Annotated in this window: 39 protein-coding genes and 1 tRNA gene (2 of these 40 cut by a window edge); 29 read left to right on the forward strand and 11 right to left on the reverse strand. The window is 42.1% G+C overall.

Going from position 1 to position 57,671, the window contains the following annotated elements:
- Positions 1-5: the beginning of a phytoene desaturase family protein gene (locus DQW11_RS13310; protein WP_113924560.1), read on the reverse strand. It extends 1,507 nt beyond the left edge of the window; 5 of the gene's 1,512 nt are visible here — the first part of the coding sequence; its start codon is at positions 3-5; its stop codon lies beyond the left edge, outside the window.
- 336 nt (positions 6-341) lie between these two features.
- Here DQW11_RS13310 and DQW11_RS13315 point away from each other — a divergent pair, with 336 nt between their 5' ends.
- From DQW11_RS13315 to DQW11_RS22390, 4 genes are all read left to right on the forward strand, one after another.
- Positions 342-1,985 carry a sodium/sugar symporter gene (locus tag DQW11_RS13315; protein WP_113924561.1) on the forward strand — a complete coding sequence of 548 codons (1,644 nt, stop codon included), beginning with the start codon at positions 342-344 and terminating at the stop codon, positions 1,983-1,985.
- A gap of 12 nt (positions 1,986-1,997) precedes the next feature.
- The gene (locus DQW11_RS13320) at positions 1,998-3,488 is read left to right on the forward strand and encodes a xylulokinase (RefSeq protein WP_113924562.1); all 1,491 of its coding nucleotides are present in this window, start codon (positions 1,998-2,000) and stop codon (positions 3,486-3,488) included.
- A gap of 211 nt (positions 3,489-3,699) precedes the next feature.
- A complete protein-coding gene (gene xylA, locus DQW11_RS13325; protein WP_113924563.1) occupies positions 3,700-5,013 on the forward strand; it encodes a xylose isomerase in 1,314 nt (437 codons plus the stop codon).
- Between the two features lie 1,882 nt (positions 5,014-6,895).
- On the forward strand, positions 6,896-7,138 hold the full coding sequence (locus DQW11_RS22390) for a hypothetical protein (RefSeq protein WP_198669897.1): 243 nt from the start codon (positions 6,896-6,898) through the stop codon (positions 7,136-7,138).
- Positions 7,139-7,452: 314 nt separating this feature from the next.
- On the opposite strand, the gene DQW11_RS13340 is transcribed toward DQW11_RS22390, so the two are convergent.
- Complete coding sequence (locus DQW11_RS13340; RefSeq protein ID WP_113924565.1) at positions 7,453-8,547, reverse strand: glycoside hydrolase family 43 protein; 1,095 nt, start codon at positions 8,545-8,547, stop codon at positions 7,453-7,455.
- Positions 8,548-8,897: 350 nt separating this feature from the next.
- Here DQW11_RS13340 and DQW11_RS13350 point away from each other — a divergent pair, with 350 nt between their 5' ends.
- The 12 genes from DQW11_RS13350 (at position 8,898) to DQW11_RS13405 (ending at position 29,707) form a co-directional block, all read left to right on the forward strand.
- A complete protein-coding gene (locus DQW11_RS13350; protein WP_232826765.1) occupies positions 8,898-10,532 on the forward strand; it encodes a sulfatase family protein in 1,635 nt (544 codons plus the stop codon).
- Positions 10,533-10,569: 37 nt separating this feature from the next.
- Positions 10,570-12,237 carry an FAD-dependent oxidoreductase gene (locus DQW11_RS13355; protein ID WP_198669898.1) on the forward strand — a complete coding sequence of 556 codons (1,668 nt, stop codon included), beginning with the start codon at positions 10,570-10,572 and terminating at the stop codon, positions 12,235-12,237.
- An 807-nt stretch (positions 12,238-13,044) separates the two neighbouring features.
- Entirely contained in the window at positions 13,045-16,419 is a 3,375-nt protein-coding gene (locus DQW11_RS13360; protein ID WP_113924568.1) for a SusC/RagA family TonB-linked outer membrane protein, read from the forward strand.
- A gap of 11 nt (positions 16,420-16,430) precedes the next feature.
- Entirely contained in the window at positions 16,431-17,972 is a 1,542-nt protein-coding gene (locus tag DQW11_RS13365) for a RagB/SusD family nutrient uptake outer membrane protein (RefSeq protein ID WP_113924569.1), read from the forward strand.
- Between the two features lie 27 nt (positions 17,973-17,999).
- Positions 18,000-19,082 (forward strand): LamG-like jellyroll fold domain-containing protein, encoded by a 1,083-nt coding sequence (locus tag DQW11_RS13370; RefSeq protein WP_113924570.1) that lies wholly within the window; start codon positions 18,000-18,002, stop codon positions 19,080-19,082.
- A gap of 72 nt (positions 19,083-19,154) precedes the next feature.
- Positions 19,155-21,113 carry a glucoamylase family protein gene (locus DQW11_RS13375; protein ID WP_113924571.1) on the forward strand — a complete coding sequence of 653 codons (1,959 nt, stop codon included), beginning with the start codon at positions 19,155-19,157 and terminating at the stop codon, positions 21,111-21,113.
- Between the two features lie 274 nt (positions 21,114-21,387).
- Positions 21,388-23,688, forward strand: a complete 2,301-nt coding sequence (bglX, locus tag DQW11_RS13380; protein WP_113924572.1) for a beta-glucosidase BglX — start codon at positions 21,388-21,390, stop codon at positions 23,686-23,688.
- A gap of 296 nt (positions 23,689-23,984) precedes the next feature.
- Positions 23,985-25,631, forward strand: coding sequence for a sulfatase family protein (locus DQW11_RS13385; protein ID WP_113924924.1), 1,647 nt, complete (start codon positions 23,985-23,987; stop codon positions 25,629-25,631).
- A 60-nt stretch (positions 25,632-25,691) separates the two neighbouring features.
- On the forward strand, positions 25,692-26,837 hold the full coding sequence (locus DQW11_RS13390; RefSeq protein ID WP_232826744.1) for an alpha/beta hydrolase family protein: 1,146 nt from the start codon (positions 25,692-25,694) through the stop codon (positions 26,835-26,837).
- A 446-nt stretch (positions 26,838-27,283) separates the two neighbouring features.
- Positions 27,284-28,429 (forward strand): aminotransferase class V-fold PLP-dependent enzyme, encoded by a 1,146-nt coding sequence (locus DQW11_RS13395; RefSeq protein WP_232826745.1) that lies wholly within the window; start codon positions 27,284-27,286, stop codon positions 28,427-28,429.
- A 114-nt stretch (positions 28,430-28,543) separates the two neighbouring features.
- Positions 28,544-28,954, forward strand: a complete 411-nt coding sequence (locus tag DQW11_RS13400) for a rhodanese-like domain-containing protein (protein ID WP_113924574.1) — start codon at positions 28,544-28,546, stop codon at positions 28,952-28,954.
- Positions 28,955-29,065: 111 nt separating this feature from the next.
- On the forward strand, positions 29,066-29,707 hold the full coding sequence (locus tag DQW11_RS13405; RefSeq protein ID WP_157966113.1) for a hypothetical protein: 642 nt from the start codon (positions 29,066-29,068) through the stop codon (positions 29,705-29,707).
- A 171-nt stretch (positions 29,708-29,878) separates the two neighbouring features.
- Here the strand turns inward: DQW11_RS13405 and DQW11_RS13410 are convergent, their stop codons facing one another.
- Positions 29,879-33,715: a PVC-type heme-binding CxxCH protein gene (locus DQW11_RS13410; RefSeq protein WP_232826746.1), complete on the reverse strand. Its 3,837-nt coding sequence runs from the start codon at positions 33,713-33,715 to the stop codon at positions 29,879-29,881.
- A gap of 287 nt (positions 33,716-34,002) precedes the next feature.
- Here DQW11_RS13410 and DQW11_RS13415 point away from each other — a divergent pair, with 287 nt between their 5' ends.
- The 11 genes from DQW11_RS13415 (at position 34,003) to DQW11_RS13470 (ending at position 46,571) form a co-directional block, all read left to right on the forward strand.
- Complete coding sequence (locus tag DQW11_RS13415; RefSeq protein WP_113924576.1) at positions 34,003-36,759, forward strand: M14 family zinc carboxypeptidase; 2,757 nt, start codon at positions 34,003-34,005, stop codon at positions 36,757-36,759.
- A gap of 226 nt (positions 36,760-36,985) precedes the next feature.
- Positions 36,986-37,183 carry a hypothetical protein gene (locus DQW11_RS13420; RefSeq protein WP_113924577.1) on the forward strand — a complete coding sequence of 66 codons (198 nt, stop codon included), beginning with the start codon at positions 36,986-36,988 and terminating at the stop codon, positions 37,181-37,183.
- Between the two features lie 977 nt (positions 37,184-38,160).
- Positions 38,161-38,622, forward strand: coding sequence for an IS200/IS605 family transposase (gene tnpA, locus DQW11_RS13430; protein WP_113924579.1), 462 nt, complete (start codon positions 38,161-38,163; stop codon positions 38,620-38,622).
- A 112-nt stretch (positions 38,623-38,734) separates the two neighbouring features.
- Positions 38,735-39,379 (forward strand): hypothetical protein, encoded by a 645-nt coding sequence (locus DQW11_RS13435; RefSeq protein ID WP_113924580.1) that lies wholly within the window; start codon positions 38,735-38,737, stop codon positions 39,377-39,379.
- The gene (locus DQW11_RS13440) at positions 39,376-40,092 is read left to right on the forward strand and encodes a DUF3307 domain-containing protein (RefSeq protein WP_113924581.1); all 717 of its coding nucleotides are present in this window, start codon (positions 39,376-39,378) and stop codon (positions 40,090-40,092) included. Before DQW11_RS13435 ends, DQW11_RS13440 begins: the two co-directional genes overlap by 4 nt.
- 2 nt (positions 40,093-40,094) lie before the next feature.
- Entirely contained in the window at positions 40,095-40,901 is an 807-nt protein-coding gene (locus tag DQW11_RS13445; protein WP_113924582.1) for a metallophosphoesterase family protein, read from the forward strand.
- 226 nt (positions 40,902-41,127) lie between these two features.
- The gene (locus tag DQW11_RS13450) at positions 41,128-43,305 is read left to right on the forward strand and encodes a DUF5916 domain-containing protein (protein ID WP_113924583.1); all 2,178 of its coding nucleotides are present in this window, start codon (positions 41,128-41,130) and stop codon (positions 43,303-43,305) included.
- 38 nt (positions 43,306-43,343) lie between these two features.
- Positions 43,344-43,625: a hypothetical protein gene (locus tag DQW11_RS13455; protein WP_113924584.1), complete on the forward strand. Its 282-nt coding sequence runs from the start codon at positions 43,344-43,346 to the stop codon at positions 43,623-43,625.
- A 161-nt stretch (positions 43,626-43,786) separates the two neighbouring features.
- Positions 43,787-45,628, forward strand: a complete 1,842-nt coding sequence (locus DQW11_RS13460; protein WP_113924585.1) for a hypothetical protein — start codon at positions 43,787-43,789, stop codon at positions 45,626-45,628.
- 122 nt (positions 45,629-45,750) lie between these two features.
- Positions 45,751-46,008, forward strand: coding sequence for a VF530 family protein (locus DQW11_RS13465; RefSeq protein WP_113924586.1), 258 nt, complete (start codon positions 45,751-45,753; stop codon positions 46,006-46,008).
- Positions 46,009-46,358: 350 nt separating this feature from the next.
- Positions 46,359-46,571 (forward strand): hypothetical protein, encoded by a 213-nt coding sequence (locus DQW11_RS13470; protein ID WP_113924587.1) that lies wholly within the window; start codon positions 46,359-46,361, stop codon positions 46,569-46,571.
- Positions 46,572-47,078: 507 nt separating this feature from the next.
- On the opposite strand, the gene DQW11_RS13475 is transcribed toward DQW11_RS13470, so the two are convergent.
- On the reverse strand, positions 47,079-48,647 hold the full coding sequence (locus DQW11_RS13475; RefSeq protein ID WP_113924588.1) for a M81 family metallopeptidase: 1,569 nt from the start codon (positions 48,645-48,647) through the stop codon (positions 47,079-47,081).
- 335 nt (positions 48,648-48,982) lie between these two features.
- Between DQW11_RS13475 and DQW11_RS13480 the strand changes: the two genes are divergently transcribed.
- Positions 48,983-49,432 (forward strand): DUF4265 domain-containing protein, encoded by a 450-nt coding sequence (locus tag DQW11_RS13480; RefSeq protein WP_113924589.1) that lies wholly within the window; start codon positions 48,983-48,985, stop codon positions 49,430-49,432.
- 1,060 nt (positions 49,433-50,492) lie between these two features.
- Here DQW11_RS13480 and DQW11_RS13485 read toward each other — a convergent pair.
- The 7 genes from DQW11_RS13485 to DQW11_RS13515 form a co-directional block, all read right to left on the reverse strand.
- Positions 50,493-51,167, reverse strand: coding sequence for a hypothetical protein (locus DQW11_RS13485; protein ID WP_394337147.1), 675 nt, complete (start codon positions 51,165-51,167; stop codon positions 50,493-50,495).
- A gap of 85 nt (positions 51,168-51,252) precedes the next feature.
- Entirely contained in the window at positions 51,253-51,822 is a 570-nt protein-coding gene (locus DQW11_RS13490) for a Crp/Fnr family transcriptional regulator (RefSeq protein WP_113924591.1), read from the reverse strand.
- 170 nt (positions 51,823-51,992) lie between these two features.
- Positions 51,993-53,036, reverse strand: a complete 1,044-nt coding sequence (locus tag DQW11_RS13495) for a hypothetical protein (RefSeq protein WP_157966115.1) — start codon at positions 53,034-53,036, stop codon at positions 51,993-51,995.
- 574 nt (positions 53,037-53,610) lie between these two features.
- A tRNA-Ser gene (locus tag DQW11_RS13500) sits at positions 53,611-53,695 on the reverse strand.
- 240 nt (positions 53,696-53,935) lie between these two features.
- Positions 53,936-54,664, reverse strand: coding sequence for a CBS domain-containing protein (locus tag DQW11_RS13505; protein WP_113924593.1), 729 nt, complete (start codon positions 54,662-54,664; stop codon positions 53,936-53,938).
- Between the two features lie 150 nt (positions 54,665-54,814).
- Positions 54,815-56,014 (reverse strand): acetate/propionate family kinase, encoded by a 1,200-nt coding sequence (locus DQW11_RS13510; protein ID WP_113924594.1) that lies wholly within the window; start codon positions 56,012-56,014, stop codon positions 54,815-54,817.
- 66 nt (positions 56,015-56,080) lie between these two features.
- Positions 56,081-57,439, reverse strand: a complete 1,359-nt coding sequence (locus tag DQW11_RS13515) for an NfeD family protein (RefSeq protein WP_113924595.1) — start codon at positions 57,437-57,439, stop codon at positions 56,081-56,083.
- A gap of 123 nt (positions 57,440-57,562) precedes the next feature.
- Between DQW11_RS13515 and DQW11_RS13520 the strand changes: the two genes are divergently transcribed.
- Positions 57,563-57,671, forward strand: partial view of a M1 family metallopeptidase gene (locus DQW11_RS13520; RefSeq protein WP_113924596.1) — the 5' portion only. Its footprint extends 1,754 nt past the window's final position; only the first 109 of its 1,863 coding nucleotides appear in the window; the start codon lies at positions 57,563-57,565; the stop codon falls past the right edge of the window.

The raw sequence follows: 57,671 nt of genomic DNA on the forward strand, positions 1-57,671 counted from the left end.
CTCATGGTATTCTGGGTTTGGTTAAAGGAAAAAAAGTTGTGGAAGGGGAGCTTTTATAAAGTTAACCTGAATTGGGCTAAAAAAAACCAAGAGGTAAAATATTTCTCTGCTTTCAAGGTTTTTCACAGTTTATTTTCAAAAGGGGAATTCAAACAAATTTAAATTCAAAATAAACCAAGAATATAAGAACTATCCCTGCTAATGGAAGGACTTTGATTTAAATATAAAAACACTAGTCAGATTAGCCGAAAACATTATATTTGAAAATAATTCGGTCAAAAAAAGAAATTATCTTTTGCAATCGATTACGAATCATAATCATTTACAATAAACCATAACCTATGTTATTAGAACCCTTAGACCTCGCCGTATTTATCGGGTATTGCTTACTGATTGTGGGCATGGGCCTTTTCGTTTCCCGGGAAAAGGAAGGCCATATTAAAGACTCCAAAGATTACTTTTTGGCTTCGAAAGCACTGCCCTGGTGGGCTGTGGGTGCATCGCTTATAGCATCAAATATTTCCGCCGAGCAATTTATTGGCATGTCGGGTTCTGGTTTTGCCATGGGATTGGCAATATCCACCTACGAATGGATGGCAGCAGCCACACTTGTTGTGGTGGCCATATTTTTTCTACCGGTGTATTTGAAAAAAGGCATTTACACCATGCCGGGATTCTTGTTGGACAGATATGATACAAGGGTCAGGACCACCATGGCGATTTTCTGGTTGCTGTTATATGTTTTTGTTAACCTTACCTCGGTACTATACCTTGGAGCATTGAGCTTAAATACCATCCTGAATGTCCCGATGACTTACGGTATTTTAGGCTTGGCGCTTTTTTCTATGGTTTATTCGATTTATGGAGGTTTGAAAGCTGTCGCATGGACTGATGTGGTGCAGGTGGTGTTTTTGATAGCAGGAGGTTTATCTACCACCTATATAGCCCTTCAAATTGTTGGGGATGGCAGTGCTTGGGATGGTTTGGGTCTTTTGAGAAAAGAAGTTCCAGGTCACTTTTCAATGATCCTTTCCAAAGGTGAAATGATGATTTCTGATGGAAAAGGCGGGACAAGAGACGCTTATTTGGACCTTCCGGGTATCAGTGTGTTGGTAGGAGGGATGTGGATTACCAACCTGAGTTATTGGGGATTCAACCAATACATTACCCAAAGGGCTTTGGCCGCTAAGAATCTTGATGAAGCCCAAAAGGGGATGATTTTTGCAGGGTTTTTGAAACTTTTGATGCCATTGATAGTCGTTATCCCCGGAATTGCAGCTTGGGTGATTGTAAAAAATGATATTGATCCGGGTTTTATTGCATCTATGAATGATCCTGTGACAGGATTGATCAAGTCAGACAGGGCATATCCTACCTTGCTTCAGATTTTGCCAACAGGTTTAAAGGGGTTGGCGTTTGCGGCCTTGACTGCAGCGATTGTATCTTCCTTGGCCTCCATGGCCAACAGTACTTCTACGATCTTCACGATGGATATCTACAAACAATACATTGACAAAGATGCATCCGAGACCAAGCAAGTGAGGGTAGGAAGATTGTCAGCTTTGATCGCGTTTGTTGTTGCTGCTATCGTAGCTCCGGCTTTGGGGTCATTGGATCAGGCTTTTCAGTTTATCCAAGAATATACAGGTTTCGTTTCTCCGGGTGTTTTTGCCATCTTCTTCTTCGGGGTGTTCTGGAAAAAAACCACTTCCAATGCTGCGTTGACTGCTGCGATTTTGACAATTCCATTGTCTACAGTTTTGAAATTCAGTTTACCAAACCTTCCATTCCTTGACAGGATGGGTGTCGTGTTCTTGGTTATTTCCGCGTTGATTATTTTGATCAGTTTGTATGAAGGCAAAGGAAAAGACCATCCAAATAGCATTGAAATCAATAGAGAGCTTTTCAAGACAAGCACTACATTCAAAATCGGAGCTATCCTTATTTCAGGTATTACAGCCGCCCTTTACATTATATTCTGGTAGAATTAATCAAGCATGAGAAGATTATTAATTGGATATGATATCGGGAGTTCTTCGGTAAAAGCTACCCTTTTGGATGCTGATACCGGAAAAGTTGTAGCGACAGAAGGCTTGCCAAAAGTGGAAATGACCATCTCAGCCCCTCAAAAAGACTGGGCGGAACAGGATCCTGACATGTGGTGGAAGTATATCATAGATACCACGCATGCCATCGTCAAAAAGGGAAATATCCTGTCAGGCGAACTGAATGCCATAGGGATTTCCTATCAGATGCATGGATTGGTTTGTGTTGATAAAAACGGAAAAGTTATCCGTCCTTCCATCATTTGGTGTGACAGCCGGGCTGTTGGGATAGGAAACAAAGCTTTTCAGGAATTGGGAGAAGAATATTGCCTTCCCCATTTGTTGAATTCTCCGGGAAATTTTACGGCATCCAAGCTGAAGTGGGTCAAGGAAAACGAACCTGACCTTTATGCCCGCATCCATAAAATCATGCTTCCCGGTGATTACATCGCCATGAAGCTTTCCGGTGAAATCAAAACTTCGGAGACAGGTCTTTCAGAAGGGATTTTCTGGGATTTTAAGTCAAATGGATTGTCCAAAAAGCTATTGGAATACTACGGAATCGATGAATCACTGATCGCAGATGTAGTGCCTTCTTTCTCCTTTCAGGGAAAGGTGAATTCCGAAGCTGCGGAAATTTTGGGAATAGAAGCCGGTGTTCCGATTACATACCGTGCCGGGGACCAACCCAACAATGCTTTTTCCCTCAATGTATTGGAAGAAGGAGAATTGGCTACTACAGCAGGTACAAGTGGGACAGTTTATGGAGTAAGTACACGAGCGGTATATGACCCGAAATCAAGAGTAAATACCTTTGTCCATGTCAACCACAAGCAGGAAGATCCAAAATATGGTGTTTTGCTTTGTGTCAACGGAACAGGGATTTTGAATTCCTGGCTCAAAAAACTCTTGGGAGGTGAAAGCATTTCCTATCCTGAAATGAATGACTTGGCAGCCCAGGTTCCGATAGGTTCTGAAGGCTTGAAGTTTATCCCATTTGGAAACGGTGTGGAAAGGATCATGGAAAACAAATCCGTGGACGCGCATCTTTCAGGCATCAATCTTCTCAAGCATGACAGGAGACATGTTCTCCGGGCAGGGCAGGAAGGGATAGTAGCTTCGCTGACTTATGGTTTTAGCATCATGAAAGACATGGGCCTAAATCTCGACACTGTCAAAGCAGGAAGAGCAAATATGTTTTTGAGTCCATTGTTCAGAGAGGCTTTTGTGAACATGAACGGCGTCACTCTTGAGTTGTATGACACTGATGGCTCTCAGGGAGCAGCACGGGGAGCAGGGATCGGTGCAGGAATTTACGCCTCTCCAAAAGAAGCGTTTCAGGGCCTTGAAAAATTAGCATCAAAAGAACCTGACCCTTCTTTGGTCAGTGCCTATAAGGAAGTCTACGAAAGTTGGTTGGAGGCATTGAAAAAAGTGCAGTGATCGGTTTTTGTAGTTTACAGTAAACAGTTTACAGTGGACAGTTTACAGTTGTCAATGGATAGTTTACAGTGTGCAGTCGCAGCGTTTATTAATTCATACCAGTTATTGAATACTGCTTACTGATCACTGAATACTGCTTACTGAACACTGCTTACTCAAATCTCACGTCTCAAATCTCATATCTCAAATCTAAAAATAACCTATAAATACCATGTCAAAAACCTATTTTCCAAACATCGACAAAATCAAGTTTGAAGGAAAAGGCTCCAAAAATCCATTTGCTTTCAAATATTATGATGAAAATAAAATTGTAGGGGGAAAGACCCTCAAAGAACACTTCAAGTTTTCAATTGCCTATTGGCATACCTTCTGTGCCACCGGTGCAGATCCTTTTGGACCGGGAACGATGGTGAGACCTTGGGATGCCAATGCAGATGCAGTCCAAAGAGCCAAAGACAAGATGGATGCGGCTTTTGAATTCATCACCAAAATCGGCGCTCCCTATTATTGCTTCCATGACATTGACCTCATAGACGAAGGAAATTCTCTTTCCGAATACGAAAGCAGAATGCAGATCATCACAGATTATGCCAAGCAAAAGCAAGCAGAAACCGGGGTGAAATTGCTTTGGGGAACAGCCAATGTATTCTCCAATCCACGCTATATGAACGGTGCTTCTACCAATCCCGACTTCAATGTCGTGACTTGGGCGGGAACTCAGGTGAAAAATGCGATCGATGCCACCATCAAATTAGGCGGAGAAAATTATGTATTCTGGGGAGGAAGAGAAGGTTATATGTCTCTTTTGAATACCGATATGAAACGCGAAACCGAGCACCTTGGCAGATTTTTGACCATGGCTAGGGATTATGCAAGAAAGAACGGATTCAAAGGAACGTTCTTTATCGAGCCAAAGCCGATGGAACCTACCAAACACCAATATGACTATGATTCCGCCACAGTGATCGGTTTCTTGAGACATTTTGGATTGGATAAGGATTTCAAATTGAATATCGAAGTCAACCATGCGACATTGGCGGGCCATACTTTCCAACATGAATTGCAGGTAGCAGCTGATGCAGGGATGTTGGGGTCCATCGATGCCAACAGAGGAGATGCGCAAAACGGATGGGATACCGACCAATTTGCTATCAACCTTCAGGAATTGACTGAGGCTATGTTGGTGATCCTTCAAGGCGGAGGATTAAAAGGTGGAGGGGTGAACTTTGATGCGAAAGTAAGAAGAAATTCCACAGACCTTGAAGATCTGTTCTTGGCACATATTGGCTCTATGGATGCTTTCGCGAGAGGCATGTTGATCGCCAATGACATCTTAGAAAACTCAGCTTACCTTGATCTGAGAAAGCAGCGTTATGCTTCTTTTGATGCAGGAAAAGGAAAAGAATTCGAAGAAGGAAAGCTGACTTTGGAGGATTTGAGAAGCTTGGCAGTTGCCAACGGCGAACCAAAACAAACAAGCGGCAAGCAGGAATTGTACGAAAATATCCTGAATGAATTCATTTAGGATTTAACGAAACATACATGGAGAAACCGTCTGGTGTGAACTAGACGGTTTTTTTGTTTGGTGCTAGGCTTATCCCGCTTCGGGGCTGCTTGTCGAAGGGTTAAAATATGTGAATTTCACTTAAGATTTCGGTAATTGAGATTCTCGAACTTATGAGACCCGTGACCGAAATACCAAAAAAACCGCCATTCTACCCATGGGCTGCGGTGCATGTAGATTTGAGAAAATATAAAACTAGGTTTAGCACCTTACCCATGGCTACAAATATTTTGCCCCGATGGGGCTTTTGGTCCAAGGAAGCCCCACTTCGGGGCTGTTGGTCGAAGGAGACCCGAGAATAGTAATTTCAATGGTTTGTTAATAGGGAATCTCACACTTCAGGAAAATCCTTTATTGGAACACCTGTGGGGAGGAGGAAATTTTTCCGGGCCGGCGGTGGCACTGCGCAGTGGAGGATTAAAATTTCTTGCCTTTTTTGGTTACTTTTTGTGGTAAGACAAAAAGTGACACGAGAAAAGATCGTCAAGATTTAGTCAAATAATTGAAAAAGAGAAAGACGACCTTCCAAATTAATTGAACCTTCCCTGTTTTTGGTGCGAAGCCAATTCCTGGCTTTCCCTTTTTGCTCCCAAAAACTAACGACATCCATTTTCTAAAACCCCGAGCTGCGGTGCAAGGAAATTGGTTTGGGTATAAAAATCAGAGAAGCACCTTGCACGGGGCTAATATTATTCAGCCCGCTTCGGGGCTATTGGTCGAAGGAGACCCGAGAATAGTAATTTCAATGGTTTGTTAATAGGGAATCTCACACTTCAGGAAAATCCTTTATTGGAACACCTGTGGGGAGGAGGAAATTTTTCCGGGCCGGCGGTGGCACTGCGCAGGGGAGGATTAAAATTTCTTGCCTTTTTTGGTTACTTTTTGTTTCAAGACAAAAAGTGACACGAGAAAAGATCGTCGAGATTTGGTCAAATAATTGAAAAAGAGAAAGGCGACCTTCCAAATTAATTGAACCTTCCCTGTTTTTGGTGTGAAGCCAATTCCTGACTTTCCCTTTTTGCTCCCAAAAACTAACGACATCCATTTTCTATAACCCCGAGCTGCGGTGCAAGGAAATTGGTTTGGGTATAAAAATCAGAGAAGCACCTTGCACGGGGTTAATATTATTCAGCCCGCTTCGGGGCTGTTGTTGGTCGAAGGAGCCAAAATCAGGAGATTTCACTTAAGATTTCGGTAATTGAGATTCTCGAACTTATGAGACCCGTGACCGAAATACCAAAAAAACCGCCATTCTACCCATGGGCTGCGGTGCATGGAGATTTGAGAAAATATAAAACTAGGTTTAGCACCTTACCCATGGCTACAAATATTTTGCCCCGATGGGGCTTTTGGTCGAAGGATCAAAATGCTTAAGCTTCTCCTCCAGCTGTAGAAACAATCAACACCTTTTTGTTTAGTAGAATTTGTTATTCAAATTATCAGGAATTACCTTTCGAATAGGGCTTTGACATTTCAGGCCAATTACAAATTGGAAAAGAAAAAAAGGGTGAAATTTCAACTAACCAGTCATAGTTTCCAACGTTTGACTAGGCTCAAAAAGGGTGTGAAAACAGTTGAATCAGACTTCAAAGGAACATATTATTTACGTTCAAAACCTATGTCTACTGTTTAGGAATATGTTTCAATTTTTACTGCGATATTAGAAATTATGAGAAACTTTATAGTAATGTTAGTATTTCCTATTCTTTCTATTTCATGCAAAGCTCAGGAAATGCAAAAGGCAGACTTAAATGGGACAGAGTGGGAGTGTAAAATAGCCTAAGATTGCACCAATACTTATAAGTTTATAACTGACAGCACGTTTAAGTTTTTCAGTTGTGAAATGGAGGAGGAGTATTTTGGAGATTACTATTTTAAAGATGGATTTTTAATGCTTGACGAAATAGAAAGTATTAATGATAAAAATCTTCCTAAGACTTCTCCACATAGTGCGGAAAGAAAATTATACAAAGTGGTTATTGAGGAGAATAAATTAAAACACTTATCAATGAGTAATTGGATAAATGGTAAATGGGTTCAGTCAGAATTTAAGTTTGATGAAAATTATATTTATGTCAGAAAATGAAAGGGTGATATTCCAAGTTAGTTTTTAAATGAAATGGAAAAATCAGGAGTTATAATGGGGATTTTGTTTTATAGAGTCTCTACTTTCTTCAGAAAAATTCCTTTACACTTCTTCCCTCAGCTTGGCATAATTTGAAATTACTCCTTTTTCTGATTAAGAATTTATAATTCAAGTTTCCGATAATTACCTTTCGATTAGGGCTTTTCAATTTCAGCCTTAAAAAAATCAAATCAAGCATAAATGAAAATACCGTCAAGAATCACTTGACGGTGTTTTTTTGTCTCAAATCTCAAATCTCTCGTCTCAGATCTCCATTACTTCCTCAAAGGCTCGATGGTCTGTATCGTCCCATCTTCATTGTGGACCAATTCGGTCATTTTGATATTCCGCAGGTGGGTTTTGTTGGTCAATTCGGTATCGTGGTAGAAAATGTACCACTTGCCTTCAAACTCCACTATGGAATGGTGGTTGGTCCATCCCTGAACAGGATTCAGAACCACTCCTTGGTAGGTAAAAGGTCCATAAGGATTGTCCCCTATGGCATAGGCAATATTGTGGGTATCTCCGGTAGAATAAGAAAAGTAATACTTTCCATTGTACTTGTGCATCCAGGCCGCTTCAAAAAACCTTCTCACACTGTCTCCAGCCAAGATTGGATTGCCCAATGAATCCAGGATATTTACATCCTTTGGGGCTTCAGCCATTTGCAACATATCTGAACTCAATTTTGCCATTTTCGGCATCAAGGAAGGTTCGTTTTTTGCAGGGATTCCATCAGTAGGGCCGGGACCCACAGGGGTATGTTTGTTGTTTCTGTACTGCTGCAACTGTCCTCCCCAAATTCCCCCAAAGTATAGGTAATAACTGCCATCTTCATCTTTGAACACAGTAGGATCCATGCTGTAGCTTCCTTTGATAGCTTCGGGTTCGGCTTTAAATGGTCCGGCAGGATTATCCGCTACCGCTACTCCAATTCTGAAAATATCATCCTTATCCTTTGCGGGGAAATAGAGGTAGAATTTACCGTCCTTTTCAGCCGCATCTGGTGCCCACATTTGTCTTTTGGCCCAAGGCACATCTGCCACATCCAATACTTTGCCGTGGTCGGTAATTTGGCCACCGGGCTTGTCCATGGAAAAAACATGGTAATCCGTCATATTAAAATGGGCACCCATATCATCTTCCACCACTTCGGATTCGACATCATGTGAAGGATAAATGTAGATTTTTCCTTCAAATACATGGGCTGATGGATCTGCTGTAAATATTTCAGTTACCAAAGGAGCATTGAGATATTTGGATGGTTCTGGCGCTACGACGACTTTTTCCTCAGTTTTGGGTGAACAGGATAACCCCAAAAAGGATATTACAGCTGCTGTCGTAAAGGTTTTTACAAAGTGTTTTTTCATAGGTTATAGGTTTTTTGTTCCTTAAAAATAGGGATAACCCTTGATATTTCTTGATGATTTCCCATTATTTCAGGTATCTTGATTGGAAGATCGAGATCGCTGAGGTTCATATTGCTGAGGAGGTTTCCAGTTCAGATTGGGTTCTTCGGGGAAAAGTGTATGAAAAGAAATGGTCGTTGGTCCGTTTGGGTAAAAAGAGGTTTGAAAAAAGGACCGCTGAAACTTACCTTAGGGACAAAAGGCGGCGTGGATGTCGGCCTTGAGATAAAGTCAGTAATTTTAGGAAGAGGTGATTGAAAAAACCAAAAGATGCTATGATTAAAATATTTGCCTTGTTGTTTGTAGGCTTGATGGTCACGGAAGTCGCCGCCAAGATGGACAGCCTTGGGTCCAAACAGGAAAAAGGAAGACCGAATATCATCTTTATCATGTCGGATGACCATGCCTATCAGGCCATCAGTGCCTACGATGACAGGCTGATCCAGACCCCAAATATTGACAGGATTGCCAAAAACGGAATGCTTTTTTCCAATGCCTGCGTCACCAATTCCATCTGCGCGCCTTCCCGCGCAACGATTTTGACAGGGAAGCATTCCCATCTAAACGGCAAAACTGACAACCATTTCCCCTTTGATACGACCATGGTCACTTTTCCCCAACTGCTAAAAGCCAATGGGTATCAGACTGCTATGTTCGGGAAACTGCATTTTGGCAACAATCCAAAGGGCTTTGATCAGTTCAAGATTTTGCCTGGACAGGGGGTTTACTACAATCCGACTTTTATTACCAAAAACGAAGGTACCATCGAGGTAGAGGGCTATGTCACTGACCTGATTACAGACTTTACTTTGGATTGGCTGGAGAATGAAAGGAAGGAGGAAGAGCCGTTTTTTTTGATGTATCTCCACAAGGCCCCTCATCGGGAGTGGCTGCCTGCCGAGCGCCATCTCGAGGAATTCTCCAAAAGAACATTTCCTGAACCGGCCACCCTTTTTGATGATTATTCGGGAAGAGGTTCTGCGGCAAAAGAGGCTGAAATGAATCTTTTGACCCATATGAATTGGTCAGGGGATTCCAAACTGTACCCGGAAGTGATGGATCAGTTGGGGATTCCGGATGCGTCAGGTTGGGATAAAGGAGCTTTTCAAAGAGAGGTGGGACGGATGAATGCGGAGCAGCGCGCCAATTGGGACAAGGTATATGGCCCAATGAATGATTCATTTGTCAAATCATATCCCTCTATGAATGAGGTAGATAAAATGAAGTGGCGGTATCAAAGGTACATGCAGGATTACCTTGGTACCATAGCCGCTGTCGACGAAAATGTCGGAAGGGTTTTGGACTACCTTGAGGAGAATGGTTTGATGGAAAACACCATCATCGTCTATACTTCGGATCAGGGTTTTTATCTCGGCGAACATGGTTGGTTTGACAAGCGCTTCGTCTATGACGAGTCCTTCAAGACCCCACTGATGATCTCATGGCCTGGAAAAATCCAGCCGGGAAGCAAGTCTGATGAGATGGTTCAGAACCTGGATTTTGCACAGACTTTTCTCGAAGCAGCCAACATCGAAGCACCATCAGACATGCAGGGAGAAAGTCTGATGCCTTTGCTGACAGGGCAGTCGGATAAGTGGGACAGGGATGCCGTGTACTACCATTATTACGAGTACCCCTCTATCCACATGGTCAAAAGGCATTACGCCATTGTGACCAAGGAGTATAAGTTGATCCATTTTTATTATGATGTGGATGAATGGGAATTGTATGATCGTAAAAATGACCCTAAAGAAATGAAAAACGTCTACGACGATCCTGCATACGCCTCTGTAAAAAAGAAACTTCATGGGGAATTGGAAGGACTTCGGACAAAATACGGAGACTCTTCCCAAATCAGCCAAGATCTACTCGAAAGATACCTCAAAGAGGTAAAGGATACCCAAGGTTCTTTTGTCCGATCATATAAAAAAGTGGGGAATGAATAATTTTAATCCTTTTTGCCTTTGACCATTTAAAATTTCAATGATGAAAAACACCCTTTTCTACTTCCTGATCATTTTGTTGGTAGCACTAGTCAGTTGTGCCAAAACAGACCAAACCAACGAATTCGAAGCCGATATCATCATCTATGGCGGTACCTCGGCAGGGATTACTGCTGCGGTTCAGGCTAAGAAAATGGGCAAATCAGTGATTGTCGTTTCCCCTGATATCCATTTAGGAGGACTTTCTTCAGGAGGATTGGGATTCACAGATACCGGAGACAAATCTGTAATCGGAGGCTTGGCAAGGGAATTTTACCACAGGGTGTATATGCACTACCAAAACGACTCGGTATGGAAATGGCAAAAAAGGGAGGAATACGGAAACAAAGGACAGGGAACTCCCGCGATTGATGGCGGTGCACGGACAATGTGGATTTTTGAACCCCATGTTGCAGAGATGATTTTTGAGGATTTTGTAAGAGAAAATGAGATACAGGTTTTGCGGGACGAGTGGCTTGACAGGGAATCAGGAGTACAAAAAGAAAACTGTAAAATCATTTCCCTCAAAACCCTTTCAGGAAAAACCTTCAAAGGAAAGGTATTTATTGACGCGACTTACGAAGGGGATTTGTTGGCTTCAGCAGGGGTCAGTTATCATGTCGGCAGAGAATCCAATGCCACTTACAATGAAACTTGGAATGGTGTCCAAGTAGGAGTTTTTCAGCACAGGCATTATTTCCTACAACCGGTGAGTCCTTATATTATTCCCGGAGATTCCACTAGCGGGCTGCTTCCGGAAATATCTGATTTGCCTCCCGGCAAAAATGGGGAAGGTGATCAGAGACTACAGGCCTATAACTTCAGAATGGCACTCAGTCAGCATCCTAACAACAGGCTTCCGTTTCCAAAACCCGAAAATTACGACCCAAACAGGTATGAACTCCTTGCACGGGTTTTTGCGACAGGCTGGAATGAGACTTTTGACAAGTTTGATGATATTCCCAACCTCAAAACCGACACCAACAACCACGGTCCATTCAGCACTGATTACATTGGTAAAAATTATGCCTATCCTGAAGCCAGCTATGAAGAGCGTAAAACCATGATCCGCGAACACGAGGATTACCAAAAAGGGCTGATGTACTTCTTGGCCAATGATCCGAGGGTACCCGACTCCGTCAGAATGGAAATGTCCAAATGGGGATTGGCAAAGGATGAATTTACAGACAACGGCAATTGGCCGCATCAGATTTATGTCAGAGAGGCAAGGCGCATGATCGGGGATTATGTGATGACAGAACACGAGGTTTTGGGCAAAAGGGAAGTGCCACAATCCATCGGGATGGGTTCCTATTCTTTGGATTCGCATAATGTACAGCGTTTTGTGACTGAGGATGGACTTGTTCAGAATGAGGGGGATATCGGCGTGCATCCTGAGAATCCTTATAGCATCTCCTATGGTACGATTGTTCCCAAAAAGCGGGAATGCGAAAATCTCTTGGTTCCTATCTGTGTGTCAAGCTCCCACACCGCCTTTGGATCTATCAGAATGGAGCCTGTATTTATGATATTGGGCCAATCAGCTGCCACCGCTGCGGTAATGGCCATAGATGAAAAAACAGCAGTTCAGGAGGTGGATTATGGTAAGTTGAACCAAAAATTGAAATCCGATGGACAGGTGTTGGTGTTAGAGGAGAGATTAAAGTAAACCTGAATTTTTTGATCTTATTGTTTAATGTTGGCTTTATTCAGAATTTCATCAAAATGAAGGACATTTCAAATTAGAAAGGATTATGAAATGATCTTGTCAGCGGGATTACTGATTTATAAAGCCCCAAATTTTTGGGACATTCATTGAGATATACCCGGTGCTTTGTGTTGGTATTTCATACCAAAATCTGCCAAATCTGTAAGATTTCTCCATATTTGTATAACTCTTTGAAGGGTTAGTTCCTGTATTTTTATAGAAAATTTCCCTTCTTTTTTAAAGGTTGGCAATCCAAAAACGAAATTATATACCGAAGGATTTTTGAAATAGGGAATCTTTTCTAATTCCTTCTCAGGGTCGAGTAATTGGATGCGTATTGATGACGATGAAGAAGGGATTTTTTTGAAGGTTTTTAGAAAATTCAGTCAGTTTGGAAATCATTCATTTCATAACGGAAGGTGACTCATTTTTCGAATTAAAGAAAATGCGCTGACGTGGTTTAAAGGGGTTTTAGGGCAAGGATTGATGGTGAACTTGTCTATGTTTTTTATACTAAAACCCATAACAGATCCCGACTTAAAATGTCATTGGTCGCTTCTGTTCATTCATTTTTGAATAGAGAAAAAAAAATAGATGTAGAATGGATATTAAAAAAATCTATGGTGAAAAAAAACAGCTTATAAAAAAAGCCGACAGATTGGGAAATCTATCGGCTCGGATTGGTTTTTTGATGTAAAACATTGGGGAATGGAACCATCAAATCACCAAGCTTAATGAATAGTTCAATTCAATAAACCTTTCAATTATATGAAAAATAATCTACAGAAGATAATATATATGTTATCCAAATTCTTCCTATACGGGTTTATTGTCCAGTTGCTGGTTTTTAATTTTTGTTTTGCAACCAATGCCAACGGACAATATAAAAGCATAGACGAAGTAAGTATCAATTTCCAAAAGCAATCCTACAGTCTTGGTCAGTTTTTTAAACAGATTGAAAGCCAGACTTCCTTTAAGTTTTCTTTTGACAAAAGGGATGTTGATGCTGCTACACCGATCGTCCTTTCACAAAAAGAGGGTACAGTAGAGGAGTTCTTAAAGCAGGCTGCTGTCCAGACATCTCTTTCATTTCGCCAGATCAACAATAACATCGATGTCAGAAAGGAGAAAACTCCCCAGCCATTGGTGACCGCCGAGAGGGAGGAACTGACTGTAACCGGGACTGTCTATGACGATCTTGGATTGCCCCTCCCCGGAGTGACAATTTTACTTGAAGGAAAAGGGACAGGCACTGTCACGGATATTGATGGCAAATATTCCATCGTCGCAGAACAGGGTGATGTTTTGGTTTTTTCGTTTGTCGGATTTGTCAAACAATCGGTGGTAGTTGGTACTGCTAACATCATCAACATCAACCTTGTCCAAGACACCGATTCTTTGGATGAGTTTGTGATCATAGGTTATGGTGCCCTCCGGGAAAAAGACCTCACCTCTGCCATCACGACCATCAAATCTGACGTGATCGTCAAAACGCCGGCAGCAAATGCGATGCAATCCCTTCAGGGACGTGTGGCCGGTGTGCAGATTGTAAGCAACGGTGCACCTGGCGCAAGTCCTACAGTAAGGGTGCGGGGTGTAGGTTCATTTGAAGGAAATGCCGCTCCGCTGTATGTCGTTGACGGGATGTTTTTTGAGAACATCGATTTCCTCAATCCAAATGACATCGAAACCATTTCCGTATTGAAAGATGCTTCTGCTTCCGCGATTTATGGGGTAAGGGCTTCCAACGGGGTTGTGTTGATTGAAACAAAATCCGGTGGATACAACCAAAAAACCGAAATCGTCTACGATGGCTACTATGGGATGCAGGTTCCTCAGAACGTATTGAAAATGGCCAATACCCAGCAGTTTGTCCAATATGTGAATGAAACAGGAGCACCTGCGGACATTGCATTTGTCAACAATGCCATGCAACGTTATGGCAGGAGCAGGCTCGATCCCAATCTTCCGGATGTCAATACAGATTGGTATGCAGAGATTATGAGTCCCGCCGCAATCCAAAACCACAACCTTTCATTCAATGGAGGAAGTGAAAAAACCAGGTATTCGATAGGAGCAAGTTATTTTGACCAAAAAGGTCTCCTCAATGAAACCAGGAATGAATTCAAAAGGATCAACTTCAGGACAAAAATAGATTCTGATGTCAATGATTGGCTTACTGTGGGGACCAACTTCAACGTCAGTGTAGCGCAGCAGTTCAATGGAGACGACGGGGCATGGTTCCGCTCTTATTTTGCGGTTCCGATTATTCCGGTATATGACCCGCTCAATGCCAACGCTTCTCCATTCCAGCTTTCGAATGCGCAGCAAATCGGATACAGGGGAAATCAAAACCCTTACTATAGCTTATTGTATTCAGACAATAGGAACCAAGTCGGAAAGGTTTTGGGAAATATCTATGGAAACATAGAGATCATTCCGAGCAAGCTGTCTTTCAAATCAGCCTATAATTACAGCCTTGAAGTAATCAATACACGAAATGTCGGCTTTGATTTCAATGACGGTGTAACCGCTTTTCAATCCTCTTTAAGAAGGCAGAATTTTTCGAGATTTGACCAGATCTGGGATAACTTCTTTACCTACACCGATAATTTTGACAAACATAGTATTACGGCTGTTTTAGGCCAATCATTCAGAAGTGAATACAGTGAAATCCTCTTTGCCCGCGGTACCGGAATCACACCGATACCGGACAGAAGCAGGGAGCATTTCTGGTACCTTGACAATGCCACCAACATCGACATCAACGATGTGGGGGACGGCGGCGACAACACCATCAATTCAAGGTTGTTCTTCATGTCTTATTTTGCCAGGTTGGCTTACAACTTTGATGACCGATATTTGGTGTATGGTACTTTTAGAAGTGATGGAAACAATAAATTCCAAAACAAATGGGGAAATTTTGCCACCATCGGTGCAGGTTGGGTAGTATCGTCTGAAGAATTTTTTGATGTCAAAGGTATTGACTTCCTGAAGCTGAGGGCTTCTTGGGGACAGCTTGGAAATGATGGGATCAGGCCTTCCGTAGGCGCTCCTACATTGCAGGAAAACAATACAGCCATCAATGATGTGCTGACCATCGGCAGACGTCTCAATCCAACTTTTGACCTGATCAACCAATGGGAAACTACCGTCGAACAGAATTTTGGATTGACTTCAAGGTTCTTGGAAAACAGGCTTTCCCTGGAAATGGATTACTTTATCAGGGATACCAGAAACCTCGCTGTCAGTATCATTCCGCCTGTTTTCAGAGCTACCGAAAGAAGGTCAGTAGGTGAGATCCGAAACCAAGGAATAGAAGTAACCCTCAATTGGGAAACCAGAGTCAACCAAAACTTCTCCTATTTCATAGGCGGTAACTTTGCCACCTTGAAAAATGAGGTAAGGGGACTTGGTGGTGCAGATGGCTTGGATGGAGGGTCTGCCGAATTCCGACAGAGATCCATTATCGGCCAACCTTTTCAGGCATTTTATGGCTATCAGGTCAACGGGGTCTTCCAAAATCAGGAACAGATCAACAACAGCGGGTATACTCCTGAATTCATCGCTTCAACCAATTTGGTTCCCGGTGATTTCAATTTCAAGGACCAAAACGGTGACGGTATCATCAATGACCAGGATAGGGTTGTGTTGGGTTCATTTCTGCCAAAACTTACTTATGGTTTCAATATGGGTTTCAGCTTTAAAAACTTTGATTTTGCGGCGTTGATCCAGGGACAGTCAGGATATGACATTCTGAACAGGAAAAGGGGAGAGATCATTTTTACCAATGACACCAACCTGGATGCTGAACTGATCGAAAACTTATGGAGAGGAGAAGGTACTTCAAACAAATACCCATCCGCTGCAGGCTTAAGAAAAGGATGGAACCAGAATATGAGTGATTACTTCGTTGAAGACGGTTCTTATTTCAGGATCCAAAATGTCAGGTTGTCTTATTCTATTTTGGAAAAAGAGCTTTTTGGTTTCTTGATGCCCAATACCAGGATCACATTTACTGCCGAAAGACCGCTGACGATTTTCAATTACAACGGGTTTAATCCAGAAGTGGCCAATGGAATTGACCGTCAGGTCTATCCGATTCCGGCTATTTATACTTTGGGTCTGAATATCAAACTCTAACCGAAAACATCATGAGAACTTCAAAACATATAAAATATATACTGTCTGTGATAATGGTGTCCATGTTCACCTTTTCGTGTACAGACTTGTTGGATGAGCCACTCGAAAATCAGATCATTGCCGAAAACACAGACTATACACAGTCTGCAAATATGATTCTGATGCTGTATGGCTCTTATGCAGAATTGAATTCACTTCAATGGGAAACTTTCCCCATCATTTCCGTAAGGGGAGACGATGTCAACGCTGCGGGAGACCAGTTTCCTTTGACAGAGACAGATGCCTTCAGGTATGACAGGAATTTTTGGATGTACAATTCATCCTGGCTAAACCTTTATTCTGACCTGCTTTATTGGCATGGGGCAATGGAGGAAATCAAAAAGTTTGAGGAGGCAGGTGCCAGTGCCACTACTTCCCAGCAATACATCGCCGAGATCAAGGTGATGCGCGCTTTTGAATTGTTGCAATTGTCCAGACTTTGGGGAAATATCCTCATTCCTAGATCCTCTCAGCCAAGTGACCTGTTCAATGTAGAGCTTTCTACTTTTCAGGAAGTGATGGAACATATCTCTGCTCAAATGGATGAGGCTATCCCGCTTTTGCCGGCAGTTCATCCCAACCAACGATCCGATGTCAGGGGAGGTGTCACGAGATTTACAGCCCTTGCTGTCAAAGCCATGGCCAACTTGGAGTTGAAAGAATTCCAGACAGCGGCAGATGCTACCGGGCAGATCATCAGCAGCGGTTTATTTGCACTCGAGCCTGATTACTACCAGCTTTTCAAAATTCCCGGAAAGCTAAACAGGGAAAATGTGCTTGAGCTTCAGTATTCGGATTTTGGAACTCCGACAGGAACTTCTACCAGATACTTATGGGATTTCTTTGGACCGGCAAGCTGGACTCCGTCAAGGTCAGGAGCAGGTGGCGGATGGGGTTTTTGGGAACCTAGTCAGAAATACATCAAGTTTATGTTGGATAGAGGCGAGCGTGAAAGACTCGAGACAACTGTGCTATTTACTCCCGCAGGAATCGCGGCTTTGAAAACCGATCCGGAGTATGCGACTTTGCCAAGTTGGGTTTCCAATGTGACTCCTGACGGTGATGTGTTCAACAGTCACCCAAGGTACCTTTTCCTCAGTGGTAAGTTTTATCTTCCTTCCACTCAGCTGACACCGGGTAGATTCACTTACGGAGAAAACAAAAACCTTCCTGTAATCAGGTATTCAGAGATCTTGTTGATGCACGCAGAGGCCTTGGTCAGTGGAGCAAGCAGTTCTGCGCTCTCAGCGGACGCGGCGGTCAACCAAGTAAGGGCAAGGGTTGGATTGAATCCGATCTCAGGTGCAAACTTGGATGTGGTTTTGGATGAGAAATATGCCGAATTCGGTACAGAATGGGGTATCAGATTTTATGATCTGGTAAGACATGGACGTACTACAGAATTGAATTATGAAGGCAGAAACTTTCAGTTGAATATCCACAGATACCTGCCTTATCCCCTTGAACAGCAGGATATTTTGCCTCAGATCAAAGGAGCATCAAATCAGGGATAAAAATTTGTCAACCAAAAATCTCAAAAAATGAAGAATATAAAATTATTATTTATAGGAATGTTTTTGGTCAGCATGGGCTGCACCGAAAGTTACATCGATGAAATCGTAAGGGTCGAACCGGGCCCGGACGTGTCGGCTCCTGAGGTGAATATCAGTTTCCCTCTCGAAGGCACTTTGGTCAGGGTTGTGGAAGATGTCACACCTATCAACATCAATTTTGAAGTAATTGACGACATCGAAATAGAATCTATACAGGTAAGTTTGGATGGGACACAAATTGCTTCTTTTGATGAGTTCTTGGATTTCAGGAGGTTTGTCAAAACCCACACCTATCCCAAACTTGCCAATGGCACTCATATCTTGACCATCACCGGGAAAGATATTTCCGGGAAATCAACCACCAAAACAGTCAATTTCGAGAAAGTAGAACCTTATACCCCGGTGTATGAGGGGGAGGTTTTCTATTTGCCTTTCGACGGGGATTATACAGAATTGGTGACAATCACCAATCCAACAGTAAACGGTAATCCGGGTTTTGCAGGTGGTGTAAAAGGCTTGGCCTATTTGGGAGCTAACAATGCCAATATTGCTTTTCCAACGACCAATTTGACCAACCCTGAATTCAGTGCGGTGTTTTGGTACAAAGTAAACGGTGCTCCTGACCGTGCAGGTATCATGGTCATGGGTCCGCCGGACACCAACAATCCCAATAATATGAACAACAGGTCAGGAGGCTTCAGGTTGTTCCGGGAAAATGCCGGTGGTAAACAGAGGGTAAAACTGAATGTAGGCAACGGTTCAGGAGACAATTGGTTTGATGGAGGTCCTGCGGCCGATATCGATCCTGCAGCCGGGACATGGGCACATGTTGCATTTACCATTTCAGGCACTCAATGTGTGGTATATATCAATGGTCAGATAGCGAGTCAGGGAAATTTTTCAGGTGTGAGTTGGGCAGGATGTAACATCCTTACCATTGCATCCGGAGCGCCGAGATTCACCGAATGGGGTCACCTGTCTGACGGCAGTTTGTTTGATGAGCTACGCATATTCAACAAAGCGCTCACCCAATCTCAAATCCAAACGATTATCAATGCCGAAAAGCCATAGGCACATTATCCTTTCTATTCAAATAAATGAGGATTCCGGATTTTTGGGATCCTCATTTTTATATTCATTTCTATGAAAAAGCTTCTTCTTTTTGTTTCGGCATTATTTTTTATCAGTTGCAATGAAAATAAAACCGAGGTAACGGCATTAAATCTCGAAAAAGTAGAAATCGGTGATATCCCGATCAACCTGACAGGGGAGGTTTCGGAGAATTTGCCGGTGGACCGTCCCATCGCTTTGGGTTTTTCAGGACCATTAGACCCTTCTTCTGCTGCCAATTCGATTTCGCTTTTTGAAAAAGACCAGGCGGTAGACATTACTACCAGCTTGAATTCGGGTAATAAAAACCTGGTGATTTTCCCTGTGGGGCTTTTGAAAACAAACACAGAATATACCGTTTCCATTACTGATGGTCTCAAAGGAGCCAATCAAAGCATATTTTCCGGAAAGAACATCAAGTTCAAAACAAACGCAGGAGATTTAAAAATCATATCGCTGATTTTTGAGAATTCTGAACAAACCAAAACAGGAAGGACAGTCAATGTTCCACTGGATTTTTCTTTGACTATAGATTTTTCCGGCCCGGTCAGCCGACAATCTTTAATTTCAGCCACCAAAATTACCGGGGTATCAGTGGCCGCTCTCCAATTCGCTTTTTCCGATAATGACCAAAAAGTCAAAGTTGTAGCATCATCACCATTAACAGATCTTACGAAATATTCGATTGAGATTTCCAATGCATTGAAAGGCGTGGAAGGTCAAAGTTTTGCGGGAATAAAAAAAGAATTCTTCACCACCTTTCGCTCAGACAATGCTTTTCCTGTCATTTCTGAGGAGGAACTGCTCACCAAAGTTCAGGAACAGACATTCAGGTACTTTTGGGATTTTGGACATCCCAACAGCGGCATGGCAAGGGAAAGGAACACCTCAGGAAATCTTGTGACTTCCGGAGGAACAGGATTTGGTTTGATGGCCATTTTGGTAGGCATAGAAAGAGGATTCATCACCCGCCAACAGGGAATTGAAAGGTTTGTCAAAATCATAGATTTCCTCGGACAGGCAGACCGCTTTCATGGAGCTTGGGCGCATTGGATGGATGGGAATACCGGAAAAGTAATCCCTTTCAGTGCCAAAGACAACGGAGGGGATTTGGTGGAGACCGGATTGTTGGTACAGGGATTATTGACTGTCAAGGCCTATTTGAATCCAGGTATTCCTTCGGAAAATTCTTTGGCCGAAAAAATAGATGTGCTATGGCGTGGAGTCGAATGGAATTGGTACACCCGCGGCGGTCAGGATATTTTGTATTGGCATTGGTCACCGGAATTTGGTTGGGACATGAACCTACCCATCCGTGGATACAATGAATCCCTCATTGTCTATGTTTTGGGAGCAGCTTCGCCGACGCATCCCATTGATTTGTCAGTGTATGAAAAAGGCTGGGCAAACAACGGGGCCATGAGAAATGGAAAAATGTTTTATCAGATTCCTTTGCCACTGGGATATGATTTTGGCGGGCCTCTCTTTTTTGCCCATTATTCGTTTCTCGGATTGGATCCGAGAAACCTTTCAGACCAATATGCCAATTATTGGACCCAGAATGTAAACCATTCCCGAATCAACCAAGCCCATGCCATCAGCAATCCACTTGGTTTTGCAGGATACTCGGAGTCAAGTTGGGGATTGACGGCAAGTGATAACCATCTCGGATATAATGCCCATTCTCCGACCAATGACTTGGGGGTGATTTCGCCCACGGCAGCTTTGTCCTCTTTTCCTTACACCCCGGTCGAATCCATGAATGCTCTTCAATTTTTCTATTACAAAATGGGAGAAAAGCTTTGGGGACAATACGGATTTTATGATGCTTTCAATATTACCGAACAGTGGTACGCCGATTCGTATTTGGCCATAGACCAAGGTCCGATCATCATCATGATAGAAAATCACAGAACCGGATTGCTTTGGAATTTATTAATGAAAGACCAGGAAGTTCAGGCAGGTTTGGATAAGTTAGGTTTTACATACTAATAGTTTACCCTCATTTATTCCTTAATACCATCTTAATACTGTCTATAATTTCCGAAATTAGACCTTGATTCATAAACCGGGAACATTATAACATGGATATACGCTTCTTTGCCAGTAACCCTATATTCTTCTTCATGGGGACGGAAGACGGAAGTCGGAAGACCGATGTACCGGATATTTCAGTCTGCAGACAAAAATTTAAATAGATATCCAATCTACTGGCATAATTGGGTACATACATTCATTATAAAGACTACCCCAAATAAATATCAATATGAAAAAATTACACCAATTTTTAGTTTACACGGTATTGCTTTCATTGGTTTTGGCTTGTAACCCTTCCAAAGAAAATATGTCCTTGGAAGAATTGTATACTTACAAAGCAGATTCCATCATTTCCATCATGACTTTGGAGGAAAAAATCGGACAGCTTAATCTTCCCGCCTCAGGTGATTTTACCACAGGTTTGGCTTCGAGTTCTAACATCGCCGAAAAGATCAAAGCAGGAAGTGTAGGCGGATTGTTCAATATCAAAACCGCTGAAAAAATAAGGGCTGTCCAGAAAATTGCGGTCGAAGAAAGCCGTCTGAAAATCCCATTGATTTTTGGGATGGATGTCATCCACGGATACGAAACCCTTTTCCCGATTCCAATCGGAATGTCAAGTATTTGGGATATGGAATTGGTAGAAAAATCGGCACGTATCGCTGCCATCGAAGCAAGTGCAGATGGGATCAACTGGACTTTTTCGCCGATGACAGATATTTCCCGTGACCCAAGATGGGGAAGGGTATCTGAGGGTAGCGGCGAGGATCCTTATCTTGGCGCACAGATTGCCAAAGCCATGGTCAAAGGCTATCAGGGAGATGACCTCAGCCTGAACAATACGATTATGGCCTGTGTCAAGCACTTTGCCTTGTACGGTGCACCGGAAGCCGGAAGGGATTACAACACTGTCGATATGAGTCGCATCAGGATGTATAATGAATACTTTTTACCCTATAAAGCCGCGGTGGATGCTGGCGTTGGGTCGGTAATGACATCTTTCAATGAAATCGAAGGCGTACCTGCCTCAGCCAATAAATGGTTGATGACGGATGTCTTGAGAGACCAATGGGGTTTCAATGGTTTTGTGGTGACTGACTACACTTCTATCAATGAAATGGTAGAACATGGAATTGGTGACCTGCAAAAAGTATCAGAACTTTCACTCAAGGCAGGTGTGGACATGGACATGGTGGGTGAAGGGTTTTTGACCACGCTAAAGCAGTCTTTGGACGAAGGAAAAATCACAGAGAAACAAATAGAGGATGCCTGCCGAAGGATACTGATTGCAAAATACAAGCTTGGTTTGTTCGATGATCCATACAGGTATGCCGATCCTGAGCGTGCAAAAAAAGAGGTATTTACTGCACAAAACCGAAAAGTCGCTCGGGAGATTGCAGCCCAATCTTTTGTTTTGCTCAAAAACAAAGACAAAATTTTACCTATCCAAAAGAAAGGAACCATCGCCCTCATCGGGCCGCTTGCTGACAACAAAGAGAATATGGCAGGAACCTGGAGTGTGGCAGGAAGATTTGACCAAGCTGTTTCTTTGTCTGAAGGATTAAGGAAAGCTGTCGGAGACAAAGCAAATATCATTTATGCAAAAGGGGCCAATGTGGTGGCCGATTCTTTATTGGAATCCAGGGTCAGCATTTTTGGAAAACCAACTTACCGAGACAACCGCCCTGCCGAGGTGCTCATACAGGAAGCTTTGGCCGCTGCAAAAAAAGCAGATGTCATCGTGGCTGCATTGGGTGAATCAGCTGAGATGTCAGGCGAATCATCCAGCAGGACCGATATCCAACTTCCCGAAAATCAAAGGGATTTATTGAAGGCGTTGCTCAAAACGGGCAAGCCGGTAGTGATGGTCTTGTTTACGGGAAGGCCTTTGGCTTTGACTTGGGAAGAAGAAAATGTGCCTGCGATCTTGAATGTATGGTTTGCAGGAAGTGAGGCAGGGGATGCCATCGCCGATGTGTTGTTTGGAGATGTCAATCCATCCGGTAAACTCTCCGCTACTTTCCCCCAAAATGTCGGTCAGATTCCAATTTATTACAACCATAAGAATACCGGACGTCCGCTTTCAGAAGGACAGTGGTTCTCAAAATTCCGGTCCAATTACCTTGATGTTTCCAATGAACCGTTATATCCTTTTGGATTTGGTCTTAGCTACACCGATTTCAATTATGGTGAAATCAAATTAAGCAGAACTGCCCTCCAAGGTGACCAAATATTGACAGTAAGTGTGGAACTCACCAATTCCGGTAAGTATGATGGTAAGGAAGTAGTCCAATTGTACATCAGGGATGTCGTGGGTTCAGTGACCAGACCTGTCAAGGAATTGAAAGGTTTTCAAAAAGTGTTATTGAAATCCGGTGAAACCAAAACCATAACTTTTGAAATTACGCCTGAAGACCTCAAATTCTATAATTCTGACCTGAACTTTGTCTGGGAACCGGGTGAATTTGAAATCATGGTCGGAGGAAACTCACGGGATGTGAAGAAGGTTAAAGTGGATTGGAAGGAGTAGGTTTGAGTTTACAGTTTTCAGTGATCAGTCGCAGTTTGCAGAACCACTACCTTTGAGGTTTTTTTGAACCTCGAAGGTATTTAGGAAGAATGAAGTCACTCTCAATAAACAGTCTCAGCGGTGGGTTAGGAGTCTCAGCGAGAGGAACAATCTGATTTCCTCTTCCAAATAAAAATCGATTTAAAATCCTGCCCAATATCCGAATGGATAAAAAGGCAGGATTTTTAATTGTTTGTTTTGCACTTGTTTATCTTCAGTATTTGACGGATATTATTGCTTTACAAACCCAAAAAAACATGAAAATCCGTCTTTTTTTCTTTCTGCTCTTTTTTCAACTTTCAGTAATCTCCTTTTCCCAATCTTCCGATAAACCCAATATCCTTTGGATTTCGGTGGAGGATATCAGTCCGCTGTTGGATGTGTATGGTGACAACAGCATCAAGACACCCAATATCAGCCGATTGGCCAAGGAAGGGATTGTGTTTACCAATGCATTCGCTACAGCAGGGGTCTGTGCACCCAGTCGGAGCAGCATCATAACGGCGATGTATCCTGTGAGTATCGGAACCCATAATATGCGGACTGGGCCACATTATGCTTACCGGGAACCTGAAGCGGAAGTTTACAAAACCTACTACAACCAAAAAGACATCAATGGAAAAAACGTCCCTGAATATGCGGCTGTTCCCCCGCCATTTGTCAAAGTTTTTACCGAATACCTCCGGGCCGCAGGCTATTTCACCACCAATGCCGCCAAGACCGATTACCAATTCAACTCTCCGATGACCGCTTGGGATGAAATCGGAAGGGAGGCACATTACAAAAACCGTGCTCCAGGTCAGCCATTCTTCGCAGTTTTTAATCATGAAATCACCCACGAGTCGCGGGTTTTTGGAAAGAAATCAGATCCCATGCTTTCCAATATCCAACAGGTAAAAATCCCAGCCTATTTCCCTGATTTGCCTGTAGTGAGACAGGACGTCGGGCGTGTTTATTCCAATATCATGGAACTTGACAAGCAGGTTGGGACATTGCTGAAGGAACTCGAGGATGAAGGATTATTGGAAAAGACCATCATCTTTTTTTGGTCGGATCATGGCGGTCCTTTGCTGAGGCAAAAGCGCGCAGTCGGGAATTCAGGTCTGCGTGTCCCGTTGATCGTCCGCCTGCCAAATGGACAAATGGCCGGAACAAAAGTAGAAGACATCGTTTCACTAATGGACTTGGGACCCACAGTGATGTCATTGGCAGGAATTGAACCGCCGGAGTACATGCATGGGAAGGCTTTTTTTGGAAAATACAAAAGCAAAAACCCACACCAATATGCCTTTGGTTCTGCTGACCGTTTTGATGAAGCAGTGGACATGAGCCGCTCAGTGATAGATGGGAGATTCGTTTATATCAGGAATTTTCGTCCGGAATTGCCGCTGATTTATCGAAACGCCTACAGGGAGCAGATTGACATGACCAAGACTCTGATTGAAATGGACCAAGGCGGTGAGCTGACAGGAGGAGCGGCTTATATCTTTATGAAAACCAAGCCGCAGGAAGAATTGTATGATTTGGCCAAAGATCCCTACGAAATCCACAACCTCGCCCAATTGCCTGAATACAGGGAAAAGTTGATGGAAATGAGGACTGCTTTGAGCAAGTGGCAACTCAAGGTAAAGGATTTGGGTTTTGTGCCGGAATCTGATTTAGTCAATATGATGTGGCCGGGCATGGTACAGCCTGAGACAGCAAAGGTTGAATTTGAAAAGTCAGGAGGAAAAATGACCTTGACCTCTGCCACCGAAGGAGCAAGTATAGCCTATCAGGTGGATGATGAAATTGGAGGGAAGCGGTGGAGGTTGTACCATGAGCCTATTCCTGAAGCCAAAAACATTGCCGCAAGGGCAGTTAGAATCGGATACAAAACCTCTGAAATCAGCCATTTTAAATAAGCCAACATGAAATCGAAAATCAGTTTTCTCCTTTTGCTTTTCTCTTTAACAATGAACCTTATGGCACAGATCCCCGCTAATTATGACGAAAGCAAAGTTCCTGACCTGATCTTGCCTGATCCATTTGTCAGCCTTAAGGGAAATCCGATACTGACCGTCGAGGATTGGGAAAACATCCGGAGACCGGAGATTTTGAGGCTTTTTGAAGAAAATGTGTATGGACAGATCCCAAAAGATTTTGATGATATTTCATTTTCAGATGTGACAAAAAGTCAAAATCCTTATCCAAGTATTGCCATTCTGAAGGAGATTGATATAAAGGTTTCCCGTGGAGGAAAAACCCACACCATGCGCTTGAATGTGTTTATTCCCAAAAATGGCAAAGGACCTTTTCCTGTTTTTTTGCTGATCAATTACCAACCCCCATACGCAGATGGAAAATTAGTCGAGGAAGGGTTTTGGGCGGTAAAGGAATTGGTAGAAAAGGGATACGCGACTGCTTCCTTTCACGTGGAGACGGTGGCACCTGATGACAAAAATAGATTTTCTAAAGGGGTAATTGAAAGGCTGTATCCGGAACAATTGGGTCAAAAAGACGGTATGCGGGCATTGGGCGCTTGGGGTTGGGGAGCGATGCGGGCGATGGATTACTTCGAAAAAGAATCTTTGATCGATGCAAACCGCGCGGTTTTGGTGGGGCATTCAAGATCCGGAAAGGCAGCCCTTTGGGCAAGTGCCAATGATCCCCGATGGGCGGTGACGATCCCCAACGAATCAGGATGCGGCGGTGCGGCTTTGTCCAAGAGAAAATTTGGAGAAACAGTCCAAGTCATCAATACGGCATTTCCCCATTGGTTCAATGACAATTTCAAAGATTTTAACGGCAAAGAGGAGCTGCTGCCTGTGGACCAACATATGTTGGTTTCACTGATCGCGCCACGGGCGGTTTATTTTTCCAGTGCAAGGGAAGACAGGTGGGCAGACCCCAAAGGAGAGTACCTTTCGATCAAATTGGGAAGCAGGGTTTTTCCTTTGATTTATGGGAAAAAGGTAGGTTTTCCTTTGGACTTTGAGGAGTTGAAAGGGCCGGTTATTCAACCATTCGCAGGTTACCATATCCGTGAAGGCGAACATGATCTCACTCTGGAAGATTGGAAAAGCTATATGGATTTTGCGGAGTTGAATTTGGGGAAAAAGGAGAAGTGATTAGACCATAGTCGGTAGTCCATAGTTTGTCAGTGTCGGTCTTTGGGTCTTTAAGGGAAATATTTTGAAACTGCCGTCTGTCTTTGGGTTTAATTTAAAGATTTCTCTCTTCGTTAAAATGACAGAATTGTTTCATTATAGGATGTTCAACCCCTTCAGGGTTGGCCTGAACCAAATCGCCATAAATCCCCGGGTTGAAACCCGGGGCTATTAATGGTTCAACCCCCGTTGGGGGTTTTCTTATATGTCAGTTCCTTTCTGGACAGTTCTCTTGATGTTGAAAAACTCGAAATGACAAGTGAAGGTTTTTTCCCACCTCAACCATTATTTTACTTTGAAGTATTATTTTTTCTCCTTTTGCGTCTTAGCGTCTTTGCGAGAGATATTTTTTTTCTTTGTGCCTCCGTGTCTTTGTGGGCTGTATTTTCTTTCTTTGTGTCTACTTTATGAAAAACCAAAAACACCTTTTCCAGCTCCCTGAGGACATCCATTACCTAAATGGCGCCTACATGTCGCCTTTGCTACGGTCAGTGGAAGAAATCGGCATTGAGGCCTTGATCCGAAAAAGAAATCCCACCGGCATCCAACCCAAGGATTTTTTTGGAAATGCCGAGATCCTCAAAAGCAATTTTGGGAAGTTGGTAAACTGTCCGGCAAAGCAAGTCGCCATCATCCCCGCTGCTTCCTATGGATTGAGTACAGCGGTCAAAAACCTTCCAAAAGACAACGGAAACACAGCTTTGGTCGTCTCTGAGGAATTTCCAAGTGGTTATTATGCGATTGAGAAATGGTGCAGAGACAACCATAAATCCCTCCAAACCATCAAAGCGCTCGAAACTTTAGAGAAGAGAGGAGAAAGATGGAATGCCGCAATCCTTGAAGCCATCAATAAAGATACCGCTGTAGTTCTCATGTCGACGATCCATTGGACAGATGGGACACTTTTTGACCTTGCCGAAATAGGCAGGAAGTGCAAAAAACATAATGCATTATTTATCGTGGACGGAACACAGTCTGTTGGCGCTTTGCCGATCGATGTAGAAGCATGTCAGATTGATGCGCTGATCTGCGCGGGGTACAAATGGCTGATGGGCCCTTATTCGATCGGGTTGGCTTATTATTCGGAGTATTTTAATAATGGGATTCCATTGGAGGAATCTTGGGTCAACAGAAGCAATGCCCAAAATTTTTCCGGCTTGACCAATTATGTGGATGATTATGCACCAGGTGCAGGGCGATACAATGTCGGCGAATACGGCAACTTTATCCTGCTTCCGATGATGAACGCAGCCATCGAGCAGATTTTGGAATGGAAAACAGAAAACATCCAATCTTACTGCCATGAACTTACCCAACCTTTGATAGCATACTTGAGAGAAAATGGCTATTGGGTTGAAGAGGATGAATTCCGGGCAAAGCACCTGTTTGGGTTTTTGTTGCCTCCGTCAATTTCTCAGGAGACACTGCTTCAAAAGCTGCAGGAAAACAAAATCTACGTCTCAGTCCGCGGTAAGGCCATCCGCCTTTCTACCCATTTGTACAATACAGAAGAGGATATTGCCATGCTGGTAAGGACTTTAGAGGAGGTTTAGGTTTGCTCAAAATTTAATTCGAATTTTAATTTTGGGCGAAATTGACTTTGTGACTTTTGTCCGCAAAGGTCAATTTGGTTTTCAAGTATATTTGTTTCCTAAAACCCAAACACTATGAAATACCTTGTCATTTTCCTTTTCGCCCTTACTTTCTTGGGCAGCTGCAATTCAAAAACTTCTGAAAACGCTGAGGTCTCAGGTAAAGTGGAAGATGTGGATGCCGCTACCTTCAAAAACCTTATCGCCTCAGGAAATGGGATTGTTTTGGATGTGAGAACTCCTGAGGAAGTGGCACAGGGAATCATTCCTGATGCTTACGTGATCAATATTTACCAAAGTGGTTTTGAAGAAAAACTTCAAAGCTTGCCCAAAGACAAGGAAGTCTATGTCTATTGCGCAGTAGGGGGTAGAAGCAGACAAGCAGCAGACATTCTTTTGAACAATGGATTCACAAAAGTCTATAACCTCAGCGGCGGGATTGTGGATTGGAAGAAAAATGGGTTTGAGGTGGTAAAACCGGATTAGAAAGTCGTGAAACGAAAGCTAAAAATTTACTACTTTCAGAAATACTTTTAAATATTTTAAAATCTGAAATTTCGAAAGACAAACTTTCTTAATAGTCAGTAAATGTCAAATATGAAAAAAGATGCAACACTTATAACTTGCTTACTTCTTTTTGTGACAAGTTGTTACTGTCAGACAAAGATAGTATATCATGAGTATGAACAGACAGCATCAGATTTTTATATTGAAAGATGGAATATTTCAAAAGATAACCTGCCAAATCATCATTTAAGTGAGGAGATAGATAGATATGGTAGGGTAATTGAAATTAAATTTTATGAGAAAAATTCCACTGTTTTTAATAGGCTTTGCTATTTGGTTTCTTGGATAAAATTTGAGTATCCGGACGATTCAACTATAATTCAATATAACCTTAATGGTTACGGAGAAACGGAAAGTAATTTTGAATGTGAATCACCTTCAAAAGTGACATATTATTTAAGTAAAGATCAGAAGCAAATTTTAGCCTCTCAAATTGAATTTCAAATAGATACATCATTCTATTTGAAAAATGGATGGACAATAGAAGGAATAAAAGAAACATTACAAGAAATTAAAGCAAATCAAAAAACATATCAGACAGTTGAATATTATTCAAAGTCTATAGCCAAATACAATGGAAAGTTTCCTGTTTCTAACGAATTTGAGATTGAATCTTACAGTTACAATTCAATTGAAAAAGAGGAAATAGAAAAGGGATTGAAATTTGAATAATAGCTTTTCAAAACCTATTTGATTAATAGGTGTATTTTTTAATCATGAATTTATTTAAAATGTAATTTGATATATTTATTTTTTCAAAATAATTTAATCATCATAGGATAGATTTTAGTTTTGCAAAACTCTAACTTTTGACTTTTTTCCAATAACCAAATAACCACCCCCTCAATCCACCCTCTTACTTGTCTTCAGGTACGCCATCAGGTCCACTATATCTTTTTCGGTCAAGTTGGAAAATAGGCCAGGAGGCATCAGGGAAACAGGAGTCACTTCTTTGGATAGGATACTGGATTTGTTGATGATTACAGGTTCCTGACCGACTACCCGCAGCGTCAATTGCCTTTGTGTTTCATTGATCACATTGCCGGAGTAAGTTCTTCCATCACGGGTATTGATCACGACCATTTTGTAATCATCCTGTATTTCGGCACTTGGTTCCAAGACATTCAGCAGGATATATTCTGTATCGGCGCGGTTAGAGCCTGTCAAATCCGGTCCAATCACACTTCCTTCACCAAACATCTTGTGACATGTTCCGCAGGTATTTTGGAAAATTTTCTTTCCGGCTTTCAAATCAGCTGACGAAAGAGAAGTGGGATGAATCATCGCCCTGTATTTTTTATAAGCTGCTTCATCACTTGCAACCTGCTCTATCGGACCCCAAACTTCAATAAAACCACTTCCCACTACACGGAGCAATTGCCTCGCCACACCTGCCGGAACTTCACTTTTGGCAATCCTTTTTTCCTTGATTTCTTTGGTCAACATGCCGCCATAACGTTGCCTTGAAGAAAGCGTCTGCATGGCTGCGAGTTTTTCCTCGGGATTGAATTTGGAGAAATTGTCGATCAGTAATTTACCCAATGCTTCATTGTCAAAGGCAGCAATGGATTTGATTGCTTCAAGTTTCATCGCTGGTTCCTGCAATAGTTTTGGCAACTCGGCCTGAAGTTCTTTTTGTTGCTGTGCGGTCAGCGTTTGAAGAGCTTTTTTCCTTTGAGCGATGGGTGCATTTTTATTTTTGAGCAAAGCAAGAGCCCTTTGCGTGGCCTCGGTATCTCCAAAGAGACCTGATATTTCCTGAGCTAATATCTTCGATTTTCCATTGGATTGTTGGAGTTTGTCGGACACGGTTTTCCAGTTTTGTGGGATTTTCAAGTCTGTCCGTCCTTCCATGCCAGCCAACATGCCTGTCAAAAGATGTTCTGTGTTTGACCCGCCTTTCCCTATCAGTGTTACCAATTTTCCCAATTCGTCCTCATCCACTGCCCTGCGGGCAATGTATTGGGTGACCAAGGGGATTTTTGAGGAATTGGATAGGGCTAGAAATCTGTCGGGATTTTCCGCCATCAGGGGTTCAATGCTGTACCAAATGAGCTTGGGTAGGTTGTGGTCATTGGCGTCTTCGGCATGTAGGACAAGGTTGCCGGCGATTTCCCATTTATCGGCTGTTGCCAACCTTTGGAGAGCGGATGCGAGATACAGCCGGACAACAGGGGAGGGGTCTTCTTTTGCCATTACCCTAAACTTAGAAACCGCCGCAGCAGACGGCTTCATGTCTTCGCAGAGTAATTGGATGGCCCAAGCCCGTACATGTGGGTCTTTGTCAGAGAGCGCTTGGATCAGTTGCTGTTCGGTAAATCCCCCTGTCAGGTGCAGAGACCACATTGCCCGTAATCTCCAATCGGGGTTTTTGTCTTTTTCGAAAATGGCTTTCAATTCCGTAATGGTAGTGGCTTGGAGCTTTCCGTTTACTTTCCTTTTGTGAAGGATTCCCCTTGCCCGCCTCGCATGCCAATCACTTGGATTGGTTTGGAGGCTGACCAATTGCTTATCGCTCATTTTATTCAAATCAGAATACCTGCCTTCGAAGTCTTTCGCAAGAGATTTTTCTGGTGCAATCCTGAATATCCTACCAGTCTCTTCATTCAAAACTTCCTTTCCACAAATGTCCGCATCATGCCAGTCTAAGGCATAAAGCGCTCCATCCGGTCCGATTTCCATGCTGAATCCAACCCATTGGGCATTGTTTGCAATCATAAATTCATCCCCGTGCTTTCCCTGATAGCCTGAACCTTTTGGAACCAAAATGTCCGACAGTACCGCATGCTCATGGATATTGGCCATAAATATCTTTCCCTGCTCTTCTTTTGGGAAGGCATCGGACTGATAGACCCGAGCTCCGCCATGTGCCGAACGGTGGCTGTGGTCAGCGATGGTTTTGATGTCTTCATAGACATAAGGATTGAAATGCTGTCCTCCCTGCCGATGGTAAATCCCTCCTGGAATCACATGCCAGAGGTGTGGAATCACGCAGGCGGTCATCAAAAGCTGCCCTTTTGCATCATAGTCTATGCCCCATGGATTGCTAAATCCATGTGCCACGACCTCGAAGCGGTCTTTGACAGGATGGTAACGCCACACGCCACCGTTGATGTCAACGCCTTCTTTTTCCAATAAGTCCTCAGGAAATGCATCATTGTGGTAATAGAGTTTTGCATCTCCGTTAGGTTTGCGGATTTTGGAAGGAGTGGCAAATCCCTGCAAACCATACAGCCATCCATCCGGTCCCCAATGAAGGCTGTTGAGTGTTTCGTGTCTATCTTGAATTCCCCATCCGGTAAGTCGGATTTCAATTTTGTCCTTATCGGCTTTGTCATCGCCATTTTTGTCAGGGATAAATAGCAAGTTGGGCGGAGCACCTACATAGACACCGTCAAATCCGACCGCAATGGCTGCCGGAAAGGCCAACCCTTCTATAAAAACCTTTTTGCTGTCAGCGACACCGTCGCCGTCCGTATCTTCTAATATTAGGATCCGACTATCTCCCGAACTGGAAAAACCATATCCCCGTGATTCATAATCTTTATTTTCTGCAATCCAAAGTCTGCCCCGGTCATCCCAGCAAAACGCCATGGGTTGGGTCATCATCGGTTCGGATGCCCAAACATTCACCTTGAAACCTGCCTTGACAGTCATCGCTTCCACAGCCTCCTGAGGGTTGAGAAATTTTGCTTCTCTTCCTTCTTTTTGGGCCAATGCCCAAAGCTCGGTAGTATTGTACATACCTTCTTTTCCAGAAAATTGGCCCCAGGTTTCGGTCATTTTCACATCATTGAGTTCTCCGGTATAGATGACCAGTTGGTGCTTGAGCGTTTCAATTTTCCCCTTGGGAATCGTCCAATCTCCATCTCGAGTAAATGCAGGCCCCAATCCCAACTGACCATCTACCCGCCATTTGTTAGGGTATCCTCTGTTTTCAGGATGGTCAAAAATCGCAACATTGGCCATGTCCTCCCGACCTTCAACCTGCATGGCCACATTGACCCACATCGATGGTTGGCCTTCAGCACTTTCATTTTTCTGGCGTGCAGCATTCACTATTTCACCTTTGATGCCTTCCTTCCATGGCATTCTTAGGAATAAACTTCCATAATCGTATTTGCCGATCACGATATCTTTGATCGCTTCTCCTTTCCACTCCAGATCCAAAAAGTATTTCCCACCCTCTTCTCTCATACTCCAGTTTTGGGTTTCTTCCATAACTGTTTCTCCAGCTTCATCCAATAGGTGGTAAACTGTCTGCCATTTCACCTCAGTACCTTCCTTTTCGACAATGTTTGAAGCCACTTTCTTCCAATAATCTCCCTGTGGATTGTGGAAATAATCCCGGTCATTGACTCTTGTAAATCCCCAATACAATCCAGTTTGATGTTTGTGGTGACCAGGGCTGTATTCGGTAAGGAGACCTTTGCCGTCAGGTGCTACGATCGGATGGATAAATGGTCTGAAATCATCTTTCGCATTTTGGACCAAAATAGGTTCGTCTTCTCCCTGTCGGAAAATTGAAATGGTTCCTTTTTCAAGATCTTCCTCCAACCTCAATGTCGTTGGTTCAGTAGGTTCCGACTGATTTGAATTTTCTGATGAATTCTTTTTGCATCCAAGGGTGAAAAACAACAAGAAAATAACCATCAAATTTGGTATGAAGGAAGTTTTCATAAATGGTAATTTTGGGTGGGTTAAATAGTTTGATTGGGTCTATTTTAAAATGGAATCTTTAATATAACATTTGTTCTTTTATTTCCTTCTTTGAAAATTGTCTAAGGGAAATAGATAGTGACAATCCGATCAATATTGATAAGCCCACCAGTAATCAGGTCGAAATCTTGTACTAATACCTCTCCCTTTTGAACAGCAAGGCTTTGTCAATTTCACCCATTAAAAAAATCCCGCTTTGGGTTCTATATATTTTTTGTAGCTTGATATTTCATTTAAATCCAACCACCATGAATAGATTTTATCGCCTTGGGGTATTGCTTTTTTTTATAGCAATACTTCCCCTGAAGGCACAAAAAATCGATGAAGTTTACAACCAAAAAATCAGGGAATTTACCACAGACAAGCGCTTTCTTCCCGAATTCCTTTTAGATGTAGTCGACCATCCCACGATTCCTTCCCCACTCAAGCATTTTGGACATATCATCGGTGCCGAAGGTCATGTTCACCGCTCGGCCGATATCTACGGGTATTACCAAAAACTCGCGGAAACTTCCCCTTTGGTACACATGCAGGAGATGGGAAAAACCGAAGAGGGTAGGCCTTTTTACCTGATTGTCATCGGCAATGAGGATGCAATCAAGCGTCTTGACCATTACAAAAGCCAGTTGGCAAAATTAGCAGATCCACGAAAAACGAGCCCTGAACAGGCAGAGACCATCATTTTGGACAGCAAGCCTGTGTATTATGTCAGTGGCGGAATGCATGCTACCGAGATGGGTTCACCGGAAGCGCTGATGGAACTCGCGTACAGATTGGCAACTTCCCAATCTTCCGATATTAAAGATATCCGTGACAATGTGATCACTGTCATCAACACCATTTCTGAACCTGATGGCTTGGACAAGCAGGTCGATTGGTATTACCGCTATTCCAAAGGAAGAAAAGAATTTGATGATGGGTTCCCAAGGTCTTCTCCTTATTGGGCCAAATATGTCTTCCATGACAATAATAGGGATGGTTTGCAGGTTTCACAGGAAATCACCAAATCCATCTTCAAGGGCTTCTTTGAGTTCCATCCTACAGTGATGCTTGACTTGCATGAGTCGGTTCCCTTGCTGTACATTTCTACAGGAACAGGTCCTTACAATGATTTTGTGGACCCGATTACTGTCAGCGAATGGCAGATCATGGCCAACCATGATGTAGCAAAAGTTGCTTCAGAAGGTTTGCCTGGGGCGTTTACGTGGGCATTTTATGATGGTTGGTGGCCGGGTTATGGTATTTGGGTAGCGAACAATCACAATTCCAACGGCCGCTTTTATGAAACTTTTGGCAATGCCGGAGCAGATACTTACTTAAGAGATTTGAGCAATGCGAGATTTGCCGGAGATCTTGTCACGTCCAAAGAATGGTACCGTCCAGATCCTGCCACAGGAAAGGTCTATTGGTCATTCAGAAATAACATCAACTACACCTTGACCGGTGTCATCGCTTCGCTGTCCTATGCCGCCAATAATGGTAAAATGCTGCTTCAGAATTTTTATAAAAAAGGATATAACAGTGTAGAAAAGGGGAAAACTGAAGGTGCAAAAGCTTTCACCATCGCCAAAGAACAACGTGATCCTGCCATGGTGGCTTACCTTGCGAAGCAGCTGATGCTTCAGGGTATCGAAGTCCATGAGTCAGATAGTAATTACGTGGTATTGTCAGAACAACCGTATAGGAATCTTGCAGTGTCGCTTTTGACTCCTCAGGCATATCCCAAAGACGCCAAATATCCTCCATATGATGCGATCGCTTGGACATTGCCTTACCTCTATGGCGTCAAAGTGGAATCCAAAGACAGCATTGATTTTGATGTTTCTTCACTCAAGCTGCTTGCAGAAAATCCAAAATATGTAGGTAAAGTCGATGGTCAGGGAAGTACCTATTTATTGGAATACAAGGCACAAAATACTGTGCTTCCAGCCCTGTATGCCGTCAAAGCTGCCAATAAAAATGCTGAAATCACCATTCTGCCTAAGCAGACTGTTGTCGATGGAGATACCGTTTCGGCAGGAGCCATTTTGATCAAAAAAATCAATGCAGACCTAGCCAAAAAGGTAGCTTCGGATTTTGGATTGGATCTAAAATCAGGAGGTGCCAATGTCTCTGCGGCGGATCAGCAGGCTGTTAAATTGCCGAAAGTGGCCATCTACCACACGTGGTACAATACCCAAGATGAAGGTTGGTCGAGGTACACTTTCGAAGAAAGAGGTATTCCATACACTTCAATTGACAAAGATGACCTAAAGGCCGGCAATCTGAAAACCCGATTTGATGTCATTTTGGTGCCAAGGGTAAATGGAAATGCCAAACGCTTTGTACATGGAGTGGATAAAAAATTTGGACCAATGCCATTTACCAAAACTGCTGAGTTTCCATCCCATGGCTTTCCTGATGAGACGACAGATATGACCGGCGGCCCCGGATTTTTGGGAGTTGATCATTTGAAAAAATTTGTGGAAGATGGTGGACTCTTGATCACTTTGGATAATTCCAGCGCCATCATGTCCGAATTGGGAATCACTTCCGAACTCAGTACTGCCGATCAGGGCGCCTTATTCCATCCCGGTTCTATCGTCAATGCCAAAGCAAGAAATACAGGCCACCCTGTAATGTATGGGTATCCTGAAACATTTTCCATCTTCCGTGGAAATGGTCCTTTGCTACAAACTGACAAGTATAACCGTAACCTGATGCTCGTGCAATACGGAAGTAAACCATTGAAAGACGAACTGGAATTTGAAGGTCCGATTATGGGGATGCCTGATAAGCCCAAAGTGGAGAAACCTGTCAAGCCCGAAGGAAAAGATGCTCCTTATGTGGTTGCAGGTATGGTCAGAAATGAAGATAAAATCGTGGGTCACGGCGCAGTCTTTAATGTTCCCGTCGGAAAAGGAAACGTCCTTGCCTTTACTTTCGATCCGCTGCACCGGTACCTCAACCATGCCGATGCACCGATGGTGTGGAATGCTATAATCAATTGGGACAGGATGAGATAGCAATAATTCATCTTGAATTGAATCCCGCAGAAATTTTAAACGATGGAGAATTTGCTTTCTCTTGGTTTTCTACTTTCTGTGGGATTTTTGTTTTCAAATAATCTTTGGTCAGGTATTTGGGTACCGATTTGAAAGATGGAATTATCAGTTCACTTCAAAACCAAAGAATGTGTAACGTTTTCCATTCTGAAATTCTCTAAATTGAAGAATACTAACCAACCAAAACATGAAAGTAATAGGAATAATTTTGGCAATTCTCGGGGGAATAGGAACATTGGTATTCGGGGTGCAGGCGATGCAGGATTCGGAAAGTTTTAAGTTATTTGGGATGGATATTGCGGTGAGCACCGCCAATTGGACTCCTGTGATTATCAGCGTTGCCCTGTTGATCATTGGAGTGATCATGTCGAGAGGTAAGAATTAAAGTTTATGGTAGAACCCCCATGACAATGATTGGGGTTTCTATTTTTTTGAGAACATTCTAAAGACCCGGAACGGGTCACATATTTATAGAAAATCATTTGATCGAATGTTGCTCGACCGGGAACCGGTCGAATGATTTTCTACGAATATTTTTTTATTCGACCCCTTCAGGGTTGGAGGGTCTAACCTGCTTTTTTTCCAATTATAAATATTTCATCCCTTTGGGATGGGAGAGGCGTTTGTTTATGCAGTTGAGTTTTTTTCTCATGGGCTCCTTCAGCGAGCTGAAACGGTTCATTCAAATTTGGCTCCTATTTCGACCCGGAACGGGTCACATATTTATAGAAAATCATTTGATCGAATGTTGCTCGACCGGGAACCGGTCGAATGATTTTCTTCAGAGTCTGGGGATCTGACCGGTTTTTTTCCAATTATAAATATTTCATCCCTTTGGGATGGGAGAGGCGTTTGTTTATGCAGTTGAGTTTTTTTCTCACTGGCTCCTTCAGCGAGCTGAAACGGTTCATTCAAATTTGGCTCCTATTTCGACCCGGAACGGGTCACATATTTATAGAAAATCATTGAATCGAATGTTGCCTGACCGGGAACCGGTCGAATGATTTTAGTTATGAGTGTTTTTTTATTCGACCCCTTCAGGGTCGGAGGGCCTGACCTGTTGTTTGTTCAATTATAAATATTTCATCCCTTTGGGATGGGAGAGGCGTTTGTTTATACCGTTGAGTTTTTTTCTCACGGGCTCCTATTTCGACCCGGAACGGGTCACATATTTATAGAAAATCATTGGATCGAATGTTGCTCGACCGGGAACCGGTCGAATGATTTTCATTACGAATATTTTTTTTCCTTTGGGATGTGGGTTTCAAATATTTAAGCGTTTAATATCGACTTCAGATTTTGAATTCATTTCCCTTTTTGAGAACTTAAACCTTCTGATCATTTTACTTAAAAGCCTTCACCATGCCAGGTACTTTTTCGCAGCTATATGTCCATGTTGTCTTTGCGGTTAGAGGAAGAAAAAGCCTCATTCTTTCAAACTGGGAGGATGAGTTATACAAGTACATTTCAGGAATTATTCTGAACAAAGATCAAAAACTCTTGGCCATCAATGGAATGCCTGACCATATTCACATTTTGATTGGAATGAAGCCCAATTGTTGTCTTTCAGATTTGGTGAGAGAAGTGAAAAAATCCTCGAATAATTTCATAAGGGAAAGAAAATTTACCAAGCAGAAATTTGAATGGCAAGATGGATATGGCGCTTTTTCACATGGTCAACGGTCTTTGGACAATGTGATCCAATACATTATGAATCAAAAAGAGCATCATAAAATTCATACGTTTCGGGATGAGTATGTTGCCTTTCTCAAGAAATTTCAAATTGAATATAAGGAGGAATATCTCTTTGAATGGATTATTTGATCATTGAGAGAATTATCAATTTTTTAATTTATCTACTTATTAATAGATATTATAATTTATCATCTTATTAGATGATATTTTGATTTATCGATTATTTAATCGATATTTAGACATGCTTGCAATAATTACAGGAGATATCATTGATTCAAGAAAGGTGGCAAACCAGCAGGATTGGTTGGTTCCATTGGAATCTTTACTCAACTCATGGGGTCAAAAGAATGACACCTGGGAGATTTTTAGGGGAGACAGCTTTCAGTTGGAGATCAACAATCCATTGGTAGCATTGTACAAAGCCATGCTGATCAAAGCCACCTTGAAATCAATCAAATACCAGGATGTGGAGAAGAGAACTTCTCCGTTGGATGTAAGAATGTCAATTGGAATCGGAGAAAAGGAACAAGATTCTAACAGCATCGGTACAAGAACAGGGTCAGCCTATATCAATTCGGGAGAGGCTTTTGAACTCTTGCGGAGCAAAAACCAAAACCTGATGGTAAAAAGCCCATGGTTGGACTTTGACAAGGAAATGAACCTGATGCTCAAACTGGCGCTGATCGTCATGGACAATTGGTCAGGAAATTCGGGTGAAATCATGAAGATTGCTTTGGAAAAGCCGCATTTGAAACAGGCTGAAATCGGGGAGATTCTGGGAATCGAACAGAACTCAGTGAGTGCACGATTCCAAAGAGCGTATTATTCCGAAATGCTGGAACTCAATGATTTATATAAAGAAAAGCTAGAAAGGTTGTTGCCATGATCATATTTATAAAAATACTGCTTGCGCATATCCTAGGGGATTTTTTGCTTCAGCCAAAATCATGGGTTACTGAAAAGGAAGCCAAAAAATGGGCCTCTCCCAAGCTGTATCTCCACGTTTTGATCCATGGGGTCCTTATACTTTTGTTGGTATGGGATTTCAGGTATTGGGCTTTGGCGCTGACAGTGACGGTTACCCATTTCCTGATTGACCTCGCCAAACTTTCCTTTCAAAATAAAAGCACCAAGACATCCTGGTTTATCGTAGACCAACTGCTCCATATTCTGGTTTTGGTTGGCGTATCTTTGGTTTGGTTTTATCCGGACACATCATGGTTTTGGATTTTTGAATCCGTTGGTTTTTGGACTATACTCGCAGCAGTTTGTTTCCTGAGTTTTGGTGTATCGGTGATTATGAATGTTTTGCTGGAGCCTTGGTCATTGAAAATATTTGATAAAGCAAATGATTCACTGTCCAATGCCGGAAAATACATCGGGATTTTGGAAAGACTTTTCGTGTTTGTATTCATCCTTACAGACCATTGGGAGGGAGTTGGATTTTTGATCACCGCCAAATCAGTCTTCAGGTTTGGAGACCTCAAGGAATCCAAAGACCGTAAGTTGACTGAATATATCCTGATAGGAACATTGATGAGCTTTGGCATGGCAATTTTGACGGCCTTGGCTACCTTATACATTACAAAAACCTTCTGACTATGAACCGACGTCCCTTTCTTAAAAAATTAACTTTGGTTACCTCAGGGGTAACGGCCATGCCGTTTATGACTTTTGGGAAAATGCATTTTCCTAAAAGTAGCAAACTCAAATTTATCGTTGCTTCAGACGGACATTATGGACAGCCCAAAACAGATTTTGAGGGATTCCATAAGCAATTGATCGAGGCGGTCAACAGCGAGAAAGAGGTGGATTTCGTGGTTTTCAATGGAGATTTGATACACGATGAACCTTCTTTGATGCCCAAAGTAAAAGCCGTCTATGACAAACTGAACGTTCCTTATTTCCCGGTCAAAGGAAATCATGATCGGATTTCAGAAAAAGATTGGGAAACGATTTGGGGAATTCCCGCTGATTTTGCATTTACATCCAAAGAGAATTATGGGATTATTTTGGCTAATAGTTCCAATCAGGCAGGGGAATACCTTTGTGTAGATACAGAATTTTTGAAATCAAAACTGGAGGGATTCAAATCTCTTTCCCACGTATTTATCTTTATCCATATTTCCCAAAATGACTGGACTAGGCATGGTGTTTCCTGCGGGGAGGTTTTGGAATTGATAGCGGCTTATCCCAATGTCAAAGCCATCTTCCATGGCCATGACCACGACGTGGACGGAATCATGCTGAACAGAAAGAAACCCTATCTTTGGTCGGGACATTTTGGAGGAAGTTGGGGTTCACCATTTCCAGGTTATAGGGTATGTGAGGTCGGGGAAGACGGAAAAGTCGTCACTTACCTCAAGGCGATGGCAGACGGGATGATTCTGAGCGGACATACGCTTTGATTTATTCCCCAAAAATCCAAAATAGGGAACATTCACCTTTGGTTTTTTCAATATTTTATTGACTTGTCTCAATTATCGCCAATATCTGAGGTGGATTTTTTTCATTTTTTCAAACCAATAATTTCCCACCCTTAACAGTAACACCGACATTGGAAAAAGAAATGTTTAACTTCCATAGGTGTTGGGATACTTTCGTACGTACTCGCTTTTATTCCCCCAAAATTCCATGAAGAAAGCCATCCTGATGGTCTTTATTTGCTTCGGTGTCGTATCTGTTTCTTTTTCCCAAAAAATCAATGATGCATACCGGCTGAATATCCGAAAAACCGTCGATCCAATTGTGATTGATGGCAAATTGGATGAGCAATCATGGACAGATGCGGAAGTGGCAACCGATTTTTTTATGATTACACCTATGGACACAAGCTTCGCTGAAGTCCGGACGGATGTCAGGATGGCCTATGACGACAAGCATCTCTATTTGATTGTGGTGAATTACCATGCGCTCGAGGGCCCTTACATGGTAGAATCCCTCAGACGGGATTTTAGTTTTGGTAAAAATGACAACTTCCTGCTCTTTATGGACCCCTTTGATGATCAGATCAACGGGTTTTCATTTGGTGCCAATGCCGCCGGGGCACAATGGGACGGTATCATGTACGATGGCGGTAAGGTCGACCTGAGTTGGGACAATAAGTGGGAGTCAAAAGTCACAAATTATGATGACAGATGGGTTTTTGAAGCTTCTATTCCTTTCAAATCCATCCGTTACAAATCAGGAATCAAGGAATGGGGCATCAATTTCAGCCGCCTCGACCTCAAGACCACCGAAAAATCAGGTTGGGCACCTGTTCCCCGTCAGTTTCCTTCAGCATCTTTGGCCTACACGGGAATCCTTGTTTGGGACAATCCACCGCCTGCTGCCGGGCCCAATATTTCTGTGATTCCCTATGGATTGGGAGGTCTTTCCCAAAACCGAAAGGAAGGAGAGGATCCGGTTTATAGGAGTTCTTTTGGAATGGATGCCAAAATCGGACTTGGTTCTGCACTGAATCTTGACCTAACTGTCAATCCCGATTTTTCCCAAGTGGAGGTGGACAAGCAAGTGACCAATCTGGATAGGTTCGAACTCTTTTTCCCGGAAAGGAGGCAGTTTTTTCTCGAAAATGGAGACCTTTTTGCCAACTTCGGATATGAAACCATCCGGCCTTTTTTCTCCAGAAGAATAGGACTGAAAGCTCCTATCCAGGCAGGTGCAAGACTCAGTGGGAAATTAAACAAGGATTGGAGGATAGGGGCCATGACCATGCAGACAGGTCAAGTGGAGGAGGAAAACCTTGATGCCCAGAATTTTTCGGTCCTTACTTTACAAAGAAGAGTGCTTGCAAGGTCCAACTTGAGTGCCATTGTGGTGACACGGCAAGCCGGCATGTTTACTCCTCCATTGCCTGAAGATTCAGTTTCCACCTCCGAATATGACCGGAATGTAGGATTTGAATTCAATTATGCCTCTTCCAATAATCTTTGGACAGGAAAGGCCTTTGTTTTGAAATCATTCAACCCATTGAAACCCGGCAACGGACTCGTCTATGCAGCCAATCTCCGCTACACCAGCGGAAACCTTTATTGGAATTTTCAACATGAATATGTCTCTGAAAATTATACAGCAGAAGTAGGTTATGTTCCAAGAACAGGTTTTTACAAAGTAAATCCATTGGTCGGATACCTGTTTTTTCCGGAAAGTAAAAAAATCCTCAGCCATGGTCCTGAATTCAGTACCAAATCATTTTTTGATACCAAAATGAACCAGACCGACAATGAAACCTATGTTTCATACAAAGTGAGGTTCAGAACTCAAAGTGTCTTTACCACTTGGTTTGCACATGATTATATCAAGCTTCTCAAGCCTTTTGATCCGACCAATTCATCAGGTGCCACATTGGCCGCAGGGACCGAACACCGTTGGTTTTCTTGGGGGACTGAATTCACTTCCAAGCCCCAAAGTATATTTACCTATGCCTTAGCCACGAGGGTAGGAGGGTACTATGCTGAGGGAAACAGGTACAACATCAGTGGAGAATTGGGATACAGATTCCAGCCTTATTTCAGTCTGACGATGAATGCCAATTACAACGAAATCCATCTCATAGAACCATGGGGAATCACTTCTTTTTGGCTGGTGGGCCCGAGATTTGACCTGACACTTACAAACAAGTTTTTCATCACGGCCTTTGTTCAATACAATGAACAGGTGGACAACATCAACCTGAACACAAGGGTCCAATGGAGGTTCAAACCAGCCTCGGATATATTTCTCGTATTTACCGATAATTACCTTCCTGCGCCGTTCTTCGCCAAAGACAGATCGGTTGTCCTGAAATTTACCTATTGGTGGAATATTTAATTAAATTTGCATCGCCCAACTAAAATCAAGCTTTCCGAATGCTACAGAAGGTCTTCAAATCAGTAATCCTTGCATGGCTAATTCTAATGATTTTTTGTCTGTTTGGAGCAATTCCGGACCATGGTCCGGATTACCAGATAATCTTACCTTTGGTCATGATTCCTTTTGCAGGCGGACTTTCGGGTTTTGTCTCCCACCTTTTGGACAGGTCCAAATCAAATCTTAACCTACAGCCCAATTTTCTAAAAATCCTAAAAGTATTGGTTTTTGTGGTTTTGGTAGGGATTTCCTTTGTTTTGGGATTAAACCGTCCTTATTGAGTATTTGATTCAATGTCAATTTTCGGTTATACTATTTCCCGGTTATGCTGCTTCTTTCTTACTTCCCGATTATCAGTCAGGAACTCTTGAAATACCAACTTAGATTTTTGTGGTAAAGTGCTTGAGGCTTATTATATTTAAAGCAAAACCTGACACCGACCTTGCCCAAACTCGAACGACTTAAACTATTTATCCGAAATTCCAGGAGGATACTTACCCCCGAGCGTTTTGCACTCGCTTCAGTCTGGGTACAGCTTATTGCCATTTTCCTTACAAGTGCCTTCATTATCATAGCCCTTTCTCCCTTTTTAGGAAGCCTCCAGCTGAGCTATAAAATTTTTGCAGACCCGGCTTATTTTTATGAAACTACCGGTCCTATACAAATGGTAGCAGGGCTGATCCAGGTATTGTTGGGAATGATTTTATTTTCATTCATCATTTCCGTTTTGTCCGCTGCCTTGATCAAATTGATTGATAATATCAAGAGTGGATCATTGCCCTTTAAAGGTACTGGGCATACTATATTTATAAACTATAATATAAAATTGCCATTGATCCTGGATCAGTTTAATCTGAGAGCCAAGGACAAAGGAACCATGGAAAATGTGGTCCTCCTCTTTTCTGATAACGATGTGGTAAATTCTTTCCGGTCCCTTTTGGATAAAGAAAGATGGAACAACCTGGATATTTTTATTAGGCAGGGTGATGTATTGGCTTTCAAAACATATGATAGGCTGTCGATTTCAAATGCTACCGGAATTGTAATCCTTCTACCTGACAAGGAAGACGATCCCTTTGCTGCTGATAATTTCAACTTGAAAATACTTACTACCCTGACAAATAACCATGCGTTTTTTCAGCATTTGTCCGACAGGCAGGGTTCAAGACATCCAGTAAAGTGCTCTATTGAATTGTCCAACAATAAGGATAGCAGAGATATCGCATTAGAACTTACCTCTCTTGGCGCGGGAGCCCTGTTTGCGGTTATCACACCTGGTGATGTTATTGGCAGTATTCTGGCAAGGGCAAAAGTCGATGTGGTCTACTATAAAGCTTTCTTCGAAATTTTGTCTTTTGATGGGTCTACCATCCATTTTATTGACCCAAAGAGATTTTTGGATAAAGGTGACTTGGGTGGTGTTTTATTCGAGCAATTGCTGTTCAGTTTTGAAGGAGGGACCTTATTGGGCTTTTCCGGGATCAATAAGGACGGTGGTTTTGAGATGAGTCTCTGCCCTTTTGGTAAATCGCTCAAATCTACTGATTGGTTGCTTTTTCTTACCAAAAACATCAAAGATCTCCATTACAAGCCAATTTCCTCTCCGCTTAATTTTGTCAAAAATGACGCGATCATCCCTCCAAAAGAAGCGGCAAGTAAAAAAATATGTGTGGTAGGCAATGAATGGCCTTTGGGAAATATTGATGATTTTATGGATGTGTCTAGTTTGGCCTCCCTTAAGGAATCACATTTTGTGTTTGAGGAACCTTCAAAATATTTTTCCCCGACATTTCTCAAAAGTCTCCATGAAGTGGATTATGATAATATCATTATTAACCTGGATGACGAACAGGGTTTTAGGTTAACGATGTTGTTGGTTTCCAAAAACCGAAATGACAGTCAGTTCATGACCAAGATTGTCACCATTTTAGGCGATCCTGTTACCGAACAATTGCTCCACACAAATGTTTTGAAAAGTAACACAGTTCTTTCCCATAAACTTGCAGCTAGGTATATCGCCCAGATTTCCTTTCAAAAAAACCTCGATAGGTTATTCACAGAGCTTGCCTTTGCAGAAGGAGTTGAGTTCAACCTTCTTGAAGTGGGGAACCACATTCCTGCTGATTTTCTTGGGGATTTGAATGAGCTCAAAATGATGTTGGCTGCCCATAAAATGATCTACATCGGGACGGTTGACAAAGAGAAAAACGTGTATTTAGAGGCGACGACTTTTTCCGAAACCCAACAGATTTTGGTTTTAAGTTTTGGGGAAATCGGGAAATGACGGCGTTTATTGAAGATGAATTCACTTTTTCTGCAAACCGTACTTTGGACAATTACCAAACATTCAAACGCATATTGTTTTCCCAAATTTGCCTCCAAGCCAATAAACCATAACTTTGCCTTATGGAAAACGAAGACAATCTCAATGCTCCCGATAAACAAATCAATAATCCACTTCATGGTGTGCGACTCGCCGATATCCTGGATTATCTGGTAAAAAAACATGGTTGGGAATACCTTGGCGACAGGTTCAGTTTCAGGTGTTTTACACATGACCCATCTGTCAATTCAAGCCTTAAATTTTTGCGAAAGACAGATTGGGCAAGAAAAAAAGTTGAAGATTTTTATGTCAAATCCATAGAAAGAGAAAGGCGCGGATAGACCGGAAGAATATTTCGGTAACAAGTGCTGGATTCATAAGTCTATTTATCGGAGTGTTAAAAAAAAAAAGTAAATATTTTTTTGGCTCGGAAGAAAAAAAATCAACTTCTATTTAGCGATAAAATACATATTCTTCGGACTGATTTACAATAATTGGTTGATGTAAAAAAAGTAGAGTCAAGCCATCGATTTTCAAGTCTATTAGACAGGAAATCAGGTCACTGCAGGAGTTTGTATTTAGATTTTTTTGTTCCATATTAGATTCGAAATAGAGACTTGATCACCCAATGAACAATGGTTTCTTTTCAGTTTTGTAATTGAAATATTGTTTAATCCCCACCCAATTTGTTATGAAAAACAGAACAAAATTTATTAAAGCGAATTTGTATGCACTTTTTGCTGTGCTCTCCATCCTGACATTTTATGATTTGGCAGGAATCGAAATCGGTAATTCTGTATCCGCCATTCTTCCAAACGCATTTTTGTTGTTTGCTCCGCAACTCGGTTTTGTTTGGTATTATTGGAGGTCTTACAGCTTGAAAAGCAGGAAGGTATCAGTCTGATTTGGCTTTCTTGAAATTGAAAAAATTAAATAAGCGTAGATTGTAGTAATAGTACAGGTTTTTGGTTTTTTGGTAATGATCCTATAAGGTTCATTTATTTTTGAGTTAAAGGTTAAATGGTCAGCATTCTGGTCTGGGGATTTTTGAAGGATTGAACTTCAGGAATCCCCGGTTTTTTTTAGCTATATCTACTTATTCCTGTTATTAGAATACCCTCAGGATTTTGCCGAAGGTTTCGCTTTTGATACTAGATAAAAATGAATAAGGCAGGTCTATAAGGCCTGCCTTATTTAGGAAAATAGCTCTAACAAATCTTCATTTGGTCAGTGTTAGAAACAGGAAACCAAGAACAATTCATTGGTAATTTGCTGATTTAATCCATGTCAGAAGCCATTTTGTAACTTATTGTAAATAATCTGAATTCAAATTTTTTCCTTTACCAAAAAGCCTTGAAGTTACCCTGTTTGCATTTGAAAGTCTGTCAGATCCTGATTTTAAATCTTAACGTTAATTTTCGTGGGACAAGGGAATCAGTTTAGGGCTGAGGTCAGGATCTGGCATCTCCCTGTCAAAAGGGAACATCGGCCTATTGATCCGCTTAAATTCCATCCTTTCCAAATCCTGGTCCACACCTCCCGGAGTAAGTGCCATGATCCAATCTCCCCTCATGTCATAAAGTTCGGGTACCAAATAGCCAATTTTCACTACCACCACATCAGTTTGCCTTGGGTCCAAACCAAGTCTGGTAAAGTCTGATTCCAAATGATAGGGCTTTCTCTTTTTGGTCACTATCACAGAGACACTCCCGACTTTGACGACCACTTCAGATACGGCATGCTGATCACCATGGACAATCGAAGTCACTTTGCCGGAAAGAAAAACCGGTGGGGAAAAACGGGCATCCACCTTGGCACCGGCATATCCTTCTACCATGCCACCAACCCCGGCAGTTACTGCTTTTTCTATAAACTCCGGTCCGGGAATGGAGGCATAGATGAGAGAAGGTCCATCCTCGGATTTGAATTCAGGCCGCATCAAGATTTCATTCAAGGTCCAAGTGACATCACCGGCACCTCCTGCTGTGGGATTATCTCCCATATCGCTGATGATGTAGGGTCGTTTATCGCTGCTTACCGCTTTATCAAGGCTTTCTTCCAAAGAAGCTGTCGGGGCAATAAAATCAAACTTATGCCTGACATCCCAAAAGCTCTTGGCAAGATCGCCTGCTGTTTTCTTCACCAATTCCCCATCATCACCTGTCACCATGACATAAGCTTGATTCCTCGGTTCATCTGCCCAAGCATAGCCAATCCAAATTCCCGCATCTGTGACGCCTTCCTGATCTGCCGCTGGGGCTACTTTAGCGTATAGACTCTTGGCAGGGTCAATCCTCGTACTCGTTTTTTCACCCGGCAACAAAATCGGTACAGCCACCCAAGCCTTGTAGGCAGGTTTTCCCAATCCTTTTTCTAAGCGCTCCAGAAGATTATCCACAGTCCTTTTTTTGGATTCCATGGCATCCTCATGCGGTGCCAATCGGTAGCAGGTAATCAGATCTGTATGCTTTGCCAACCTTGGTGAGACGCTTCCATGAAGGTCCATAGATGTAGAAATCACCGTTTCGGTGCCGATTACTTCCCTGATCCTCATGATGAGATCGCCTTCAGGATCGTCCAATCCGACTACGCTCATGGCGCCGTGGATATCAAAAAAAAGTCCGTCATAAGGTGCATTTTTCCGCAAGGAATCCAACATCTCGGTGACCAGGGATTCATATGTTTCGCGAGTAACCGCTCCTCCCGGTAAAGCCCTCGCATAAAGTGCCGGTAGCCAAACAGCACGCTTGCGGTTGGCGGAATCAGGGGAGAAAAATGGGTACAAATTGAAAACCTCCTCGCCACGACTGACTTTGAAAGCGTCGATTTCACTGACAGCCGGTGAAAATGTACTTGACTCAATGGCGATTCCGGCAATGCCAATCCGAGGCAAATCATCAGGAGTGGATTTTTGGCTGCATCCAATCACGAGGATAAAGAGGAATATGAAAATTGGGAGACTTGACTTTATTTTGTTCATGGTGGAAAAGGAAGGTTTGCGTTGTATGGAATTACTATAATACTAAAAAATATCACAAGAGAAGGGACCGCTGCTACAAATTTGGGATTATGAAAAATTCAATAGGATCAAACACCTTTTTATTTAGTAGAGTTTGTAATTCAAATTGCCGAGGATTATCTTTCGATTAGGGGGATTGGTTAGAAAGCCCAATTGCATCCCGACATTTGTCGTGGATGGGAAAGATAATAGGGAGGAATTACAAATCTCACCAAGTAGTAGCATCAATCGTTTGAATATGCCTGGAAGGGAGAGAAATAAATTAACATGATTATAATTCAAAAAACATTTATTGCATGTTTGAAACTAGGAATAAAGAAGGAGATTATAAGATCAAATTGGTCTATTACGATTTGGAGGGAAACCTTTCAACCGAAGGTGTTTGGGCCGCTAAGGAAGGTGGATATTATAGAATAAAAAATGCTCCTTTCTTTGCTCCAAATCTTGCATATAATGACCTTATAAGTGTGGAAGATGATGAGGGAGAGTTGTTTTTTGATAGCCTGATAGAACCTTCAGGGCATACTAATTTACAAATTATATTTTTTAAGCCTGAGTTTGTGGATCAAGTGACAAATGATTTAAACAAATTTAATTGTGATTGGGAAGGTAGTCATGGGAAAGAATATATATCGGTAGATGTGCCTAATACTGTCGAATATTCTATAGTTAGAAATTACTTAAATCAAAAGTTTGAAGAAGAAATTTTGGATTTTAAAGAAGCTTGCTTAGGACATAATAAATAATTTGTAAAAAGTGTGACATGGGAAAAGAAGGTATAATTAAAACCTTTCATTAAAATGACAAAAATTGATATTTTATTTATAATGTTAATGTTTATTGGGTCATTCATGGTTTTGAGGAAGGGATTTAAAGAATGGGATAAAGAGGGTTACTATTCAATAAATTTACGATTAATCTTAGCAGGTGTAACGATGTTGGCAGTAGCTTTAATTATGATTTTTCAATAATTATGAAACCAATTAACTGTCTGGGTTTATGAATGTAATTCAAATTGAATTAACATTTCAACCTTCCCTGTTTTTGGTGTAAACCCAATTCCTCACTTTGCCTTTTTTCTCCCAAAAACCTAAGACATCACATTTTCATTACCCCGAGCGGCGGTGCATGGAGATTTGTTTAAATATAAAAATCATTGTAGCACCTTGCACGGGGCTAGTATTATTTCGCCCACTTCGGGGCTTTTGGTCGAAGGTGACCCATGAATAGAATTTGCAATGGTTTTCTATTCAGAAATCTTATGCTTAAGGAAGATCTTCTATTGGAACATCTGTGGGGAGGAAGCGCAATTCCGGGCCAGCGGTGGCCTTGTGTGGGGAAGGATTATTGCGCTAGATTTTTTTGGTTACTTTTTGTATCATGACAAAAAGTGACAAGAGAAAAGATCATCAAAATGTAGCGAAGTAATTGAATAAGAGTAAGAGGAAAATTCAAATTGAATTAACATTTCAACCTTCCCTGTTTTTGGTGTAGACCCAATTCCTTACTTTGCCTTTTTTCTCCCAAAAACCTAAGACATAGCATTTTCCTTACCCCGAGCGGCGGTGCATGGAGATTTGTTTAAATATAAAAATCATTGTAGCACCTTGCACGGGGCTAGTATTATTTCGCTCCGCCGCGGCGGACTGTTGGTCGAAGGCGACCCATGAATAGAATTTGCAAAGGTTTTCTATTCAGAAATCTTATGCTTCAGAAATAGACTAGAACACCCTTTGGGAATTCTATCTGACAGCGGTATAGAGAAAACCCGGGAATCAGGTTTTTTTTGACCCTTTTATTCATTCTTTATTGAAAGGCCCAACCCACAAATACCCCATAATTTGGTTTAAAATTCTTTTCGGGACCATATTGGTCCAAATTGGCTCCCAAACCAAAATTGAGCGCATTCATTTTCAATCCAGCCCTTAGTTGGAGAAAACTCCTTGCATGGAGGTCGTCCCGTGTGCTGTGGATATACAGGAATTGAACCCTGGTATATAAACTTGTTTTGGGACTTAGGGAAGGCTTGTATTCATAGATTCCAAAAAGTTCTACGTTTCTTTTTGAATGAAGGAAAACCGAAGCAACCGTCACCGCCACCCATTCTTTATTGGCAAAGGAATGCTGTGCGCCCAATAGAGGAGCAAAACCGACAGCATTATTGATTGAAGTCCCTCCGACTAGTCCAAATCCTTTGTAAATATTATAGTTGATCAATACGGGCATTGCCAAGTCCAAATCCTCTTTGTTATTGTCATAGCTTGCCGAAAATGAGGACACACTCAAAAAACCAAATTTGCTCTCAGGTGAAAACTTTTTCTTGACTACCATTTGAAAAAACATCCTGTTGTTTCCAACCATAAATTCCACAGGGGTGGGAACTTTGGGTGGAAATTCCTGGGACATTGCAGAATGGGACATTCCTGACCAAAGGAGAGCAATGAAAACGCAGGATAAGAAGTAGCCGGGTCTATTTTTCAAACTTCGCATAATTTTCAATTAATTTTTATGCAAAGCTCCGCAAACAGAAACAAGAAAAAGTTGCTCTATGTCAACGTTTTGACTTTTAGAGGTTGGCTTTCAATCGGCTCAAAGTATATTGGGTAATTCCCAGATAGCTTGCGATCACTTTATTGGATAGCCTATTGAAAATTCGCGGCTGCTGTTTCAGCAGCCATTTCAATCGGTCTAAGCTATCGCTTCCTTGCAGATCATAAATTCTTTTTTGGGTCGTGATGTAGGCCGATTCAAGGATATTCCGGTAGATTTTGTTGACTGCCGGTTCATTTTCTACCAAGAAGAAAAAGTCATCTTTTGTTATCGTAAGCACAGTGGACTTTTCCAGGCTTTGGATGTATTCAATTGAGGGATTTCCGGTGATCAGACTTGTAAAGGAAGTGCCGAATTTCCCTTCAAAGGCAATGTATCTTGTATTTTCAAGTCCTTCATTATTTACCGAAAATAAGCGCAGGCACCCCGAAAGGACAAAATAATTGAATCTACAAACCTCCCCCTCGCGGAGTAAAAATTCGTTTTTTTTGACTGTTTTTTCTTTAAAGAAAGGAGACAAAGCTTCAAGTTTTTCTTCGTCGATTTGTGTTCGATCTTGGAAGTAAGATTTTAGAATAGGATGCATATTCCAAATTAATGGATTTAGTTTAAAATCAATAAGTTGATCGGAGTTTTGCTAAAAAATAAAGATCATAATGGAAGAGGGAGAAATTGAAAATGAATTGAAAAACCAACTTTTATGATTGGTGTAAATCCAACTCTCCGCTAAGTGAAACCAACATTTGTCGGCATTTATCAATATTGACCCACTTGGGCGTCAGCTGCGGTTTGTGTTAAGGAAAAAAACTGTTTGCGTGTTGTGACTGACTTTGAGTTGAATTCCCCTGTGACCGTAAACGTTTGATCTGTTTGCCATTGAGTGGGCCACAGGTGAGGATTGAGGGTTAACTGCTGAACTTGGCTAGTATGCCAAATCATTTGAATGAAATCCGGATGCATATATATCGTGGTTTGGGTGGTGTTTTCGGTTTTCCTTTCCAATTCCAAATCCATTCCCCATCGGCTTTTTACAACCATTTTATCTTCATCTTTCAGAAGCTTGAAGTCAAGAGAAAAATTCAGGGTATCACTTTCAACCTTTTGTATGAAGGGGATTCCTCTACTCGCAAACTGTACATAAGAAGTATCTATCCTTGTCTGCTGTAGCTCACCCGACAAAAAAACGGTATCCTGAACGTGAAGCATTTCCATGCTTCGAATCTTTATCATCGTGCCAAGCGCCTCTGCTATGGTATGCTTTGGGTAAAGCATCAGCGAACTTAATCTAGAAGTGGAACTTCCTGTTTCCATTTCGAACTCGAATTCCTTTTGAGGATCGGAAGCATAAAACTCATGTTCGTTCAATAAGTTTCCGCTTTTGTTAAAGTACAATTTGAATGGATTATTCAGAATAGGTAATACATATTTTCGGACCAATCGGTTTCCTTCCTCAGGCTTGTCGCTGTCAAATCGGAAAGTAAGTGGCACCGTTCCTCGAACCTCATCTTCCAATACATGATATTCAGCACGGTTGATATCCACCACTACCTCCACAATATCGTTGGGGTTGTAGCTTACCTTTATGTTAGCATCCTGTTTCACTTCAGAAAATGCCCTAGGCTTCTTCCTGATTTTCCGGCCATGAGAGTAGTCATTGGTAGAGAGTTCCATTTTGAATTGAAACATATCCTGTCCTGCTGCACTTGTACCCAAAGTCATAAGCGCTAAGAAAAAAAGTACTTTTAAAAGACCTAAAAAGAAGGACGAAAACAGGTGGTGTATGCTTAAAATATACTTCATGAACTAACAGTGATTTGCTTCATAATTAGAGTAACGGATTTTTCAATTGTCGGTTCGAGCCATTAACCCAATTTTGGAATTCATGGATTTGAATAGAAATTTAATTTATTGAATATCCGCGTCTAAGGGAATAAAGGCGTTTGATTTAGGCGTAATTTGACTGCCTAGCATTCAGGAAAATTTAAATTGAATTAATTGACCAGCCCTGTTTTTAGTGTTATTCCAATTCCCAAATTATCTTTTTGCTCTAAAAAACCAAGAACATCTAATTTTCAAATCCCAAAGCTGCAGAGCATTGAGACTAGAATGAGTATAAAATCAGAGAAGCACCTTGTACGGGGTTATTGTTAATCAGCCCAATTAGGGCTGTTGGTTGAAGGGAAAAAGCGATCAAGCAAGTTTGGCATGTTAAAAACAAAAAAGCCCGGCATCAGCCGGGCTTTAAAGTGCAGAGGAGGAGAGGACTGAGCGTTAAATAACAGTCCGGTGGACTGTTATAGCGAAGGGCCAGATTGCAGGGTAGCTCCCGAGGACTCAAACGCAAAAAGCCCGGCATCAGCCGGGCTTTAAAGTGCAGAGGAGGAGGGATTCGAACCCCCGGTACCTCACGGTACAACGGTTTTCAAGACCGCCGCGATCGACCACTCTGCCACTCCTCTATTTGATTGTAAAACGGATTGGTCGTTTACGGATTGCAAATGTATGCCTTAACTTTGAATTTGCAAACCCCATCATTCCAAAAAGCCTTTGTTAAATGCTAATCTCCTGATTTTCTGATTTATTATTTTCAGGTTTAAGGCACTTCTTTCTTTTATATATCCATTAACCCAATTACCAATACCCATTAACCTAATAACCGATACCCATTAACCATTATCCATTTACTCAATCTTAATTCCTCATCTCCTCAATACCTCTATGATTTTCTCCAAATCCTCGCTGATGGTAATGATCCCGATCACCGGTTCATCTCTTCTGCCTGATTCGGTAATGAGTAGCGCTTCTGCCGGATGAGGGTTGCCAAGGCTTTCAACAAAATATTCCCGCGCCGTCACAAAATCCGTATCCTTCTTGATGATTCTGTAATTTTTGAGTTTGAGGGTTTTGGTGATGATGTCTTTGACATATGAATCTTTGAATAGCTTCAGCGGTTCTGAAGTTTTGGTCAATTCAGCCATCCACCTCGCAATAGCTTCAAAGTTGATCAAACCTAAAATAAAACCATCCTGAATGATAGGTGCCTGACAAAAATCTTTTTCTACCAAAGTCTGCAGGACTTTTACCAGACTGTCCTCAGGGGAAACAGAATACACCGTTGTCAAAAAATGTTGGGATACCAAAGGGGGATTCATGAGGATAGCAGATATTTTTTCTATTTCCAAGACTACGTCTTCCCTCGGATCAGCTACAGGCTTTCCCTGCTTTCTTTCGGAATGAATAATGGCATTGCGGAGATTTCCAAACAACCTCAGCTGATCTCTATATTGCCTGATGATGAGGTTGGTCTCGCTCATATCATCGATCAAGTTGAAGTAACTCACAAAGTTCCTCGCTTCTAAATTTCTCCTTAGAAAATTCTCGATAGCATTGAAAGCTTCCAAAAACCTGTCTGCATTGCTCATTTCCATAAAAATCTCATTTTGATATTAAAATCACCATTCTCTTAATCAGGACATTAACACTTCCCACAAATAATTTTCACAAAAGCTTACCTTTCACCTTTTACCTCTTACTTTTCACCAATAACCGATAACCCAATAACCAATAACCATTAACCATCATCCATTAACCAATTCAAAAGTCTGCTTTCCTATCTCCAATTCCTCATTGGTGGGGACCACCAGAATTTTGACTTTGGATCCTGAAATATTGATTTCCCGGATCTCTGAACTTCTTTTGGCATTTTTTTCCGGATCCAGATAGATTCCAAAAAACTCCATATCCTGACAGACTGCCGCGCGCATTTCTGCGTCATTTTCTCCAATCCCTGCCGTGAAGACGATGGCATCCAAACCATTCAGCGAAGCGGAAAAAGTACCGATGTACTTTTGGATCCGATAGGCATAAAGTTCATAGGCAAGCTTGGCGTCCTCGTTTCCATCCAATATGGCTTGTTTTACATCCCGCATGTCGCTGTATCCGCAAAGTCCCAACAACCCGCTTTTTTTATTCAGGATGTCATTGACTTCTTTGGAAGTATATCCTCTCTCATGGATCAGGTGGAAAATAATGGAAGGATCGATATCCCCGCAGCGCGTTCCCATCACAAGCCCGCCCATCGGACCAAGACCCATGGAATGGTCTATGGATTTGCCGTCCTTAATAGCAGTAATGCTGCTGCCGTTGCCGAGATGGATGGTGATGATTTTTGGTTCGGAAATATTGAGGTATTCATCGGTTCTACGGGATACATACTGATGGCTGCTGCCATGGAATCCGTAGGCACGGATACCCAGTTTGGTGTACATTTCCTTTGGAATGGCTGAGCGATAGGCCCTTGGAGGCATGGTTTGGTGAAAAGCTGTATCAAACACAGCTACTTGTTTGGCTAAGGGAAATACCCTTTCGGCAACCATGATTCCAAGGAGGTTCGGTGGATTGTGCAGAGGTGCCAAGGCAAACAATTCTTCAATTATATTTTTGACTTCATCATTGATCAAAGTGGTAGCTGCAAACTGCTCGCCGCCATGGACTACGCGGTGACCGATAGCTCTGACTTCCGACATGTCAGACAATACTCCTTTTTCGGGGTCTATCAAGAGGGCAGTCACTGCCAAAAGACCTGCCTCATGGTCTCTGATTTCCTGTTGGAATTTGAAAACTTCTTCGGAACCATGGATATATAATTTGTGGGTCAAAGTGGCATTTTCCAGCCCAATCCTGTCTACCAATCCACTACATATCGGAGATTCATTAGGCATGTCAAAAAGCTGGTACTTTAGCGAACTGCTGCCCGAGTTCAAAACGAGAATTTTCATTTCAATATATCTTGATCAGATAACCTTTAAATAATTAACTATTAACCCAAAAACCAATCCACAAACCTAAATTTTCTTCACTTTCAAAGAAGTTCCCTCAGTACTGATCACTTTGATCTTATCTCCCTGATCGATGAATTCTCCTCTGGAATAAGCATCATATACTTCATCGTCAATGATGACTTTGCCGCTTGGCATCAACCGGGTGTTTGTAATTCCTTCTTTTCCCAAAAGGCTGTTTTCATAAACAGAGGAAGTATAACCATCTGTCCGCTGCTGGGTAGTTGCCAAAGCAATGGTGCTAAATGCTCCCCATTTGTTGATTTTGGGAGCCAAAAAGAAAATCAGAGCCAAAGCTAGAATAGCAGCCAATATGACGGTCAGCAATGCCACAAACAAATCCCCTGCCGGAACAAATGAAAAATCAAACGCATCATTTGGAATCATACCCAGGGTCAGTCCCGTAAGGATGCCGAGTATTCCCAAGACTCCAAAAATTCCAAATCCCGGTATCACAAATATCTCCACCAACAGAAGGATAACGCCTACGATGAAAACCACAATCTCCCAGTTTTCGGCTAGACCGCTGAGGTAATATGGAATAAAGTAAAGAATGATGGCCGTAATCGAAGCTGCCAATGGAAAGCCAACTCCGGGAGTCTGCAATTCAAAATAAATACCAGCGAAGATGATGAGGATCAAAAATCCACTCACTGCAGGGTTTAAAAAGACCGAAATAATCGATTCGGTCGTCGATGTTGTTTGCTCAATGATTTCATAATCAGATACGCCCTGCTTGGCGATGACCTCCTCTATAGACTCGACTTCTCCTTCGCAATAGCCATTCTCAATAGCTTCAGAAACAGCGAATGTAATCACTGAACCTTTTTCGCTTAATCCTTCAATTTCGATTTCTTCATCGACCATAGCTTCGGCGATTTTGGGGTCCCGGCCTTTTGCCTCTGCGGTGCTGCGCATCATGGAGCGCATGTAGGATTGGTATTTGTCCGGTGCAGCTTCTCCGCCGCCGCCCATGACCACGGTAGCTGCACCAATGCTTGCTCCGGGAGCCATATAAATGCTGTCGCAGGCAATAGAAATCAATGCGCCCGCTGAGGCAGCATCTTTATTGATCCAGACATGGACGGGGATTTCTGATTCCAGTATCATGGTTCGGATATCGTCAGCATCGTTGACAGCTCCACCGTATGTATCCATTTCGATGATTATCATCGCAGCGGATTGTTTCATTGCATCTTCCAAAGCCAATTTCACCTTACGGTTCATCCTCGGATCAATGTTGTCATCTATTTTAAAAACATATATTTTCTTTTTTTCTGAGGAAGTATCATTTTGGCAAAACACCTCAGAGGATTGAAAAAAGAGAATAAGGACCAACAAAATTGATGTTAAAAGGGATTTCATATCATACGCCATTTGAGTTTTGAATATACCAAATATTCCAATACCAGCCGCAAACACTAATTATATCATTGGTTTGTTGGGGAAAGGTATTTTGACTTATTTTAAAGCCAAAACACTTCTATTATGATTAATAAATTCAGTTTATCAGTATTTGTAATTGCTTTCTTGAGTGCCTTTTCGGCTGTTCAGGCCCAATCAGACCGATGGCAGCAAAAAGTCAAATACATCATGG

Source organism: Cognataquiflexum aquatile (assembly GCF_003316845.1).
GTDB classification, from domain to species: domain Bacteria; phylum Bacteroidota; class Bacteroidia; order Cytophagales; family Cyclobacteriaceae; genus Cognataquiflexum; species Cognataquiflexum aquatile.

Coding starts and splice junctions, on each gene's coding strand:
- DQW11_RS13515 (WP_113924595.1), bottom strand. CDS start 57,439: ATGAAATCCCTTTTAACATCAATTTTGTTGGTCCTTATTCTCTTTTTT.
- xylA (WP_113924563.1), top strand. CDS start 3,700: ATGTCAAAAACCTATTTTCCAAACATCGACAAAATCAAGTTTGAAGGA.
- DQW11_RS13410 (WP_232826746.1), bottom strand. CDS start 33,715: ATGAAAACTTCCTTCATACCAAATTTGATGGTTATTTTCTTGTTGTTT.
- DQW11_RS13465 (WP_113924586.1), top strand. CDS start 45,751: ATGGAAAACGAAGACAATCTCAATGCTCCCGATAAACAAATCAATAAT.
- DQW11_RS13510 (WP_113924594.1), bottom strand. CDS start 56,014: ATGAAAATTCTCGTTTTGAACTCGGGCAGCAGTTCGCTAAAGTACCAG.
- DQW11_RS13470 (WP_113924587.1), top strand. CDS start 46,359: ATGAAAAACAGAACAAAATTTATTAAAGCGAATTTGTATGCACTTTTT.
- DQW11_RS13415 (WP_113924576.1), top strand. CDS start 34,003: ATGAATAGATTTTATCGCCTTGGGGTATTGCTTTTTTTTATAGCAATA.
- DQW11_RS13490 (WP_113924591.1), bottom strand. CDS start 51,822: ATGCATCCTATTCTAAAATCTTACTTCCAAGATCGAACACAAATCGAC.
- DQW11_RS13395 (WP_232826745.1), top strand. CDS start 27,284: ATGAAAAACCAAAAACACCTTTTCCAGCTCCCTGAGGACATCCATTAC.
- DQW11_RS13495 (WP_157966115.1), bottom strand. CDS start 53,036: ATGAAGTATATTTTAAGCATACACCACCTGTTTTCGTCCTTCTTTTTA.
- DQW11_RS22390 (WP_198669897.1), top strand. CDS start 6,896: ATGGAGGAGGAGTATTTTGGAGATTACTATTTTAAAGATGGATTTTTA.
- DQW11_RS13365 (WP_113924569.1), top strand. CDS start 16,431: ATGAGAACTTCAAAACATATAAAATATATACTGTCTGTGATAATGGTG.
- DQW11_RS13475 (WP_113924588.1), bottom strand. CDS start 48,647: ATGAACAAAATAAAGTCAAGTCTCCCAATTTTCATATTCCTCTTTATC.
- DQW11_RS13390 (WP_232826744.1), top strand. CDS start 25,692: ATGGCACAGATCCCCGCTAATTATGACGAAAGCAAAGTTCCTGACCTG.
- DQW11_RS13405 (WP_157966113.1), top strand. CDS start 29,066: ATGAAAAAAGATGCAACACTTATAACTTGCTTACTTCTTTTTGTGACA.
- DQW11_RS13505 (WP_113924593.1), bottom strand. CDS start 54,664: ATGGAAATGAGCAATGCAGACAGGTTTTTGGAAGCTTTCAATGCTATC.
- DQW11_RS13440 (WP_113924581.1), top strand. CDS start 39,376: ATGATCATATTTATAAAAATACTGCTTGCGCATATCCTAGGGGATTTT.
- DQW11_RS13370 (WP_113924570.1), top strand. CDS start 18,000: ATGAAGAATATAAAATTATTATTTATAGGAATGTTTTTGGTCAGCATG.
- tnpA (WP_113924579.1), top strand. CDS start 38,161: ATGCCAGGTACTTTTTCGCAGCTATATGTCCATGTTGTCTTTGCGGTT.
- DQW11_RS13360 (WP_113924568.1), top strand. CDS start 13,045: ATGAAAAATAATCTACAGAAGATAATATATATGTTATCCAAATTCTTC.
- DQW11_RS13435 (WP_113924580.1), top strand. CDS start 38,735: ATGCTTGCAATAATTACAGGAGATATCATTGATTCAAGAAAGGTGGCA.
- DQW11_RS13375 (WP_113924571.1), top strand. CDS start 19,155: ATGAAAAAGCTTCTTCTTTTTGTTTCGGCATTATTTTTTATCAGTTGC.
- DQW11_RS13400 (WP_113924574.1), top strand. CDS start 28,544: ATGAAATACCTTGTCATTTTCCTTTTCGCCCTTACTTTCTTGGGCAGC.
- DQW11_RS13350 (WP_232826765.1), top strand. CDS start 8,898: ATGGTCACGGAAGTCGCCGCCAAGATGGACAGCCTTGGGTCCAAACAG.
- DQW11_RS13480 (WP_113924589.1), top strand. CDS start 48,983: ATGTTTGAAACTAGGAATAAAGAAGGAGATTATAAGATCAAATTGGTC.
- DQW11_RS13355 (WP_198669898.1), top strand. CDS start 10,570: ATGATGAAAAACACCCTTTTCTACTTCCTGATCATTTTGTTGGTAGCA.
- DQW11_RS13320 (WP_113924562.1), top strand. CDS start 1,998: ATGAGAAGATTATTAATTGGATATGATATCGGGAGTTCTTCGGTAAAA.
- DQW11_RS13315 (WP_113924561.1), top strand. CDS start 342: ATGTTATTAGAACCCTTAGACCTCGCCGTATTTATCGGGTATTGCTTA.
- DQW11_RS13340 (WP_113924565.1), bottom strand. CDS start 8,547: ATGAAAAAACACTTTGTAAAAACCTTTACGACAGCAGCTGTAATATCC.
- DQW11_RS13445 (WP_113924582.1), top strand. CDS start 40,095: ATGAACCGACGTCCCTTTCTTAAAAAATTAACTTTGGTTACCTCAGGG.
- DQW11_RS13385 (WP_113924924.1), top strand. CDS start 23,985: ATGAAAATCCGTCTTTTTTTCTTTCTGCTCTTTTTTCAACTTTCAGTA.
- DQW11_RS13420 (WP_113924577.1), top strand. CDS start 36,986: ATGAAAGTAATAGGAATAATTTTGGCAATTCTCGGGGGAATAGGAACA.
- DQW11_RS13455 (WP_113924584.1), top strand. CDS start 43,344: ATGCTACAGAAGGTCTTCAAATCAGTAATCCTTGCATGGCTAATTCTA.
- DQW11_RS13450 (WP_113924583.1), top strand. CDS start 41,128: ATGAAGAAAGCCATCCTGATGGTCTTTATTTGCTTCGGTGTCGTATCT.
- bglX (WP_113924572.1), top strand. CDS start 21,388: ATGAAAAAATTACACCAATTTTTAGTTTACACGGTATTGCTTTCATTG.